Annotated in this window: 68 protein-coding genes (2 of these 68 running past the window's edge); 10 read left to right on the top strand and 58 right to left on the bottom strand. The window is 71.0% G+C overall.

The genetic code is table 11. The features are described 5' to 3' along the window. The 3 genes from guaB to ACFXDE_RS20460 all read right to left on the bottom strand — a co-directional run. Positions 1-149: the beginning of an IMP dehydrogenase gene (gene guaB, locus ACFXDE_RS20470; RefSeq protein ID WP_380496083.1), read on the bottom strand. The gene continues 1,354 nt to the left of window position 1, outside the view; the window shows 149 of its 1,503 coding nt (coding positions 1-149); it begins with the start codon at positions 147-149; its stop codon lies off the left edge, out of view. A gap of 263 nt (positions 150-412) precedes the next feature. Next, on the bottom strand, positions 413-1,141 hold the full coding sequence (shbA, locus tag ACFXDE_RS20465; RefSeq protein ID WP_380496081.1) for an RNA polymerase sigma factor ShbA: 729 nt from the start codon (positions 1,139-1,141) through the stop codon (positions 413-415). 338 nt (positions 1,142-1,479) lie between these two features. Continuing rightward, the gene (locus tag ACFXDE_RS20460; RefSeq protein ID WP_014136228.1) at positions 1,480-2,091 is read right to left on the bottom strand and encodes a response regulator transcription factor; all 612 of its coding nucleotides are present in this window, start codon (positions 2,089-2,091) and stop codon (positions 1,480-1,482) included. 559 nt (positions 2,092-2,650) lie between these two features. On the opposite strand from ACFXDE_RS20460, the gene ACFXDE_RS20455 reads away from it, so the two are divergent. After that, positions 2,651-2,977 (top strand): WhiB family transcriptional regulator, encoded by a 327-nt coding sequence (locus ACFXDE_RS20455; RefSeq protein WP_380435961.1) that lies wholly within the window; start codon positions 2,651-2,653, stop codon positions 2,975-2,977. 73 nt (positions 2,978-3,050) lie between these two features. On the opposite strand, the gene ACFXDE_RS20450 is transcribed toward ACFXDE_RS20455, so the two are convergent. The 3 genes from ACFXDE_RS20450 to groES form a co-directional block, all read right to left on the bottom strand. Next, positions 3,051-4,049, bottom strand: a complete 999-nt coding sequence (locus ACFXDE_RS20450; protein WP_380496079.1) for a LysR family transcriptional regulator — start codon at positions 4,047-4,049, stop codon at positions 3,051-3,053. A 152-nt stretch (positions 4,050-4,201) separates the two neighbouring features. Next, positions 4,202-5,836, bottom strand: a complete 1,635-nt coding sequence (groL, locus tag ACFXDE_RS20445) for a chaperonin GroEL (protein ID WP_380435955.1) — start codon at positions 5,834-5,836, stop codon at positions 4,202-4,204. Between the two features lie 116 nt (positions 5,837-5,952). Continuing rightward, positions 5,953-6,258: a co-chaperone GroES gene (groES, locus tag ACFXDE_RS20440; protein WP_014136232.1), complete on the bottom strand. Its 306-nt coding sequence runs from the start codon at positions 6,256-6,258 to the stop codon at positions 5,953-5,955. Positions 6,259-6,536: 278 nt separating this feature from the next. Here groES and ACFXDE_RS20435 point away from each other — a divergent pair, with 278 nt between their 5' ends. Continuing rightward, the gene (locus ACFXDE_RS20435; RefSeq protein WP_380496076.1) at positions 6,537-7,703 is read left to right on the top strand and encodes a methyltransferase domain-containing protein; all 1,167 of its coding nucleotides are present in this window, start codon (positions 6,537-6,539) and stop codon (positions 7,701-7,703) included. 64 nt (positions 7,704-7,767) lie between these two features. Here the strand turns inward: ACFXDE_RS20435 and ACFXDE_RS20430 are convergent, their stop codons facing one another. The 5 genes from ACFXDE_RS20430 to tsaB form a co-directional block, all read right to left on the bottom strand. Then, positions 7,768-8,670 (bottom strand): polysaccharide deacetylase family protein, encoded by a 903-nt coding sequence (locus tag ACFXDE_RS20430; protein ID WP_380435952.1) that lies wholly within the window; start codon positions 8,668-8,670, stop codon positions 7,768-7,770. Between the two features lie 74 nt (positions 8,671-8,744). Beyond that, positions 8,745-9,005, bottom strand: coding sequence for a hypothetical protein (locus ACFXDE_RS20425; protein WP_380496074.1), 261 nt, complete (start codon positions 9,003-9,005; stop codon positions 8,745-8,747). Beyond that, positions 9,002-10,108, bottom strand: coding sequence for a tRNA (adenosine(37)-N6)-threonylcarbamoyltransferase complex transferase subunit TsaD (gene tsaD, locus ACFXDE_RS20420; protein WP_380496072.1), 1,107 nt, complete (start codon positions 10,106-10,108; stop codon positions 9,002-9,004). The genes ACFXDE_RS20425 and tsaD overlap by 4 nt, the downstream gene beginning before the upstream one ends. Next, positions 10,101-10,598: a ribosomal protein S18-alanine N-acetyltransferase gene (gene rimI, locus ACFXDE_RS20415; protein WP_380496092.1), complete on the bottom strand. Its 498-nt coding sequence runs from the start codon at positions 10,596-10,598 to the stop codon at positions 10,101-10,103. The genes tsaD and rimI overlap by 8 nt, the downstream gene beginning before the upstream one ends. 23 nt (positions 10,599-10,621) lie before the next feature. Then, positions 10,622-11,278: a tRNA (adenosine(37)-N6)-threonylcarbamoyltransferase complex dimerization subunit type 1 TsaB gene (tsaB, locus tag ACFXDE_RS20410; RefSeq protein ID WP_380435948.1), complete on the bottom strand. Its 657-nt coding sequence runs from the start codon at positions 11,276-11,278 to the stop codon at positions 10,622-10,624. A 154-nt stretch (positions 11,279-11,432) separates the two neighbouring features. Here tsaB and ACFXDE_RS20405 point away from each other — a divergent pair, with 154 nt between their 5' ends. Next, entirely contained in the window at positions 11,433-11,999 is a 567-nt protein-coding gene (locus ACFXDE_RS20405; RefSeq protein ID WP_380435986.1) for a hypothetical protein, read from the top strand. A gap of 54 nt (positions 12,000-12,053) precedes the next feature. Here ACFXDE_RS20405 and ACFXDE_RS20400 read toward each other — a convergent pair whose 3' ends face one another. The 5 genes from ACFXDE_RS20400 to ACFXDE_RS20380 form a co-directional block, all read right to left on the bottom strand. Continuing rightward, positions 12,054-12,248, bottom strand: a complete 195-nt coding sequence (locus tag ACFXDE_RS20400; RefSeq protein WP_380435946.1) for a hypothetical protein — start codon at positions 12,246-12,248, stop codon at positions 12,054-12,056. 129 nt (positions 12,249-12,377) lie between these two features. Further along, on the bottom strand, positions 12,378-12,872 hold the full coding sequence (tsaE, locus tag ACFXDE_RS20395) for a tRNA (adenosine(37)-N6)-threonylcarbamoyltransferase complex ATPase subunit type 1 TsaE (RefSeq protein ID WP_359962313.1): 495 nt from the start codon (positions 12,870-12,872) through the stop codon (positions 12,378-12,380). Positions 12,873-12,978: 106 nt separating this feature from the next. Beyond that, positions 12,979-14,151, bottom strand: coding sequence for an alpha/beta fold hydrolase (locus ACFXDE_RS20390; RefSeq protein ID WP_380496068.1), 1,173 nt, complete (start codon positions 14,149-14,151; stop codon positions 12,979-12,981). Then, positions 14,148-15,335: an alanine racemase gene (gene alr, locus ACFXDE_RS20385; RefSeq protein ID WP_380496066.1), complete on the bottom strand. Its 1,188-nt coding sequence runs from the start codon at positions 15,333-15,335 to the stop codon at positions 14,148-14,150. Before alr ends, ACFXDE_RS20390 begins: the two co-directional genes overlap by 4 nt. Positions 15,336-15,989: 654 nt before the next feature. Beyond that, complete coding sequence (locus ACFXDE_RS20380) at positions 15,990-17,465, bottom strand: NAD(P)H-hydrate dehydratase (RefSeq protein WP_380496064.1); 1,476 nt, start codon at positions 17,463-17,465, stop codon at positions 15,990-15,992. Between the two features lie 105 nt (positions 17,466-17,570). On the opposite strand from ACFXDE_RS20380, the gene ACFXDE_RS20375 reads away from it, so the two are divergent. Then, positions 17,571-18,095, top strand: a complete 525-nt coding sequence (locus ACFXDE_RS20375; RefSeq protein ID WP_380496062.1) for a Uma2 family endonuclease — start codon at positions 17,571-17,573, stop codon at positions 18,093-18,095. Positions 18,096-18,125: 30 nt separating this feature from the next. On the opposite strand, the gene glmS is transcribed toward ACFXDE_RS20375, so the two are convergent. Next, positions 18,126-19,982, bottom strand: a complete 1,857-nt coding sequence (gene glmS, locus ACFXDE_RS20370) for a glutamine--fructose-6-phosphate transaminase (isomerizing) (protein WP_380496060.1) — start codon at positions 19,980-19,982, stop codon at positions 18,126-18,128. A 99-nt stretch (positions 19,983-20,081) separates the two neighbouring features. Between glmS and coaA the strand changes: the two genes are divergently transcribed. Then, positions 20,082-21,077: a type I pantothenate kinase gene (gene coaA / locus ACFXDE_RS20365; RefSeq protein ID WP_380435934.1), complete on the top strand. Its 996-nt coding sequence runs from the start codon at positions 20,082-20,084 to the stop codon at positions 21,075-21,077. Positions 21,078-21,162: 85 nt separating this feature from the next. Here coaA and glmM read toward each other — a convergent pair whose 3' ends face one another. The 41 genes from glmM to rfbB all read right to left on the bottom strand — a co-directional run bounded on the left by glmM (position 21,163) and on the right by rfbB (position 49,573). Further along, a complete protein-coding gene (gene glmM / locus ACFXDE_RS20360; RefSeq protein WP_380435932.1) occupies positions 21,163-22,527 on the bottom strand; it encodes a phosphoglucosamine mutase in 1,365 nt (454 codons plus the stop codon). Positions 22,528-22,691: 164 nt separating this feature from the next. Further along, the gene (gene rpsI / locus ACFXDE_RS20355) at positions 22,692-23,201 is read right to left on the bottom strand and encodes a 30S ribosomal protein S9 (RefSeq protein WP_049649053.1); all 510 of its coding nucleotides are present in this window, start codon (positions 23,199-23,201) and stop codon (positions 22,692-22,694) included. Positions 23,202-23,246: 45 nt separating this feature from the next. Beyond that, positions 23,247-23,690, bottom strand: a complete 444-nt coding sequence (gene rplM, locus ACFXDE_RS20350) for a 50S ribosomal protein L13 (RefSeq protein WP_030055846.1) — start codon at positions 23,688-23,690, stop codon at positions 23,247-23,249. Between the two features lie 243 nt (positions 23,691-23,933). Beyond that, positions 23,934-25,592 (bottom strand): ABC-F family ATP-binding cassette domain-containing protein, encoded by a 1,659-nt coding sequence (locus tag ACFXDE_RS20345; protein ID WP_380496056.1) that lies wholly within the window; start codon positions 25,590-25,592, stop codon positions 23,934-23,936. Positions 25,593-25,660: 68 nt separating this feature from the next. Next, positions 25,661-26,572, bottom strand: coding sequence for a tRNA pseudouridine(38-40) synthase TruA (gene truA, locus ACFXDE_RS20340; protein ID WP_380435927.1), 912 nt, complete (start codon positions 26,570-26,572; stop codon positions 25,661-25,663). Positions 26,573-26,661: 89 nt separating this feature from the next. Beyond that, positions 26,662-27,141 carry a 50S ribosomal protein L17 gene (gene rplQ / locus ACFXDE_RS20335; protein ID WP_359962289.1) on the bottom strand — a complete coding sequence of 160 codons (480 nt, stop codon included), beginning with the start codon at positions 27,139-27,141 and terminating at the stop codon, positions 26,662-26,664. Positions 27,142-27,270: 129 nt separating this feature from the next. Continuing rightward, positions 27,271-28,293, bottom strand: a complete 1,023-nt coding sequence (locus ACFXDE_RS20330; protein WP_030055844.1) for a DNA-directed RNA polymerase subunit alpha — start codon at positions 28,291-28,293, stop codon at positions 27,271-27,273. A gap of 130 nt (positions 28,294-28,423) precedes the next feature. After that, entirely contained in the window at positions 28,424-28,831 is a 408-nt protein-coding gene (rpsK, locus tag ACFXDE_RS20325; protein WP_030232513.1) for a 30S ribosomal protein S11, read from the bottom strand. A 72-nt stretch (positions 28,832-28,903) separates the two neighbouring features. Beyond that, a complete protein-coding gene (gene rpsM, locus ACFXDE_RS20320; RefSeq protein ID WP_097237495.1) occupies positions 28,904-29,284 on the bottom strand; it encodes a 30S ribosomal protein S13 in 381 nt (126 codons plus the stop codon). A 181-nt stretch (positions 29,285-29,465) separates the two neighbouring features. Continuing rightward, a complete protein-coding gene (gene rpmJ / locus ACFXDE_RS20315; protein WP_003956441.1) occupies positions 29,466-29,579 on the bottom strand; it encodes a 50S ribosomal protein L36 in 114 nt (37 codons plus the stop codon). 32 nt (positions 29,580-29,611) lie between these two features. After that, positions 29,612-29,833, bottom strand: coding sequence for a translation initiation factor IF-1 (infA, locus tag ACFXDE_RS20310; RefSeq protein ID WP_003956442.1), 222 nt, complete (start codon positions 29,831-29,833; stop codon positions 29,612-29,614). 179 nt (positions 29,834-30,012) lie between these two features. After that, entirely contained in the window at positions 30,013-30,438 is a 426-nt protein-coding gene (mscL, locus tag ACFXDE_RS20305; RefSeq protein WP_380496052.1) for a large conductance mechanosensitive channel protein MscL, read from the bottom strand. Positions 30,439-30,566: 128 nt separating this feature from the next. After that, on the bottom strand, positions 30,567-31,406 hold the full coding sequence (map, locus tag ACFXDE_RS20300; protein WP_380496090.1) for a type I methionyl aminopeptidase: 840 nt from the start codon (positions 31,404-31,406) through the stop codon (positions 30,567-30,569). 109 nt (positions 31,407-31,515) lie between these two features. Continuing rightward, complete coding sequence (locus ACFXDE_RS20295; RefSeq protein ID WP_380435923.1) at positions 31,516-32,169, bottom strand: adenylate kinase; 654 nt, start codon at positions 32,167-32,169, stop codon at positions 31,516-31,518. After that, complete coding sequence (secY, locus tag ACFXDE_RS20290; RefSeq protein ID WP_380435921.1) at positions 32,169-33,479, bottom strand: preprotein translocase subunit SecY; 1,311 nt, start codon at positions 33,477-33,479, stop codon at positions 32,169-32,171. The genes ACFXDE_RS20295 and secY overlap by 1 nt, the downstream gene beginning before the upstream one ends. A gap of 321 nt (positions 33,480-33,800) precedes the next feature. Then, positions 33,801-34,253 carry a 50S ribosomal protein L15 gene (gene rplO / locus ACFXDE_RS20285; protein WP_380435919.1) on the bottom strand — a complete coding sequence of 151 codons (453 nt, stop codon included), beginning with the start codon at positions 34,251-34,253 and terminating at the stop codon, positions 33,801-33,803. Between the two features lie 2 nt (positions 34,254-34,255). Continuing rightward, positions 34,256-34,438 (bottom strand): 50S ribosomal protein L30, encoded by a 183-nt coding sequence (gene rpmD, locus ACFXDE_RS20280; RefSeq protein ID WP_030055835.1) that lies wholly within the window; start codon positions 34,436-34,438, stop codon positions 34,256-34,258. Beyond that, the gene (gene rpsE / locus ACFXDE_RS20275; RefSeq protein WP_030055834.1) at positions 34,438-35,061 is read right to left on the bottom strand and encodes a 30S ribosomal protein S5; all 624 of its coding nucleotides are present in this window, start codon (positions 35,059-35,061) and stop codon (positions 34,438-34,440) included. Before rpsE ends, rpmD begins: the two co-directional genes overlap by 1 nt. 48 nt (positions 35,062-35,109) lie before the next feature. Then, complete coding sequence (gene rplR / locus ACFXDE_RS20270; RefSeq protein ID WP_030280785.1) at positions 35,110-35,493, bottom strand: 50S ribosomal protein L18; 384 nt, start codon at positions 35,491-35,493, stop codon at positions 35,110-35,112. A gap of 3 nt (positions 35,494-35,496) precedes the next feature. Continuing rightward, the gene (gene rplF / locus ACFXDE_RS20265; RefSeq protein ID WP_380435917.1) at positions 35,497-36,036 is read right to left on the bottom strand and encodes a 50S ribosomal protein L6; all 540 of its coding nucleotides are present in this window, start codon (positions 36,034-36,036) and stop codon (positions 35,497-35,499) included. 22 nt (positions 36,037-36,058) lie between these two features. Continuing rightward, on the bottom strand, positions 36,059-36,466 hold the full coding sequence (rpsH, locus tag ACFXDE_RS20260) for a 30S ribosomal protein S8 (RefSeq protein WP_030280781.1): 408 nt from the start codon (positions 36,464-36,466) through the stop codon (positions 36,059-36,061). A 268-nt stretch (positions 36,467-36,734) separates the two neighbouring features. Then, a complete protein-coding gene (locus tag ACFXDE_RS20255) occupies positions 36,735-36,920 on the bottom strand; it encodes a type Z 30S ribosomal protein S14 (RefSeq protein WP_030055830.1) in 186 nt (61 codons plus the stop codon). A gap of 4 nt (positions 36,921-36,924) precedes the next feature. Continuing rightward, entirely contained in the window at positions 36,925-37,494 is a 570-nt protein-coding gene (gene rplE / locus ACFXDE_RS20250) for a 50S ribosomal protein L5 (RefSeq protein WP_030393302.1), read from the bottom strand. Continuing rightward, on the bottom strand, positions 37,494-37,805 hold the full coding sequence (gene rplX / locus ACFXDE_RS20245) for a 50S ribosomal protein L24 (RefSeq protein ID WP_030055828.1): 312 nt from the start codon (positions 37,803-37,805) through the stop codon (positions 37,494-37,496). The genes rplE and rplX overlap by 1 nt, the downstream gene beginning before the upstream one ends. Before the next feature lie 15 nt (positions 37,806-37,820). Beyond that, complete coding sequence (gene rplN / locus ACFXDE_RS20240) at positions 37,821-38,192, bottom strand: 50S ribosomal protein L14 (protein ID WP_030055827.1); 372 nt, start codon at positions 38,190-38,192, stop codon at positions 37,821-37,823. Between the two features lie 102 nt (positions 38,193-38,294). Then, complete coding sequence (gene rpsQ / locus ACFXDE_RS20235; RefSeq protein WP_030055826.1) at positions 38,295-38,567, bottom strand: 30S ribosomal protein S17; 273 nt, start codon at positions 38,565-38,567, stop codon at positions 38,295-38,297. Further along, positions 38,567-38,791: a 50S ribosomal protein L29 gene (gene rpmC / locus ACFXDE_RS20230; RefSeq protein WP_063348970.1), complete on the bottom strand. Its 225-nt coding sequence runs from the start codon at positions 38,789-38,791 to the stop codon at positions 38,567-38,569. The genes rpsQ and rpmC overlap by 1 nt, the downstream gene beginning before the upstream one ends. Continuing rightward, positions 38,791-39,210, bottom strand: a complete 420-nt coding sequence (gene rplP, locus ACFXDE_RS20225; RefSeq protein ID WP_030055824.1) for a 50S ribosomal protein L16 — start codon at positions 39,208-39,210, stop codon at positions 38,791-38,793. Before rplP ends, rpmC begins: the two co-directional genes overlap by 1 nt. A gap of 5 nt (positions 39,211-39,215) precedes the next feature. Next, entirely contained in the window at positions 39,216-40,040 is an 825-nt protein-coding gene (rpsC, locus tag ACFXDE_RS20220) for a 30S ribosomal protein S3 (RefSeq protein ID WP_188301636.1), read from the bottom strand. After that, on the bottom strand, positions 40,040-40,387 hold the full coding sequence (gene rplV / locus ACFXDE_RS20215) for a 50S ribosomal protein L22 (protein WP_030055822.1): 348 nt from the start codon (positions 40,385-40,387) through the stop codon (positions 40,040-40,042). Before rplV ends, rpsC begins: the two co-directional genes overlap by 1 nt. Before the next feature lie 50 nt (positions 40,388-40,437). After that, complete coding sequence (gene rpsS, locus ACFXDE_RS20210) at positions 40,438-40,719, bottom strand: 30S ribosomal protein S19 (RefSeq protein WP_030055821.1); 282 nt, start codon at positions 40,717-40,719, stop codon at positions 40,438-40,440. Positions 40,720-40,730: 11 nt separating this feature from the next. Further along, entirely contained in the window at positions 40,731-41,567 is an 837-nt protein-coding gene (gene rplB / locus ACFXDE_RS20205) for a 50S ribosomal protein L2 (protein WP_063348968.1), read from the bottom strand. Between the two features lie 43 nt (positions 41,568-41,610). After that, positions 41,611-41,931 carry a 50S ribosomal protein L23 gene (gene rplW / locus ACFXDE_RS20200; protein WP_063348967.1) on the bottom strand — a complete coding sequence of 107 codons (321 nt, stop codon included), beginning with the start codon at positions 41,929-41,931 and terminating at the stop codon, positions 41,611-41,613. Further along, positions 41,931-42,608, bottom strand: a complete 678-nt coding sequence (rplD, locus tag ACFXDE_RS20195; RefSeq protein ID WP_380435914.1) for a 50S ribosomal protein L4 — start codon at positions 42,606-42,608, stop codon at positions 41,931-41,933. Before rplD ends, rplW begins: the two co-directional genes overlap by 1 nt. Positions 42,609-42,612: 4 nt before the next feature. Continuing rightward, positions 42,613-43,260 carry a 50S ribosomal protein L3 gene (rplC, locus tag ACFXDE_RS20190; protein WP_380435912.1) on the bottom strand — a complete coding sequence of 216 codons (648 nt, stop codon included), beginning with the start codon at positions 43,258-43,260 and terminating at the stop codon, positions 42,613-42,615. 14 nt (positions 43,261-43,274) lie between these two features. Next, the gene (gene rpsJ / locus ACFXDE_RS20185; RefSeq protein ID WP_012785157.1) at positions 43,275-43,583 is read right to left on the bottom strand and encodes a 30S ribosomal protein S10; all 309 of its coding nucleotides are present in this window, start codon (positions 43,581-43,583) and stop codon (positions 43,275-43,277) included. A 391-nt stretch (positions 43,584-43,974) separates the two neighbouring features. Beyond that, positions 43,975-45,786 (bottom strand): hypothetical protein, encoded by a 1,812-nt coding sequence (locus ACFXDE_RS20180; protein ID WP_380496048.1) that lies wholly within the window; start codon positions 45,784-45,786, stop codon positions 43,975-43,977. 210 nt (positions 45,787-45,996) lie between these two features. Continuing rightward, a complete protein-coding gene (locus tag ACFXDE_RS20175) occupies positions 45,997-46,776 on the bottom strand; it encodes a glycosyltransferase family 2 protein (protein WP_329927667.1) in 780 nt (259 codons plus the stop codon). Continuing rightward, complete coding sequence (locus ACFXDE_RS20170) at positions 46,773-47,174, bottom strand: DUF2304 domain-containing protein (protein ID WP_359962256.1); 402 nt, start codon at positions 47,172-47,174, stop codon at positions 46,773-46,775. The genes ACFXDE_RS20175 and ACFXDE_RS20170 overlap by 4 nt, the downstream gene beginning before the upstream one ends. Before the next feature lie 111 nt (positions 47,175-47,285). Then, entirely contained in the window at positions 47,286-48,602 is a 1,317-nt protein-coding gene (locus tag ACFXDE_RS20165) for a hypothetical protein (protein WP_380435907.1), read from the bottom strand. After that, positions 48,599-49,573, bottom strand: coding sequence for a dTDP-glucose 4,6-dehydratase (gene rfbB / locus ACFXDE_RS20160; RefSeq protein WP_380435905.1), 975 nt, complete (start codon positions 49,571-49,573; stop codon positions 48,599-48,601). Before rfbB ends, ACFXDE_RS20165 begins: the two co-directional genes overlap by 4 nt. A gap of 93 nt (positions 49,574-49,666) precedes the next feature. Here rfbB and rfbA point away from each other — a divergent pair, with 93 nt between their 5' ends. The 5 genes from rfbA to ACFXDE_RS20135 all read left to right on the top strand — a co-directional run. After that, positions 49,667-50,542, top strand: coding sequence for a glucose-1-phosphate thymidylyltransferase RfbA (gene rfbA / locus ACFXDE_RS20155; RefSeq protein ID WP_359962247.1), 876 nt, complete (start codon positions 49,667-49,669; stop codon positions 50,540-50,542). Next, positions 50,539-51,138, top strand: coding sequence for a dTDP-4-dehydrorhamnose 3,5-epimerase (gene rfbC, locus ACFXDE_RS20150; protein ID WP_380496044.1), 600 nt, complete (start codon positions 50,539-50,541; stop codon positions 51,136-51,138). The genes rfbA and rfbC overlap by 4 nt, the downstream gene beginning before the upstream one ends. A 152-nt stretch (positions 51,139-51,290) precedes the next feature. Continuing rightward, the gene (locus ACFXDE_RS20145; RefSeq protein ID WP_380496042.1) at positions 51,291-52,193 is read left to right on the top strand and encodes a glycosyltransferase family 2 protein; all 903 of its coding nucleotides are present in this window, start codon (positions 51,291-51,293) and stop codon (positions 52,191-52,193) included. A 26-nt stretch (positions 52,194-52,219) separates the two neighbouring features. After that, entirely contained in the window at positions 52,220-53,176 is a 957-nt protein-coding gene (locus ACFXDE_RS20140; protein WP_380435899.1) for an NAD-dependent epimerase/dehydratase family protein, read from the top strand. Beyond that, positions 53,059-53,258, top strand: the beginning of a protein-coding gene (locus ACFXDE_RS20135) for an acyltransferase family protein (protein ID WP_380496040.1). The gene runs 1,306 nt beyond the window's last position; only the first 200 of its 1,506 coding nucleotides appear in the window; it begins with the start codon at positions 53,059-53,061; the stop codon falls past the right edge of the window. Before ACFXDE_RS20140 ends, ACFXDE_RS20135 begins: the two co-directional genes overlap by 118 nt.

Genomic DNA, 53,258 nt, shown 5'->3' with positions numbered 1-53,258 from the left:
AGGTTCACGCGCACGTTCCGGGAGACCCGCGAGGAGGTGTCGACCTGGTTCGGCAGCACCTCGGAGGCCCCGGGCAGCAGCAGGACGTCATCGAACGTGAGCCCGAGCATGGCGAACTTCTCGGGTACGCCTGCGGCGTTGTAAGACATTTCGGGGGTACCTTCCGTGGCCGGCCGTTTGATCCGCACACGCCCTGAGGGTGGGGACGCGTTCATCGCTCACTCGCGCAGACCGCCGAAAGCCGGGTGGGCTTTGGAGGATCCTCCAGGGGAACCCCGTTCGCACCCGTGAAACTTTGGCAACCTGCCCAGGCGCCGATACCCCATGGTACTGGCACCGGGATTGTGGTCCTCGTGTGCCCTTGACAACACCCTCCGCCCATGAGCCATTCCGGCCGCTCCCGGCGGCAGCGTCAGGAGGACTCCTCCGCGAGCGCCCGCAGCCGGCTCAGGGCACGGTGCTGCGCCACCCGGACGGCCCCCGCCGACATCCCCAGCACCTCGCCGGTCTCCTCCGCGGACAGCCCGGCGGCCACCCGCAGCAACACCAGCTCGCGCTGACGGGCCGGCAGGTTGGAGAGCAGCTCCTTCGCCCAGGCCGCATCACTGCTCAGCAGCGCCTGCTCCTCCGGACCGAGCGCCTCGTCCGGCACCTCCGGAAGGTCGTCCTGCGGCACCACGGTCGAGGCGGGCCCGCGCATCGCGGCCCGCTGCAGATCGGCGATCTTGTGCGCGGCGATGCCGTAGACGAAGGCCTCGAACGGCCGCCCCTGGTCCTTGTACCGGGGCAGGGCGCACAGCACGGCGACGCACACCTCCTGCGCGATGTCGTCCACGTGGTGCCTGGCCCCGCCGGGCAGCCGGACCAGCCGGCCGCGGCAGTACCGCAGCGCCAGCGGGTGGACGTACGCGAGCAGCGCGTCGATGGCCGGGCCCTCGCCGCGGACGGCGGCCGCGACCAGCTCGCCCACCAGCGGCGACCCGCCGCCGCCGAGCACGGGCGGACGACCGGGGCCGGCGCCACCGCCGGACACCCCACCCGGCGGGCCGGAATCGGCGTACGACGGATCGCCACCCGGGCCGGAGGGCTCGGCCTCCACCGGGTCCGCCTGGCCGGCCGCACCGGCGACGTCGTCACGCATCGGTCCATGGTGCCTGGTCGAACGGGAAAACGCGGCACCGCGTCCGGAGTTGTGCACCGGAACGTTATGCGGTGCGGCACCGCGCGGCGTGCCGCCGGGCACCACCGGCCCCTCCTGCACCGTGCCGCCTCCCGCCCCGCCGCCGTCGGTGGTCCCGTCCGCCGCGCCGTCCGCCGAGTGTCCTGCGGCTGCGTGGTTCGCCGCAGTGCCTGTCCGCTGGTCCCCGAGGTGCTCCACCACTCCATGGTGCAACCTCGGGACCGTAACGTCACACGTCCGTGCGGCACCCGTCCCCGGAAACACCGGCGGCGCGCCGCAGCCGGCGGCGCCGCCTGTGGTCAGCGGACCAGGCCCCAGCGGAAACCCAGCGCCACCGCGTGGGCCCGGTCCGAGGCCCCGAGCTTCTTGAACAGGCGCCGGGCGTGGGTCTTGACGGTGTCCTCGGAGAGGAACAGCTCGCGGCCGATCTCGGCGTTGCTGCGGCCGTGGCTCATGCCCTCCAGCACCTGGATCTCACGCGCCGTCAGCGTCGGCGCCGCGCCCATGTCGGGGCTGCGCAGCCGGCGCGGGGCGAGCCGCCAGGTCGGGTCGGCGAGGGCCTGGGTGACGGTGGCCCGCAGCTCGGCACGCGAGGCGTCCTTGTGCAGGTACCCGCGGGCGCCGGCGGCGACCGCGAGGGCGACGCCGTCGAGGTCCTCGGCGACGGTGAGCATGATGATGCGCGCGCCCGGGTCGGCGGACAGCAGCCGCCGGACCGTCTCGACCCCGCCGAGGCCGGGCATCCGGACGTCCATCAGCACGAGATCGGAGCGGTCGGCCACCCAGCGGCGGAGGACCTCCTCCCCGTTCGTCGCGGTGGTGACCCGGTCCACACCGGGTACGGTCGCGACGGCGCGGCGAAGCGCCTCGCGGGCGAGCGGGGAATCGTCGCAAACGAGAACGGAAGTCATGACCGTCGTCCTCCGCAGCTGATCCGCGTCACGTTGAGCCTCCTGGCTGGTACGAACCTCTCCGACACGGCCGATCGGCGACAGAGTCCGTGCTGATCGCCTCAACTTCCCCGCGATCGTTCCCGACGTCCGGCGCCCGCTAACCGCCTCCGCACTTCCAACGACCGTCACTCGAATGAGTTACGGCCTTCGGGGCCATCTCCACCACTGTACGTGGCCAACCCATTACCGATCAGCCGCATCGCGGTGCACACGCCGCACTTTTGTGCAGCTCGCGCGCGGTCGGCGTGCGACCCGCACACCGGTGCGGGGCTCCGTGCGCCCCTCGGACCACCCGATTGCCACGTCCGCGCCTGCGGAAGTCCATGCCCACTTCGCCCGTTTTTATAGCTTTCGTATGGTCATTGACTGTTGTGCCACTCTGTGGGTGACTTGTCCATGGAGTTGCCTTAAGTCATATTTCCAGGTGTCCACACCAGTGCATCGACGCCCCGCCACGCCCGCAGCGAGCTCCGCTGGGGCCGGCCCGCGGCCGACGAGCCTCTGAAGGGAATGAGCCATGGCAGATTTCTCCCGCCTCCCCGGTCCCAACGCGGACCTCTGGGACTGGCAGCTCTCCGCAGCCTGCCGTGGCGTGGACAGCTCGCTCTTCTTCCACCCCGAAGGCGAACGCGGGGCCGCGCGGAGCTCGCGCGAGGCCAGCGCCAAGGAGGTCTGCACGCGCTGCCCCGTGATCGCCGAGTGCGCGGCGCACGCGCTGGCGGTCCGCGAGCCGTACGGCGTCTGGGGCGGGATGACCGAGGACGAGCGCGAGGAACTGCTCGGGCGCTCGCGGCATCGGCTGGTGGAGGTCCCACTGGTCGCGCCGACGGTCGCCCAGCGCTAGCGCCACGCCGAGGCCGCGCCGTGAAGAAACGTTTCTTCGCGGCGCTCCAAGCCCCCCGGCCGGTGACCCTGCGTCAGCGGGCCCCGGCGGCCCCCGCGAGCCGCTCCAGCATCAGCGCCACGGCCGGCACCTCGGCCAGGTCCGGCAGGGTCAGCGCGACCACCTGCCGCACCGCCGGCGCCCCCGAGGCGGTCCGCACCGGCGCCGTCGACACCCCGTCAGGCCGCACCGACTCCAGCGCCAGCCGCGGCAGCACCGCCACCCCAAGCCCGGCCGCCACCAGGCCGACCACCGCCGGGTAGTCGTCCGTCGCGAAGTCGATCCGGGGCTCGAACCCCGCACCGGCGCACAGCTCCACCAGGTGCCCGCGGCACTGCGGGCAGCCGGCGATCCACTGCTCCCCCGCCAGCTCGGCCAGCTCCACCGCGCCGCCGCGCCCCGCCAGCGGGTGCGCGGCCGGCAGCAGGCCCACCAGCGGGTCGTCCAGCAGCGGCGTGACCACCAGGTCGGACCAGTCGGTGCCGGCGCTCAGCTGCTGCGCCTCCAGGTTCGCCTCGGCCCGCGCCTCGCGCGGCGTGCCGTGCGCGGGCACCGCGAGGGCGGTGGCGCCCTCGGACTGCGGGTAGCGGAAGGCCAGCGCGATCTCGCACTCGCCGCCGCGCAGCATCGCCAGCGACTCCGGCGGCTCCGCCTCGACCAGCGACACGCGCACCCCCGGATGGCTGTCCCGCAGGCGGGCGACGGCGGGCGGCACCAGGGTGGAACTCGCGGTCGGGAAGGACACCAGCCGCACCCGCCCGGCGCGCAGCCCGGCGATGGCCGCGACCTCCTCCTCGGCCGCCGACAGCCCGGCCAGGATCCCGGTGGCGTGCTTGAGGAGCACCCGTCCGGCCTCGCTCAGCTGCATGCCCCGGCCCGAACGGACCACCAGCGGGGTGTCCACGGACTTCTCCAGGGCCTTCATCTGCTGGCTGATGGCGGGCTGGGTACAGCCCAGCTCGCGCGCGGCGGCGGAGAAGGAGCCGGTGCGGGCGACGGCACGCAGGACGCGCAGGTGGCGGGCCTCGATCATGCCTCAGTTATAAGGCAATCTTTGCCGAACGCAAAATTTCACTGATAGTTGAGTCTTCAAGCGGACTCGCGGACCCCCGGGCCCGAACGCCGGAGGCCCGGCCCGCCTCCCAGGATGGGGGCGGACCGGGCCTCCGGTCCACTTCAGGAGCGTCAGTGCGAGTGGCCGTGACCGCCGTGCGAGTGGCCGTGACCGGCGTCGGCGGCCTCCTCCTTCTTCTCCACCACGAGGGTCTCGGTGGTGAGCAGCAGGGAGGCGATCGAGGCGGCGTTCTCCAGGGCGGAGCGGGTGACCTTGACCGGGTCGATGACGCCGGCCTTCACCAGGTCGCCGTACTCGCCGGTGGCGGCGTTGTAGCCCTGGCCGGCCTCCAGCTCGGCGACCTTGGAGGTGATGACGTAGCCCTCCAGGCCGGCGTTCTGGGCGATCCAGCGCAGCGGCTCGTGCAGCGCCTTGCGGACCACGGCGACACCGGTGGCCTCGTCACCCGACAGGCCCAGGCCGCCGTCCAGCACCTTGGCGGCGTGGACCAGGGAGGCGCCACCGCCGGCGACGATGCCCTCCTCGACCGCGGCGCGGGTCGCCGAGATGGCGTCCTCCAGGCGGTGCTTGCGCTCCTTCAGCTCCACCTCGGTGGCGGCGCCGACCTTGATGACACAGACGCCGCCGGCCAGCTTGGCCAGGCGCTCCTGCAGCTTCTCGCGGTCCCAGTCGGAGTCGGTGCCGGCGATCTCGCCCTTGATCTGGGCGACGCGGCCGGCCACGGCCTCGGCGTCGCCGGCGCCCTCGACGATGGTGGTCTCGTCCTTGGTGATGGTCACGCGGCGGGCGCTGCCCAGCACGTCCAGACCGGCCTGGTCGAGCTTGAGGCCGACCTCCTCGGAGATCACGGTGCCGCCGGTCAGGGTGGCCAGGTCGCCGAGGATCGCCTTGCGGCGGTCGCCGAAGCCCGGGGCCTTGACGGCGACGGCGTTGAAGATGCCGCGGATCTTGTTCAGCACCAGGGTCGACAGCGCCTCGCCGTCGACGTCCTCGGCGATGATCAGCAGCGGCTTCGAGGCACCGCCCTGCAGGATCTTCTCCAGCAGCGGCAGGAGCTCCTGGATCGAGGAGATCTTGCCCTGGTGGATCAGGATGTACGGGTCCTCCAGGACCGCCTCCTGCCGCTCCGCGTCGGTGACGAAGTACGGCGACAGGTAGCCCTTGTCGAACTGCATGCCCTCGGTGAACTCGAGCTCGACGCCGAAGGTGTTCGACTCCTCGACGGTGATGACACCGTCCTTGCCGACCTTGTCGATCGCCTCGGCGATCAGCTCGCCGACCTGGGTGTCCTGGGCGGAGAGGGACGCGACGGCGGCGACGTCGTCCTTGCCCTCGATCTCGCGGGCCACCGAGAGCAGGTGCTCGGAGACGGCGGCGACGGCCTTGTCGATGCCCTTCTTCAGGGCGGCCGGGCCGGCACCGGCGGCGACGTTGCGCAGACCCTCGTTGACCAGGGCCTGGGCCAGCACGGTGGCGGTGGTGGTGCCGTCGCCCGCGACGTCGTTGGTCTTGGTGGCGACCTCCTTGACGAGCTGAGCGCCAAGGTTCTCGTACGGGTCGTCCAGCTCGACCTCACGGGCGATGGTGACACCGTCGTTGGTGATGGTCGGGGCGCCGAACTTCTTGTCGATGACGACGTTGCGGCCCTTGGGGCCGATGGTCACCTTGACGGTGTCGGCCAGCTTGTTGACACCGCGCTCCAGCGAGCGGCGGGCGTCCTCGTCGAACTGCAGGATCTTCGCCATGTTCCCTATTCCCTCGGGGCTGCGGCCGGCCCACCGGCCGCCGAACTACGTGAACCAACAACCACGCCCCGGGCCCCTGTCACTTGGGACACGGATCCGGGGCGGGTCGGAACGACTTACTTCTCGATGATGGCGAGAACGTCGCGGGCGGAGAGGACGAGGTACTCCTCGCCCTGGTACTTCACCTCGGTGCCGCCGTACTTCGAGTACAGGACGATGTCACCGACGGCGACGTCGAGCGGCAGACGCTGGCCGTCCTCGAAGCGGCCCGGGCCGACGGCCAGGACGACACCCTCCTGGGGCTTCTCCTTGGCGGTGTCCGGGATAACCAGGCCGGAGGCCGTGGTGGTCTCGGCGTCGAGCGGCTGGACCACGATGCGGTCCTCGAGCGGCTTGATGGCAACCTTGCTGCTGGTGGTCACGTCCGAGCTCCCCTTCGGAGATTACGGGGTTTTCTAACGGGTAAGGGGCGAACCTGCGCACCTGCCGTCGCGGGGGTCAGGCACGCGTCTTCGCGTTAGCACTCCCCAGGTGGAGAGTGCCAAGGACGACCATAGGCCCGTGTTAGCACTCAGTCAACCAGAGTGCCAACGACGCGCCCCGCCGTCCCGGCCCGCGGACGCGCGGCCGCCGTCCCGCGCGGCCCTGCACGACCGCCCGGGACCGGCCACCACACCGCCCGACCGGCGAGAATGGCCCCGTGGACACCGAGAACCTCCAGCCGCTGCTGACCCCCGAGGGACAGGACCTGCTCGCCGCGCTGCGCGAGTTCACGCCCGAGGAGGAGCTCGCGCTGGCCACCCGGCTGCGGCGCGAGCACCCGGCCGACCTGGTGTCGGCGGCGTTCGGGCAGGCGCGGCTGCGCCAGCGCGCCCGCGCGAAGTTCGGGGCGGACGCCGACCTGATGTACTTCACGCCCAACGGCGTCGAGCAGTCCACCCGGCGCAGCGTCGCCGAGTGGCGCGCGCAGCGCTTCGCCGGGCTCGGGGTGCGGCGGCTGGCCGACCTGTGCTGCGGGATCGGCGGGGACGTCCTGGCGCTGGCCCGGGCCGGGATCGAGGTGCTGGCCGTCGACCGGGACCCGGCCGCCTGCGCGGCCACCGCCGCCAACGCCGCCGCGCTGGGCCTCGCCGACCTGGTCGAGGTGCGCTGCGCGGACGTCGCCGACGTGGACGTCACCGGCTACGACGCGGTGTTCACCGACCCGGCGCGACGGACGGCGCGCGGCCGGGTGTTCGACCCGGAGGCGTACGCCCCGCCGCTCTCGTGGGCCGTCGAGGCCGGCCGCCGGACCCCGATCGGCGCGCTGAAGGTCGCGCCGGGCATCCCGCACGAGGCCGTCCCCGAGGACGCCGAGGCCGAGTGGGTCTCCGACCACGGGGACGTGAAGGAGGCGGTGCTCTGGTTCGGCACGAAGGCCGCCCACCCGCACCGCGCGACGCTCCTGCCGCACGCCGCGAGCCTCACCGGCGGCGATCTGCCCGACCCGGCGGCCGGGCCGGTCGGCCGGTACCTGTACGAGCCGGACGGCGCCGTGATCCGCGCCCACCTGGTGGCCGAGGTGGCCGAGCAGGTGGGCGGACGGCTGATCGACCCGAAGATCGCCTACCTGACCTCGGACGAGCTGGTCCCGACGCCGTACGCGCACGCCTTCGAGCTGACCGACGTGCTGCCCTTCCACATCAAGAAGCTGAAGGCCCTGCTGCGCGAGCGCGGGGTCGGCACGGTGGTGATCAAGAAGCGCGGGATGGCGATCACCCCGGAGGAGCTGCGCCGCCAGCTCAAGCCCTCCGGGCCGAACTCCGTCACGGTGATCCTCAGCCGCACCGACAACGGCCCGCTGATGATGCTCGGTCAGCCGGTCTGATCGGCCGCGCCGGACGGACCGGCCGGACGGACCGGCTGACCGGACGGACCGGCTGACCGGACGGCTACGCCGGCGGCTGGATGTAGTCGTCCAGCCGGGCCACCGAGAAGCCCTGCTCCTGGATCCGGGCCAGCAGCTCGCCGAACATCTGGGTCATCGTGGCGCCCTTGAGCTCCTTCGGCCCGCGGAAGTGGGCCAGGATGATGTCGCCGGGCTTCAGCTTCTTGTCCGCCGCCTGGTACTGCATGTCGTGGATCTGCATCGACTCGCGCCACAGCACGACCGCCCGCGGACCGCACTCCTGCACCGACGTGTTGAGCGTCGGCGTGTTGGCGCCGTCCCCGAACGGCGGGCGGAACAGCAGCGGCGCGGTGCCGTACTGCTGGGTGAGCGCGCTCTGGTCGTCGCAGATCTCGGACTTCTGCTTGTCCGGCGTGAGCTTGCTCATCACCGGGTGGGTGACGGTGTGGTTCTGGATGTGGTTGCCGAGCGCCTGGAGTGGCTTGAAGTAGCCGTAGTCGTTCTTGACGATGTCCTTGGTCAGGAACATCGTGATCGGCACCTTGAGGTCGGTCAGCATCTCGACGAACTTCGGGTCCTTCTCGGCACCGTCGTCGATGGTGATGAAGACGACCTTGTCGCTCGTCTTCACGTCGCTGAACACCGGTACGGTGCCGGTCCGTTCGAGCTTGACGGGCTTGTCGGCGGGCGGCGCGGGGGCCGGGGCCAGCGGCTTGAGGTTCCACTTCGCCCACGCGGCGTCGCCCGCGGCCTGCGCCGCCGCGGGCGTGGTCGCCGCGGCGGTCGGCGCGGCGCCGCCGGCGGGCTGGCCCCCGGCCGGGGCCGCGCTCGTCGGCGCCGGGGCGGCGGCGCCGTCCCCGTTGCCGCCGCACCCGGTGGCGAGGGCCAGCAGGGCCAGCGCCCCCGCCGCGTACGCCTTGGTCCTGTTCCGGCCGTCCTGCTTCACCGCACGCGCTCCTGGTCCGTCCGCCGTTTCTCAGCTAGCACGGTAGTGGCCCGGCGCGCGGTTCCCGTACCGGCCTACTCGACGTGCTCGCTGGTGAAGGACCAGCGGTGCACCGGACGGCCGAGCAGCTCGGCCGGCGGCTCGGCGACGGGCACCGGCTCGCCGCTCCACCAGGCGATCAGCAGCACCCGCTCACCGGGGGCGCCGAACAGTTCGAGGCGCTCCAGGCCCGCCGAGCCGCGCAGCGCCGGGATCGCCGTCTCCCGTGCCCAGGAGGCGAGTTCGGCCCCGCGGCCGTCGGCGGCGCGGGCCTCCCACATCATGGCGACGGTCACCCGGCACCGCCGCCGAGGGCGTCGTACGCCTGGCCGTGGACGTCACCGTGGTGCAGGTCCACGCCCGGGACGTGGACGTCGGTGACGGGCAGCGAGGAATCCGCCGACAGGTCGAAGGCGGACGGCGCGCGGTCGCGCCACACCATCTCGGAGCCCAGCGCGGCCACCATCGCGCCGTTGTCGGTGCACAGGCCGGGGCGCGGCACCCGCAGCTTGATCCCGGCCCGGTCACAGCGCTGCTGGGCCATCTCGCGCAGCCGCGAGTTGGCCGCGACCCCGCCGCCGATCATCAGGTGGTCGACGCCGTTGTCCTTGCACGCCCTGACGGCCTTGCGGGTCAGCACGTCGGTGACCGCCTCCTGGAAGGACGCCGCCACGTCGGCGATCGGCACCTCCTCGCCGGCCCGGCGCTTGGCCTCCACCCAGCGGGCGACGGCGGTCTTCAGACCGGAGAAGGAGAAGTCGTACGCGGGGTCGTTCCGGCCGCTCAGGCCGCGCGGGAAGGCGATCGCCTTGGGGTCGCCCTCGCGGGCCGTGCGGTCCACGATCGGACCGCCGGGGAAGCCCAGGCCGAGCACCCTGGCCACCTTGTCGAAGGCCTCGCCGGCCGCGTCGTCGATGGTCGCGCCGAGCGGGCGGACGTCGGTCGTGATGTCCTCGCTGAGCAGCAGCGAGGAGTGCCCGCCGGAGACCAGCAGCGCCATGGTCGGCGAGGGCAGCCGGCCGTGCTCCAGCTGGTCGACGCAGATGTGCGAGGCGAGGTGGTTGACCCCGTACAGCGGCTTGTCCAGCGCCCAGGCGTACGCCTTCGCGGCGCTGACGCCGACCAGCAGCGCGCCGGCCAGGCCGGGGCCCGCCGTCACGGCGATGCCGTCCAGGTCGCTCGCCTTGACCCCGGCGGTGTCCAGGGCGCGCTGGATGGTCGGGACCATCGCCTCCAGGTGGGCCCGGCTGGCGATCTCCGGGACGACGCCGCCGAAGCGGGCGTGGTCGTTGACGCTGGAGGCGACCGCGTCGGCCAGCAGCGTGGTGCCGCGCACGATGCCGACGCCGGTCTCGTCGCAGGAGGTCTCGATGCCGAGGACGAGCGGTTCGTCAGCCATGGCGGGTGTCCTCAATGTCCTTCGGGTCGGTGCTGTCGGTGCTGTCGGTGCTGGGGTGGTCGAGGCGCATCACCAGCGCGTCGACGTTGGCGGGCTGGTAGTAGCCGCGCCGGATGCCCACCGGCTGGAAGCCGTGGCGCTCGTACAGCCGCTGGGCGCGCGGGTTGTCCACCCGCACCTCCAGCAGCAGTTCGGCGCAGCCCCGCCGGGCGGACTCCCGGATCAGGTCGGTGAGCAGCGCCGCGCCGAGGCCGACGCCCTGGTGGCGTTCGTCGACGGCGATGGTCTGGACGTCGCCCTCGCCGGCGATCGCCATCAGTCCGGCGTAGCCGACGATCGTGCCGTCCGCGGCGGTGGCGACGGTGTAGTGGCGGGTGCCGCCGGGGTGGGTCTCGGCCAGCTCGGACCAGTACATCCCGTGGGACCAGGCGTCCTCGGGGAAGAGCCGCAGCTCCAGTTCCATCACCGGCTCGATGTCCCACCAGCGCATCGGGCGCAGGGTGGTGCCGTGGTTCACGCCGGGAGCACCGCCTTGTAGCCGGCCGGCACCTGGGCGTCCGGGCGGCGCAGGTACAGCGGCACGTTCGGCAGCAGCTCGCGCCCGGCGGCCAGCTCGGCGGCGGCGAAGCCGGCCAGGGCGCCGGCCGAGACGTGCTCGGGGCCGTGCGCGCCCGGGAAGGCGTCGGGGTAGAGCAGCGCGCCGGCGCCGACCGATCGCGGCCGCGGCGACAGCTCGGCCGGGCGGTCCACGCCGGGGCCCTCGGTGCGGCGGCCGTCGGCGTCGTAGGAGGCCCAGTAGACCTCCTTGCGGCGCGCGTCGGTGGCCACCGTGAACGGCTGCCCGGCCAGGCCCTCGGCGCGCGCCTGGAACGCGATCGCGTCCAGGGTGCAGACGCCGTGCACCGGCAGGCCCAGCGCGTGGCCGAGCGCGGCGGCGGTCACGAGGCCGACCCGCAGGCCGGTGTACGGGCCGGGGCCGACGCCGACGGCGATGCCGGTGAGCTGCTGCTTGTCGACGCCGGCCGTCCGCAGCACCCGGTCGATGGCGGGCAGGAGCAGTTCGCCGTGGCGCCGGGCGTCGACCTGGTCGGTCTCGGCGAGGACGGCCGTGCCGTCGTGGACGGCGGCGGTGACGGCGGGGGTAGCGGTGTCGAACGCGAGCAGCAGCACGGGTCAAGGTTAGACCGACGTTGGGCCGACCGGCCGATCGATCCGGCGTACCACTGCGGAACACACGTCCGAGCCGCTGCGGAGCGGCCCGCGGGACCTGGCACGATTAGGGCGGTACGTACAGCGGACGGCGGCGGGAGCGGCAGTGGCGAAGATGGGTCCTGGAGTGGTGGTCACGGGGCTGACCCTGGGAGCCCTGGCGGTCGTGAGCCTGCTGGCCTTCCAGGCGAACGGCGCCCAGGACCGCGCGGGCGCCGCCCGGCCGACCGCCACCGCGACGGCCGGCGGCCCGGCCACCTCGGCGGCGCCGAGCACGACCCCGACCCCGACGGCACCGACGCTGCCGGCCTCCTCGGGCACCGGCACGCGGGTCGTCTACTCGGTCTCCGGCCACTACGTGTGGCTGATCGAGCCGAAGAAGAACCCGCAGGTGGTCGCGGCGTTCCCGGTCACCCCGGGCACGGTCGAGCCGACCCCCGGCGCGTACCCGGTGTACAGCCGCACGGCCACCACCACCGGGACGGACGGCAAGCAGATCGAGCACGTGGTGCGCTTCGCGCAGCAGAACGGCGTGGTCTTCGGCTTCAGCGCGGCCGTGGACGGCGCGACGCCGACCGCCGACCCCAAGACCAAGACCGGCGGCATCCGCAGCTCCCGCCAGGACGGTCAGCTGCTGTGGGACTTCGCCCCGAAGGACACCAAGGTGGTCGTGGTCGCCTGAGGCGCGCCCGTCCGACTCGTGGTCACCTGAGGCGCGCGCGTCCGGCCTGGGCCGTCAGGCCGCGCGGGGCGTGTCCGTCCCGGCGTCGTCGGCCCGGCGCGGCGCCGGTTCGGGCGGGGTGGACACCGCCTCGGCCGCGGCGCACGCGGCCAGCAGCGCCCGCATCGGCTCCCCCGGAGCGCGACGGGCGGACTCTCCGGCCCCGGTGGTGCGCACGGCGCGCTCCGGGGCGGGGGTGGTGCTCGACATGGCGCCTCCCTAGTTAGGCAGACCTAACCGCAGCACCCATCCCATCACGCCCGGCGCCCCCCTCGCAACACTTTCCCGACAGCCTGTCGGCAAACGGACGGCGAAGCCTCCACGCGGTCCGACGGGCCGTCACGCCAGCTTCGCCAGCTCGACGTCCTCCCAGCGCGCCCCGATGCCGGTCAGCAGCACACGGCGCGGGTCGTGGTCCTCGCCCGCGGTGTCGCCGATCGCCCGCTCGATCCGCACCTCCAGACGGTCCTCGGACAGCCGCTCGACCTTGCCCTCGCCCCACTCGACCACCACCACCGACTCCGGCAGCGACACGTCGAGGTCGAGGTCCTCCATCTCGTCCAGGTCGCCGCCCAGCCGGTACGCGTCCACGTGCACCAGGGCCGGACCGCCCACGAGCGACGGGTGCACCCGGGCGATCACGAAGGTCGGCGAGGTCACCGCGCCGCGCACCTGCAGGCCCTCCCCCAGGCCCCTGGTCAGCGTGGTCTTCCCCGCGCCCAGCTCACCCGAAAGGAGCACCAGGTCCCCCGGCCTCAGCAGCGCGGCCAGCTCCCGGCCGAGCCGGCCCATCCGCTCCGGGGTGGGGACGGTGAGAGTGGCGTGCGAGCCCATGCGCGTGTCTTGCCCTTCGGTCCGTACCGGGCGCGCCGACCACCGGCCGCCCCCGCTACCGTGCCACATCCGCGGCCGGGCGCGCGCCGCGGTCCCCGGCCGTCCCTCAGACCGGATCGAGGACGGACGGCGGCGGCTCGGCGGCCCCGCCGAACGCCGCGGCCCGCCTGAGCAGCGCGGCCAGGTGGTGGTCCACCAGCTCCGGGCGCTCCAGCATCACCAGGTGGCCGGCGCCCTCGACGATCACCAGCTCGGCGCCGGGCAGTTGCTCGGCCATCGCCTCGCTGTGCGCGGGCGGCGTCAGGAGGTCCTTGGTGCCGGCCAGCACCAGCGCCGGCAGGCCGCGCAGGGCCGCCAGCGCGGCGGTCTTCTCGTGCGCGCCGAACACCGGGTAGAACTCGGCGACGACGTCGATCGGCGTGGCGTCCAGCAGCTGCTCGGCGAAGCGCACCACGCCCGGGTCGACGTCCTTCGAACCGAACGAGAACTTCCGGTAGAACACGGCCGCGACGTCCGAGCCGAACCGGCGGGTCGCCTCCACCAGCTCCACCTGACGGCCCAGCAGCTTGACCACCCCGGGCGCGACCCGCTTGAACAGCTTCGCGCCCGCCGACGGCAGGCCCAGGCTGACCTGGTCCCAGTTCCCCGCCAGCGTGCCCACCAGCGCCACGCCGGCCACGCGCTCGCGGAACAGCTCCGGGTGCTGGTCGGCCAGCGCCATCACCGTCATGCCGCCCATCGAGTGGCCGACCAGCACCAGCGGCCCGGTCGGCGCGACGGCGTCGATCACCGCCTTGAGGTCCCCGCCCAGCTGGTCGATGCTCGCGGGCTCCCCGGCCAGGTAGGAGCGGGAGCGCTCCGAACGGCCGTGGCTGCGCTGGTCCCAGAAGACCAGCCGCAGGCCGTCGCGCAGCGCGGCCCGCTGGAAGTGCCAGCTGTCCTGGTTCAGGCAGTAGCCGTGGCTGAAGACCACGGTCAGCGGCTCGGCGGCACCGCCCGCGTCGTCCCAGCCGGTGCCGTCCAGCTCGACGTACAGCTCGGTGCCGTCCGGTGCGGCCACCGTCCGCGGGCGCCCGCGCAGCGAACCGTACGGCGCACCGGCGTCCAGCTCGGCCCGGGCCCGGCGGCGGGTCGCCCGGCCGACCGTCAGCCGTTCGATCGCCACGCCGGCCGCGGCCCCCGCCGCCAGCACGCCGACCGAGATCCCGATCACGCCCGCCCGGCTCACCCCGGACGCCGCCTTCGCGACCGCCCCGGCCGGGCCGTCGGACTCCGTCATGCGCGGACCGTGCCGTCCAGGTGGCGCCGCGGCACCCGGGCGCCGATCCGGGTCACGATCTCGTACGCGATGGTGCCGCAGGCCCGGGCCCAGTCCTCCGCGGTCGGCTCGCCGCGCTCACCGCTGCCGAACAGCAGCACCTCGTCGCCGACCTGCGGGGTGTCCCCGCCGAGGTCCACGACGAACTGGTCCATCGCCACCCGGCCCGCCACCGTGCGCCACTTGCCGCCGATCTGCACCGGCCCGGTGCCGCTCGCGTGCCGCGGGACGCCGTCGCCGTAGCCCACCGGGACGAGCCCCAGCGTGGTCGGCCCCGGGGTGGTGTAGTGGTGGCCGTAACTGACCCCGTGCCCGCCGGGCACGTGCTTCACCAGCGCCAGCCGCGCCGTCAGCGACATCACCGGGCGCAGCCCGAAGTCGGCCGGCGAACCCACCTCGGGCACCGGCGACAGCCCGTACGCGGCCAGGCCCGTACGGACCAGGTCGAAGTGCGACTCCGGCAGCAGCAGCGCGGCCGGCGAGTTCGCCAGGTGCCGCACCTCGGGGCGCAGCCCGGCGGCCTCCGCGTACGCCAGCGCGGTGTGGAAGGCGTCCAGCTGGGCCTGGATCGACGGGTGCCCGGGCTCGTCCGCGGCGGCGAAGTGCGACCAGACGCCGACGACCGTGAGCAGCCCCTCGGCCTCGGCGCGGCGGGCGGCGTCGACCAGGGCCGGCCAGTCGTGCGGCTGGCAGCCGTTGCGGCCGAGGCCGGTGTCCGCCTTCAGGTGCACGCGGGCCGGGATGCCGGTCTCGCGGACCGCGGGGAGCAGCTCGTCGAGCGCCCACTGCCCGCTGACCGAGATGTCCAGGTCGGACAGGAGCGCCTGCCGCCACGGGCCGCCCGGCGTCCACAGCCAGCACAGGACGCGGGCCTGCTCCGGGCCGATGCCCGCGGCCCGCAGCGCCAGCGCCTCCTCGGGCGTCGCGCAGCCCAGCCACCCGACCCCGTTCGCGACCGCCTCGCGGGCACACGCGACCGCGCCGTGGCCGTAGGCGTCCGCCTTGACCGCGAGCATCACCGCCGCGCTCGCGACGCGTTCGCGCAGCGCGGCGAGGTTGCCGCGCAGGGCGCCCAGATCGATGGTCGCCTCGGCCCGTACGCCGTCGGTGAGGGTGGCCGAGCCGGCCGTCTTCGCAGTTGTCATCAGGGTCAGTCTCCCAGACGTCCCGGAGTCCTCGCCGAACGCCCCGTCGGCGCGGCGCCCCACGGCCGCCGTCCACCCGCTGCTCCGACCTGCACCGGACCGGCTCTCCGCTACCACGGACGCCCCGGCCCCACCCCCGGTTCCGCTCCCCTCCACACACGAGACGTCGGCCGAACCGACTTCCCACCGGAGCGAACGGTCCAACCCCGACACGAGAGCAGCACACCGAAAGTCGGCCCACCCGACTTCCCGCGCCTCATCCTCAGCCCCGCCTACCCGCCCGCACATCTCGCCGCACCCAGGACGTCGCCGCCCACGGAGGGCACCGCTCGCCACCCCACCCGGGCGTCCCTCCACGCCATCCAGGGCGCCGACTGCGCCGCTTCATGGTGGCCGCCCCGACCTGAGAGCATGCGCGCGCCACCTCACCTGCACGCCCTGCCTCGCCACCGTCGGCGCCGCGTGTGCCGCCCCGGAGGCAGGCCGCGCCACACCACCACCAGCGCACCCACCACCCAGCAGCCGGCCAGGCCAGGCCAGGCCAAGCGAGCAAGCCACCGGTCCGGAGGCAGGCCGCGCCACACCACCACCAGCGCACCCACCACCCGGCAGCCGGCCAGGCCAAGCGAGCAAGCCGCCGCCCCCCGCCGCGCCCTACCCCGCCCGCACGGCCCGCCACACCACCGGCAACGCCTCGGCCACCGCCATGGCCGTCGCCGGGGCGCCCGGTGTGCCCGCTGCCCGGCGGCCGGCCAGGCCGTGGAGGTAGGCGGCGACCGAGGCGGCGTCCAGTGGGGTCAGACCGGCGGCGAGGAGGGAGCCGGCCAGGCCTGCCAGGACGTCGCCGCTGCCGGCGGTCGCCAGCCAGGAGGTGCCGGTCGGGTTGACGCGGACCGCGCCGCCGGGGTCGGCGATCACCGTCGTGGAGCCCTTGAGCAGGACGGTCGCCCGGTAGGCGGCGGCGAGGCGGCGGGCGGTGGTCAGCCGGGTGGCGGCCAGGTCGTCGGCGGCCGGGGGTGGTGTGCCGTCGGCGCCGGCGAGCAGCCGGGCGGCCTCGCCGGTGTGCGGGGTGAGCAGTGTGGGCGCGGTGCGGCCGGCCAGGGCGGCCGGGCCGAGGCGGCCGAGTTCGGTCAGCCCGTCCGCGTCGACCAGCACCGGGACGTCGCTCGCGAGCGCCTCGGCGAGGGTCTGCCGGGCGGTCTCGCCGCCGCCCGGGCCGACCACCCACGCCTGCACCCGTCCGGCGCCGTGCGGCCCGCCCTCGGTGACGAGCGTCTCGGGGAAGCGCCGCACGACCTCCTCGGCCGCCGCGCCGACGTACCGGACCGCGCCGGCGCCGCCGCGCAGCGCCGCGGCGACGGCCAGCACCGCCGCGCCGGGGTACGTCGCCGACCCGGCCGCCACGCCGACGACGCCGCGCCGGTACTTGTCGCTCTCGACGCCCGGCTCGGGCAGCAGCGCCGCCACGTCCGCGTGCTGGAGGGCGGTCACGTCCGCCTCCGGCAGTTCCAGCCCGATCCCGACGAGTTGGAGCGTCCCCGCGTACGAGGCGCCCGGGTCGACGAGCAGGCCGGGCTTGTACGTGCCGAAGCACACGGTGACGTCGGCGCGCAGCGCTTCGCCCGGCACCTCGCCGGTGTCGGCGTCGACCCCGCTCGGCAGGTCCACGGCCACCACCAGGCCGCGCCGGGCGGCCTGCGCGTACGGCAGCGCCCCGGACCGCAGCCCGCCGCGGCCGCCGATGCCGACGATCCCGTCCAACACCAGGTCCGCGCGAGAGAAGTCGGCCAGGCCGACTTCCTGCTCCACGACCACCCGTCCGCCCGCCGCCCGCACCGCGCCGAGCCCGCCCGCGTGCGCTCGCTCGGGCGCGAGCAGCACCGCCGTCGCCCGCGCACCGCGCCGGGCCAGCGCGGCGGCGGCGTACAGGGCGTCACCCCCGTTGTCCCCGCTGCCCGCGAGCACCACCACCCGACTGCCGTACACCCGGCCCCGGCGGCCCGTCAGCAGCCGCGCGCACGTCGCCGCGAGCCCCGCGGCCGCCCGCTGCATCAGAGTTCCGTCGGGCAGCCGGGCCATCAGCTCCCCCTCGGCGGCCCGGACTACTTCCACACGGTGTGCATGACGCATTCGGAAGCTCCTTCAGCAGACGCCGACGCCGGCCCGCGGCACACTTTCGAGTGACCCTACTTCGATCCCCCGCCGGCACCGGTCCGTACGCCTACGGTGTCGCACGTGGACCTGCTCCAGACGTTCCTGAGGCTGCATGTGCCTCAGTTCTTCAAATCCGAGCTCTTCCAGCCCGAAGAGGAGATCGTCATCGCGCCGTCAGCGGGCGGCACTCACGAGCACGCGGTCGCGTGGTTCGCCCGGACCGTGGCCCGGGAAGCGGTCGAGGAGCTGTACGTCAGCACGGCCAGGGGGCTGATCACCCCGGCGGGCCGGTTCGTCCCGGCCGCCACCGTGGCCCCGGTGGGCCACTTCCGGGATCAGGCTCCGTGGGCACCATCCGCCGGCGTCGCGCTCGTCCTCGAACTCCCGTCGACCTGTCCGCACAGGGCGCGCGAGCCGAAGCGCCTCGGCTACGCAGCCGCCGACATCCCCTACTACCTGCTGGTCGACCGCACTGCGGGCAGGGTCACGCTGTTCACGGCCCCGGAGAACGGCGACTACACAGCGCACACCCAGACCGACTTCGGCAAGCCGGTCGACCTGCCCGCCCCGTTCTCCTTCACGCTCGACACGGCGCCCCTGCGGTAGCCGCAGGGGCGCCGTGGAGAGGGGCCGGGACTACTCGACCGTGACGGACTTCGCCAGGTTCCGCGGCTGGTCGACCTCGTGGCCCTTGGCCGTGGCCAGCTCGCAGGCGAAGACCTGCAGCGGGACGGTGGACACCAGCGGCTGGAGCAGCGTCGGGGTCGCCGGGATGCGGATCAGGTGGTCGGCGTACGGCACGACCGCCTCGTCGCCCTCCTCGGCGATCACGATCGTCCGGGCGCCACGGGCGCGGATCTCCTGGATGTTGGAGACGATCTTGTCGTGCAGGATCGAGCGCCCGCGCGGCGAGGGCACGACCACGACGACCGGCAGCCCCTCCTCGATGAGCGCGATCGGGCCGTGCTTCAGCTCGCCGGCCGCGAAGCCCTCGGCATGCATGTAGGCGAGCTCCTTGAGCTTGAGCGCGCCCTCCAGGGCCACCGGGAAGCCGACGTGGCGGCCGAGGAACAGCACCGAGCGGGCGTCGGCCAGCGAGCGGGCCAGCTCGCGCACCGGCTCCATCGTCTCCAGCACCTGCTCGACCTGCTTCGGCGCGTCGCCGAGCTCGCGGATGATCGTGAAGATCTCGTCGCCCCACTTGGTGCCGCGGACCTGGCCCAGGTACAGGGCGACCAGGTAGCAGGCGACCAGCTGGGTGAGGAACGCCTTGGTCGACGCGACGGCGACCTCGGGACCGGCGTGCGTGTACAGCACCGCGTCCGACTCGCGCGGGATCGTCGAGCCGTTGGTGTTGCAGATCGCCAGCACCTTGGCGCCCTGCTCGCGGGCGTGCCGCAGGGCCATCAGGGTGTCCATGGTCTCGCCGGACTGCGAGATCGCGATGACCAGCGTGCCCGGGCCCATGATCGGGTCGCGGTAGCGGAACTCCGAGGCGACCTCGACCTCGCAGGGGATGCGGGTCCAGTGCTCGATCGCGTACTTGGCGATCATGCCGGCGTGGAACGCGGTGCCGCAGGCGACGATGACGACCTTGTCGACGGAGCGCAGGTCGGCGTCGGAGATCCGCAGCTCGTCGAGGGTCAGGCGGCCGTCGGTGCCGATCCGGCCGAGGAGGGTGTCGGCGACGGCCTTCGGCTGCTCGGCGATCTCCTTGAGCATGAAGTAGTCGTAGCCGCCCTTCTCGGCGGCGGAGGCGTCCCAGTCGACGTGGTACTCGCGCACGTCGGCCGGCGTGCCGTCGAAGTTGGTGACGGTCACGCCGTCGTGGCGCAGCTCGACGACCTGGTCCTGGCCCAGCTCGATCGCCTCGCGGGTGTGCGCGATGAACGCGGCGACGTCCGAGGCGAGGAAGTTCTCGCCCTCGCCGCGCCCGACGACCAGCGGCGAGTTGCGGCGGGCGCCGACGACGACGTCCGGCATGTCGGCGTGCACGGCGACGAGGGTGAAGGCGCCGTCCAGCCGGCGGCAGACCACCCGCATGGCCTCCGCGAGGTCGCCCTGGTAGGCCTCGCCGAGCAGGTGCGCCACGACCTCGGTGTCGGTCTCGGAGCGCAGGGTGTGGCCGCGCTCGGCGATCTCGGCGCGCAGCTGGGCGAAGTTCTCGATGATGCCGTTGTGCACGACGGCCACGCGGCGGTCGTCGTCCAGGTGGGGGTGGGCGTTGGCGTCCGTCGGGCCGCCGTGGGTGGCCCAGCGGGTGTGGCCGATGCCGGTGGTGCCGCCGGGCAGAGGGGACTCGGCGAGCGACTTCTCCAGGTTGGCGAGCTTGCCGGCCCGCTTGTCGGTGGCGAGGCTCCACTGCCCGTCGGAGCCCTGGACCTGCACGGCGACACCGGCCGAGTCGTAGCCCCGGTACTCCAGTCGCTGCAGGCCTGCGATTACTACGTCGAGGGCGGACTGCGCGCCCACGTATCCAACAATTCCGCACATGCGTGCCAGCATAAGGGCGGGTCTGGGCCCGTTTTCCCACCTTTCGCGAACAGTGCGTGACCGACACCACAACCACCGTGAACGCCGCCACCGCTCACAATGGAGGACGTGCTGACCGAACTCTGTACCCGGGGCGCGACCGCCCCCGGCCCCTCGCCGTCCCCCTACGTGGACCTCAGCCGGGCCGAGTGGAGCGCCCTTCGCGAGCGTACGCCGCTGCCACTGACCGCCGAGGAGGTCGAGCGGCTGCGCGGTCTCGGCACGGCACTCGACCTGGACGAGGTCCGGGACGTCTACCTGCCGCTGTCCCGGCTGCTGAACCTGTACATCCACGCCACGCACGACCTGCGGGGGGCGCTGGGCACGTTCCTGGACACCCCGGACACCGAGCGCACCCGCACGCCGTTCATCATCGGCGTGGCCGGCTCCGTCGCGGTCGGCAAGTCGACCACCGCCCGGCTGCTGCAGGCCCTGCTGGCCCGCTGGCCCGAGCACCCGCGGGTCGAACTGGTCACCACCGACGGCTTCCTGCTGCCCAACGCCGAGCTGCGCCGCCGGGGCCTGATGGCCCGCAAGGGCTTCCCCGAGTCCTACGACCGCCGCGCGCTGATGCGCTTCGTCGCGGACGTGAAGGCGGGCAAGGACCGCGTCAGCGCCCCGGTCTACTCGCACCTGGTGTACGACATCGTGCCGGACGAGCGGCTCACCGTGGAGCGCCCGGACATCCTGATCGTCGAGGGCCTGAACGTCCTCCAGCCCGCCCTGCCCGGCACCGACGGCCGGACCCGCCTGGCGGTGGCCGACTACTTCGACTTCTCGATCTACGTCGACGCCCGCACCGACGACATCGAGCACTGGTACCTGGACCGCTTCCGCAAGCTGCGCGAGACCGCCTTCCAGGACCCGAACTCCTACTTCCGCCGCTTCACCGAGGTGCCGGAGGAGGAGGCGATGGACTACGGCCGCCAGGTCTGGCGCACCATCAACAAGCCCAACCTGCTGGAGAACGTGCTGCCGACCCGGGGCCGGGCCACCCTGGTCCTGCAGAAGGGCCCGGACCACAAGGTCCGCCGGGCCCTGCTGCGCAAGCTCTGACGCCCCCTCGGAGCAGACCGCGAAGGCCCCCGCCGCGCCCCCTGATGTCCAGGGGCCGCGGCGGGGGCCTTCGTCACGTCCGGGCTCAGCCCAGGTGCGTCCGCACGGCCTCGGCCAGCTTGGCGGCGACGCCCTCGGCCTGGACGGCGTCCGCGGCCTCGACCATGACGCGCACCAGCGGCTCGGTGCCCGACGGGCGCAGCAGCACCCGGCCGGTGGAGCCCAGCTCGGCCTCGGCCTCGGCGACCGCGGCGGCCAGCTCGGTGCTGGTCTTCACCCGGCCCTTGTCGACGCCCTTGACGTTGATCAGGACCTGCGGCAGCCGGGTCATCACGGCGGCCAGGTCGGCGAGCGGCTGCTTGGTGGCGGCCAGGCGGGCGCCCAGCATCAGGCCGGTCAGGGTGCCGTCGCCGGTGGTGGCGTGGTCCAGCAGGATGACGTGGCCGGACTGCTCGCCGCCGAGCGCGAAGCCGTGCTCCTTCATCGCCTCCAGCACGTAGCGGTCGCCGACGGCGGTCTCCACCAGGTCGACGCCCTCGCGCTCCATCGCCAGCTTGAAGCCGAGGTTGGACATCACGGTGGCGACCGCGGTGTTGCGGCGCAGGGTGCCGGCCTCCTTCATGGCGACGGCGAGGATGGCGATGATCTGGTCGCCGTCCACCTCGTTGCCGTCGGCGTCGGCGGCCAGGCAGCGGTCGGCGTCGCCGTCGAGGGCGATGCCGAGGTCGGCCTGGTACTCCTTCATCGCCGTGCGCAGCCGGTCCAGGTGGGTGGAGCCGACGCCGTCGTTGATGTTGAGGCCGGTGGGCTCCGCCCCCAGGGTGTGGACGACCTCGGCGCCGGCCCGGGCGAAGGCCTCGGGGGCGACGTAGGCGGCGGCGCCGTGGGCACCGTCGATGACGACCTTGATGCCGTCCAGGCGGTTGGGCAGGACGCCGATCAGGTGGGCGACGTACTTGTCGAAGCCCTCGGTGTACTCGCGCACCCGGCCGACGGCCGCGCCGGTCGGACGGTTCCACTCCTCGCCGCCGAGGGCGTGGGCGCGGTAGTGGGCCTCGATCGCGTCCTCGATCGTGTCGTCCAGCTTGTGGCCGCCGCGGGCGAGGAACTTGATGCCGTTGTCCGGCATCGCGTTGTGGCTGGCGGAGAGCATCACGCCGAAGTCGGCGCCGAGCGCGCCGGTGAGGTACGCCACGGCCGGGGTGGGCAGCACGCCGACGCGCAGCACGTCGACGCCGGAACTGGCCAGGCCCGCGATGACCGCGGCCTCCAGGAACTCGCCCGACGCCCGCGGATCGCGGCCGACCACCGCGACCGGCCGGTGGCCGTCGAAGGCGCCGGCCTCGCCGAGCACGTGGGCCGCCGCGACCGACAGGCCGAGCGCGAGCTCCGCCGTCAGGCCCACGTTGGCCACTCCGCGCACGCCGTCCGTACCGAAGAGTCGTCCCACTGTCCCGTCCTCCATCAACCAGTCCCGGAAGTCCACTCGGTCCCCGGCCGCCGCACAGTAGCCGGGGAACGCGTCGCCCCGGAGTACACGTGGTACTCCGGGGCAACGGTTGCGCAAACCAGGGGGCGGCGCCGCCAGGGCGGTACGCACCCCCTGGGACGCGATTAGCGCTTGCTGTACTGCGGCGCCTTGCGGGCCTTCTTCAGACCGGCCTTCTTGCGCTCGACGGCGCGGGCGTCACGGGTCAGGAAGCCGGCCTTCTTCAGCGCGCCGCGGTTGTTGTCCACGTCGGCCTCGTTCAGGGCACGGGCCACGCCGAGGCGCAGCGCGTAGGCCTGGCCGGAGACGCCGCCACCGCTGATGCGGGCGACGACGTCGTAACGGCCGTCCAGCTCGAGGAGCTTGAAGGGCTCGTTCACGGTCTGCTGGTGCACCTTGTTGGGGAAGTAACCCTCGAGGGTGCGACCGTTGATCTTCCACTGGCCGGTGCCGGGGACGATGCGCACGCGGGCGATCGCCTCCTTGCGACGGCCCAGGCCGGCGCCGGGGACGGCCTCGCCGAAGCGGCCGGCCAGCGACTCGGAGGTGTAGCTCTCCTCGGAGGTGTACTCGCCCTCGACGGCCTCAACGGCCTCGTCGAAGTCGACCTCAAGGGTTTCAGTGGTCTCGGCCACGGTGTTCCTCAGCTCTTTTCAGTGTTGGGGGGCTTGGTGGCCGAATTACTGCGCGACCTGGGTGATCTCGAACGGCACCGGCTGCTGGGCAGCGTGGGGGTGCTGGTCGCCCGAGTAGACCTTCAGCTTCGAGAGCATCTGACGGCCCAGGCTGTTCTTGGGGATCATGCCCTTGATGGCCTTCTCGACGGCCTTCTCCGGGTTGTTCGCCAGCAGGTCGTCGTAGCGCACCGAGCGCAGACCGCCCGGGAAGCCCGAGTGGCGGTAGGCCAGCTTCTGGGTCTTCTTGTTACCGGACAGGTGCACCTTGTCGGCGTTGATGATGATGACGAAGTCACCAGTGTCAACGTGCGGCGCGTAGATCGCCTTGTGCTTGCCCCGGAGGAGGTTGGCGGCCTGGGAAGCCAGGCGGCCGAGCACGACGTCGGTCGCGTCGATGACGTGCCACTGACGCTGGACGTCGCCGGGCTTGGGGCTGTACGTACGCACGGTCGTAGCCTTCGCTTTTCAGTGAGTGAGTCCTGACAGGAGCACCCGGACGGAAGAGCAGCCTGATCACCCTTGGACGCAATTCAAGGGTGACCGCTGGTCGTCGACCTGATGTCTCCGGCGTACCGACCTCTCACGTGAGATAGAGCGAGCCAATACGCACATCAAGCGTCCAGGTTACCGGGCGGGCGGGGAGGGGTCAAAATCCCGCTCCCACCGGCCGCGGGACCGGCCGCCCGTCACTCAGCGTTCGCGCTCGACCCGGGTGACGTCCCAGACCGGCTCGGACGACTCGAACACCCGGCCGTCGGCCCCGAACACCAGGTAGCGGTCGAAGGTCCGGGCGAACCACCGGTCGTGGGTGACGCACAGCACCGTGCCCTCGAAGGCCTCCAGCCCGGCCTGCAGCGCCTCGGCGCTCTCCAGGTCCAGGTTGTCGGTCGGCTCGTCGAGCAACAGGGCCGTCACGCCGGAGAGTTCGAGCTTGAGGATCATCAGCCGGGCCTGCTGGCCGCCGGACAGCGACTCGAACTTCTGCTCCTCCTGCCGGTCCAGCTCGTAGCGGCGCAGCGCGCCCATCGCGGCGCCGCGGCTGAGCGCGTGCTCCTCCTCCACGATCGAGCGGACGGTGCGCCCGAACAGCTCCGGGTGGGCGTGCGTCTGCCGGAAGTGGCCCGGGACGACCCGGGCGCCGAGCTTCCACGCCCCCGTGTGCGCGACCGTCTCGTCGCCGGCCAGCAGCCGCAGGAGGTGCGACTTGCCGGCGCCGTTGGCGCCGAGCACCCCGACCCGCTCGCCGTAGAAGACCTCCAGGTCGAAGGGCTGCATCAGGCCGGTGAGCTCCAACTGCTCCATGGTGAAGGCCCGGACGCCGGTGCGCCCGCCCTTGAGCCGCATGGTGATGCTCTGCTCGCGCGGCGGCTCCTCCGGGCGGCCGGCCTCCTCGAACTTCTTCAGCCGGGTCTGGGCGGCGGCGTAGCGGGTGGCGAGCGCGTGGCTGACGGAGGCGGCCTGGCGCAGGGTGACGACCAGCTTCTTGAGCTTGGCGTGCTCCTCGTCCCAGCGCCGGCCGAGCTCCTCGAAGCGCGCGAAGCGGTCCTTGCGGGCCTCGTGGAAGCTGTCGAAGCCGCCGCCGTGCACCCAGACGCTGCTGCCGGCCGCGCCGGACTCGACCGCGATGATCTTGTCCGCGGTCTTCGAGAGCAGCTCGCGGTCGTGTGAGATGTACAGCACGGTCTTCGAGGTGGCCTTGATGGCCTCCTCCAGCCAGCGCTTGCCCGGGACGTCTAGGTAGTTGTCCGGCTCGTCGAGGAGGAGCACCTCCTCCGGGCCGCGCAGCAGCGTCTCCAGGACGAGCCGCTTCTGCTCGCCGCCGGAGAGGGTGTTCAGGCCGCGCCACTGGGCCTTGTCGAAGGGCACGCCGAGGGCCGCCATGGTGCAGACGTCCCAGTCGGTCTCGTAGTCGTAGCCGCCGACGTCGGCCCAGTCGGAGAGCGCCTGGGCGTAGGCCATCTGGGTCTTCTCGTCGTCCTGCGCGATCATCGCGAGCTCGGCGGCGTCCACCGCGCGGGCGGCGGTGGCGATCCGCTCGGGGGCGACGGAGACCAGCAGGTCGCGCACGGAGGCGTCGGCCGGCAGCGCGCCGGGGGTGGCCGACCGGTCCTCGCGGCCGGTGGTGCCGACGAACTGGCGCATCACGCCGAGCCCGCCGCTGATCGTCACCGAGCCGCCGTGCGGCTGGATGTCGCCCGCGATCATGCGCAGCAGCGTCGTCTTGCCGGCGCCGTTGGCCCCGACCAGGGCGACCGCGGCGCCCTCGCCGACCCGGAAGGACGCGTCGTCGAACAGCACCCGTCCGTCCGGCAGGTAGTACTCAAGGTGCGAAATCTCGACGTGTCCCATGGGAGCGATTGTCCCAAGCCGACGCCTCCGGCCAAAACGGATTAGGGGCCGGCCTCCGGAGACGGGCCCTAACCGGCGGCCGGCTGCCCGGGCAGGGTCCGCATGCGCCGGGCCTGGCGGTTGCGCTCGGCCAGCTGGTCGTCGGCCGGGTAACCGACCTCCTCCAGCGTGAGCCCGTACGGCCGGATCACGTTGACGGCCGAGTTGCGGACGCCGCCGGCCAGCACCTCGCCGGGGAACTCCACCGGCCGGTGCCCGTCGCCGACCAGCAGCATCGCGCCGACCAGCGCCCGGACCATGTTGTGGCAGAACGCGTCGGCGCGGACGGTGGCGACCGCGAGCGAGCCCTCCTGGGCGGCGTAGGGGTCCACCGGGACGCGGTCCCAGTGGAGCTCCAGCAGGGTGCGGATGGTCGTCGCGCCCTCGCGCTTCTTGCAGTACGCGGCGAAGTCGTGCTCGCCGAGCAGCAGCTTGGCGGCCTCGTTCATCCGGTCGAGGTCGAGCGGCCGGTCGTGCCAGAGCACGTGCCCGCGCAGCAGCGGGTCCACCCCGCCCTGGTGGTCGGCCACGCGGTACGCGTAGCGCCGCCAGATCGCCGAGAAGCGCGCGTCGAACCCGGGCGGCGCCTCGCCGACCCGGTAGATCCGGACGTCCCCGGGCAGCCGCCCGGCCAGCCGGCGCAGCAGCTTCTCGCGGTGCGCCTCCCACAGCTCGGCCGGCAGGTCGACGTGCGCGACCTGGCCGCGCGCGTGGACGCCGGCGTCGGTGCGGCCGGCCACGGTCAGCGGGAACAGCTCGCCGCTGCGGGTGACGACCTGCAGCGCGCTCTCGATCTCCTCCTGGACCGTCCGGCGGCCGCCCTTCTGGCGGGCCCAGCCGGAGAACTCGGCGCCGTGGTAGGCGAGGTCGAGCCGGACCCGGACGTAGCCGTCGGCCGGGCCGTCCTTCACCGGCGGCTGCTCGGCGCAATCGTTGACCACTGCTTCTCTTCTCCCGGGGACCTCGAAGACAAGGAACGGGCCCGCTCCCCCATCGCTGGGAGAACGGGCCCGCGGTACACCTAGAGGTGTCAGGCCTGCTCGGCGGCCTCGGCCTCGTCGGCCTTGGTCTCGACGGCGGCGGCCTCGTCGGCCTCCTTGACGGCGCGCTTGGTGGCGGCCTCGGCCTCGCCGACGGCGGTCTGCGCGACGGTCAGCGCCTCGACCAGCTCGATCACGGCCATCGGGGCGTTGTCGCCACGACGGGGACCGACCTTGGTGATGCGGGTGTAGCCACCCGGGCGGTTCTCGTAGCGCGGCGCGATCTCGGTGAAGAGGGTGTGCAGCACGGCGATGTCGGTGATCGTCTTGCGCACCAGGCGACGGTTGTGGATGTCGCCCTTCTTCGCCTTGGTGATCAGCTTCTCCGCCAGCGGGCGCAGGCGGCGGGCCTTGGCCTCGGTGGTGGTGATGCGGCCGTACTGGAACAGCTCACGGGCCAGACCGGCGAGCAGCAGCGGCTCGTGGTGCGGGCCACCGCCGAGGCGGGCACCCTTGGTGGGACGCGGCATGGAATTACTCCTTGGATCTCCGACTGCGGCCGTACCAGGTACCGCAGCGGGCGTACGGGCACTGTGCCCGCACGACTTTCACGACGACGGGGACGGTCCTCGCGAGAACCGCCCCCGCGGCCAAATCTCTTAGTACTGCTCGGTCTCGGCGTAACCCGCGTCGTCCAGGTCGTCGGCGCCGAAGGCGTCGGCGGCCGCGGTCGGGTCGAACCCGGGCGGGCTGTCCTTGAGGGCCAGGCCCATGCCGGCCAGCTTCGCCTTGACCTCGTCGATCGACTTCGCACCGAAGTTGCGGATGTCGAGCAGGTCGGCCTCGGAGCGGGCCACGAGCTCACCCACGGTGTGGATGCCCTCGCGCTTGAGGCAGTTGTAGGAGCGGACCGTGAGCTCCAGCTCCTCGATCGGCAGCGCCAGGTCGGCGGCCAGGGCGGCGTCCGTCGGGGACGGGCCCATGTCGATGCCCTCGGCGTCGATGTTCAGCTCGCGGGCGAGGCCGAACAGCTCCACCAGGGTCTTGCCGGCCGAGGCCATGGCGTCGCGCGGACGCATGGCGGGCTTGGTCTCGACGTCGACGATCAGCTTGTCGAAGTCGGTCCGCTGCTCGACACGGGTCGCCTCGACCTTGTAGGTGACCTTCAGCACGGGGCTGTAGATCGAGTCGACCGGGATGCGGCCGATCTCCTGGCCGGAGGCCTTGTTCTGGACGGCGGAGACGTAGCCGCGACCGCGCTCGACGGTCAGCTCCATCTCCAGCTTGCCCTTGCCGTTCAGCGTGGCGAGGACCAGCTCCGGGTTGTGCACCTCGACACCGGCCGGCGGCGCGATGTCGGCGGCGGTGACGACACCCGGGCCCTGCTTGCGCAGGTACATCACGACCGGCTCGTCGTGCTCCGAGGAGACGACCAGCTGCTTGATGTTGAGGATGAGGTCGGTCACGTCCTCCTTGACCCCCGGCACGGTGGTGAACTCGTGCAGGACGCCGTCGATGCGGATGCTGGTGACAGCGGCACCCGGGATCGACGACAGGAGCGTGCGGCGCAGGGAGTTGCCGAGGGTGTAGCCGAAGCCCGGCTCCAGCGGCTCGATCACGAACCGCGAGCGGAACTCGTCGACGACCTCTTCGGTCAGCGAGGGGCGCTGAGCGATAAGCATGGGGGGTAATCCTCCGGTTGTCTTCGGCACCCACTATTTGATGCCGACAGGACCAAGCGTACGGGGTCTCGCACAAAACGAGACCCCGTACGTGGTTTAAAGCAGGACCGGCGTGCCCGAAGGCGCTGCGTCAGACGCGGCGGCGCTTCGGCGGACGGCAGCCGTTGTGCGGGGTGGGGGTGACGTCCTGGATCGAGCCGACCTCCAGGCCGGTGGCCTGGAGCGAACGGATCGCGGTCTCGCGGCCGGAGCCCGGACCCTTCACGAAGACGTCAACCTTGCGCATGCCGTGCTCCTGCGCGCGACGGGCAGCGGCCTCGGCGGCCATCTGCGCGGCGAACGGGGTGGACTTGCGCGAGCCCTTGAAGCCGACGTGGCCGGCGGAGGCCCAGGAGATCACGTTGCCCGCGGGGTCGGTGATCGAAACGATGGTGTTGTTGAACGTGCTCTTGATGTGCGCGTGGCCGTGAGCGACGTTCTTCTTTTCCTTGCGGCGGATCTTCTTCGCGCCGGCAGCCTGACGACCCTTGGGGGGCATAAGTCTGTTCTCCTACTGAGGTGGTCGGTCCGCTGACCCGCGGGCCGGAGGGATGTCCGGTTACGGGACGGACTACTTCTTGCCCGGCTTCTTCTTGCCGGCGATCGCGCGACGCGGGCCCTTGCGGGTACGCGCGTTGGTGTGGGTGCGCTGGCCGCGGACCGGCAGGCCACGGCGGTGACGCAGACCCTCGTAGCAGCCGATCTCGACCTTGCGGCGGATGTCGGCGGCCACCTCACGGCGGAGGTCACCCTCGACCGTGTAGTTGGCGTCGATGTACTGGCTCAGCTTGACGAGGTCTTCCTCGGAGATGTCGCGAACGCGGACATCCGGGTTGACACCGGTCTCGGCCAGGGTCTGCTGGGCGCGGGTACGGCCGATGCCGTACACGTAGGTAAGGGCGATCTCGATCCGCTTCTCACGGGGGAGATCAACGCCGGCGAGGCGTGCCATTCAAGGCTCCTGTGTTTCTTCAGAGGTCTTGCGTGCTACCTACTCCGACATCTCACGATGAGGGAGCCCCGGCCTCTGACCGGGGGCGGCAGTCCGTCCGGTGTCCCGTAGACGGATCGGGTAGCCCGCTTATGACGTTTTTCGCGTCGCGCGAAGTACTACGAGAAATGCTGGGGAGAGATCAGCCCTGGCGCTGCTTGTGGCGCAGGTTGTCGCAGATCACCATGACCCGGCCGTGGCGGCGGATCACCTTGCACTTGTCGCAGATCTTCTTGACGCTCGGCTTGACCTTCATGTTCAGGTTCTCCGGGTCTAGATCTGACGTTCTTACTTGTAGCGGTAGACGATCCGGCCGCGCGTGAGGTCGTAGGGGCTGAGCTCCACGACGACCCGGTCGTCCGGCAGGATGCGGATGTAGTGCATGCGCATCTTGCCACTGATGTGCGCGAGGACCTTGTGACCGTTCTGCAGCTCGACCTTGAACATCGCGTTCGGCAGAGACTCGATCACGGTGCCCTCGATCTCAATGGCGCCTTGCTTCTTAGCCATGAACTGCGAGATCCACCTTCCGGGACCGGCTACCGTATGCGGAACGCTCGTGCGAACCTGGGTTCACCCCGTCCCCGAGGGGAAGAGGGCGCGCTGAAGCACGCTACGAGTGAGCCGACGGTCCATCCTACGCCAGCGCGTCCGATGGGCCAAAACGAGGCTCCCGCGGGACGGCCGCGTCACACCCCGGCGGACACCGCCAGCGGCTCGACGTGCGCGGTGCACGCCGAGCAGCGGCGGGCCGCCTCGGGTATGTCGGTCAGGCACTCGGGGCACGGACGCTTCGGGGTGGCCGGCTTCTTCGGCAGGTACCGGGCGGTGGCCTTGCCCACCGGCAGGACGACGCAGAAGTAGAGCACCGCGGCGGTCATCACGAACGCGATCACCACGTTGAGGAACTGCCCGTACGGGAAGGTCACGTTGGCGACCGTCGCCTTGTACGAGCCGAAGTCGCCGGCCGCGCCGACGACCACGCCGACCAGCGGGGTGAGGAACGCGGACACGAAGCCGGTCACCACCCCGGTGAACGCGGCGCCGATGACGACACCGACCGCCATGTCGACGACGTTGCCGCGCATCATGAAGTCGCGGAATCCCTTGAGCACGTGCTCTCTCCTCGCTCTGAGCCCACAAGTAGCCACTGCCAGCCGATAAAAATAGGACAAAAGCCCTGGAGGTCCAAACCTCCAGGGCTCCGGTGCCTTGTCGGCGGCGGCAGTCGGCCGCCGGGCGACTACGCGAGCGGGTCCGGCGCGGCCGTGACGCCGAGCTTCGCGAGCTCCGCCTTGCCGCCGTCGAAGGCGGTCAGGACCAGCGGGCCCTGCTCGGTGACGGCGACGGAGTGCTCCCAGTGCGAGGCCCAGGTGCCGTCGTTGGTGACGACCGTCCAGTCGTCCTCCAGCACGGTGGTGTGCGGGGTGCCCAGCGAGACCATCGGCTCGATCGCCAGCACGGTGCCGGGGATCAGCTTCGGGCCCTTGCCGCGGCCGCGCTCGACGTAGTTCAGGACGTGCGGCTCCATGTGCATCGCGGTGCCGATGCCGTGACCGCCGTAGCCCTCGGTGATGCCCCACTTGCCCTTCGGCGGCAGCGGCTGGCGGCGGATGAAGCCCTCGATCGCCTTGGAGACGTCGACCAGGCGGTTACTCTTCTTCATCTGGGCGATGCCGGCCCACATCGAGCCCTCGGTCACCCGGCTCAGCATCTCGACCTCGGGGCGGACCTCGCCGACGGCGACGGTGATCGCCGCGTCGCCGTGCCAGCCGTCCAGGATGGCGCCGCAGTCGATCGAGATGATGTCGCCCTCCTGCAGCACCCGGTCGCCGGGGATGCCGTGCACGACCTCGTTGTTCACCGAGGCGCAGATCACGCCCGGGAACCACAGGCCGCCGTGGTGCGCGCGGAAGTTGGAGGTGGCGCCGTGGTCGGTGATCACCTTGTCCGCGACGTCGTTCAGCTCCTGGGTCGTCACCCCCGGGGCGACCGCCTCACGGCAGGCCTTCAGCGCTTCGGCGACGACCAGCCCGGCCGCTCGCATCTTCGCGATCTGCTCGGGGGTCTTGATCTCCACCATCAGGGTCACGCCTTCCACGTTCCGTTTGCCACTGCGTACCACCGTACGACGCCGTACGGCCGCGCTGCCCGGGATAGGGAGCGCGGCCGTACGTACGTCGCTAAAAAACTCAGCTGTCCTGCTTCAGCGCCTCGATCGCGCGCTGCGTCACCTCGTCCACCTTGCCGAGCGCCGAGATCGTCGCCACCAGGCCCTGCTGGACGTAGTAGTCGATGATCGGCTCGGTCTCCGTGTGGTAGACCTCCAGGCGCGTGCGCACCTTCTCCTCGGTGTCGTCCGAGCGCTGGTACAGCTCGCCGCCGCACTCGTCGCAGACGCCCGCGACCTTCGGCGGGTTGTAGTCCACGTGGAACACGTGGCCGCCGTCGTTGCGGCACAGGCGCCGGCCGGCGATCCGGCGGACGACCTCGTCCTCGGGGACCTCCAGGTCCAGCACGCCGTCGAGCGTGATGCCCTGCTCGACGAGGAACTCGTCCAGCGCCTTCGCCTGGCCCAGGTTGCGGGGGAAGCCGTCGAGCAGGAAGCCGTTCGCGGCGTCCGCCTGCAGCATCCGGTCCTTGGCCATCCCGATGGTCACCTCGTCCGGCACCAGGCGACCCGCGTCCATGTAGCTCTTGGCCTCGAGCCCCAGCGGGGTGCCCTGGCCGATGTTGGCGCGGAACAGGTCTCCGGTGGAGATGTGGGGGATGGACAGGGTCTTGGCGAGCAGGTGCGCCTGAGTACCCTTCCCGGCCCCGGGAGGACCAACGAGGACGATACGCATCAGCGGAGGAACCCTTCGTAATTGCGCTGCTGGAGCTGGCTCTCGATCTGCTTCACAGTTTCGAGTCCGACGCCGACGACGATGAGAACGCTGGTGCCGCCGAACGGGAAGTTGGTCTGCTGTCCGAAGGCGACCAGGGCGATCATCGGGATCAACGCGATCAGGCCCAGGTAGAGCGAACCCGGCCACGTGATCCGGGTCAGCACGTAGTTCAGGTACTCGGCCGTCGGCCGGCCGGCCCGGATGCCCGGGATGAAGCCACCATACTTCTTCATATTGTCGGCAACTTCTTCGGGGTTGAAGGAGATCGCGACGTAGAAGAAGGCGAAGAAGACGATCAGCAGGAAGTAGGTGGCCATGTAGATCGGGTGGTCACCCTTGACGAAGTTCGTCCGGATCCAGGTCGCCCAGCCGGCCTGGCTGTTGGTCAGCTGGACCACCAGGGCGGGGATGTACAGCAGCGACGAGGCGAAGATGACCGGGATGACACCGGCCTGGTTCACCTTGAGCGGGATGTAGGTCGAGGTGCCGCCGAACGCGCGGCGGCCGATCATGCGCTTCGCGTACTGCACCGGGATCCGGCGCTGGGCCTGCTCGACGAAGATGACCAGCATCACAACGATGACGCCGACGGCCACCACGGAGAGGAACTCGACCCAGCCGCCACCGATGGTGCCGGACTGCTTGATCGCCCACATGTTGGAGGGGAACTGCGCCGCGATCGAGGTGAAGATCAGCAGCGACATGCCGTTGCCGATGCCGCGGTCGGTGATCAGCTCGCCCAGCCACATGATGACGGTGGTGCCGGCGGTCATGGTGAGCACCATGACGGCGACCCGGAACACACCGGTGTCCGGCACGATCTGGTTCGCCAGCGGGCAGCCGGAGAACAGCGCACCGCTGGAGGCCGTCGCGACGATGCCGGTGCCCTGGAGCACGGCGAGCGCGATGGTCAGGTAGCGGGTGTACTGGGTGATCTTCGCCGTACCGGCCTGGCCCTCCTTCTTCAGCGCCTCGAGTCGCGGGATCACGACGGTGAGGAGCTGGAGGATGATGCTGGCCGTGATGTACGGCATGATGCCGAGCGCGAAGATCGTGAGCTGAAGAAGCGCGCCACCACTGAACAGGTTGACGAGCCCGAAGAGGCCGCTGTTCTTGGTCTCCTTCACGCACTCGTTCACGGCCGTGAAACTCACGCCGGGAATCGGGATGTGCGAGCCCAGCCGGAACAGCACCATGATGCCCAGCGTGAACAGCAGCTTCTTGCGCAGGTCGGGCGTCTGGAACGCCCGCGCGAACGCACTGAGCACGGTGCCTCCTGCGCCTCCCGCACGTCGTCGGCGGGAGGGTCGGTCCTGAATGGGGAGTTTGCGGTTCGGGCCCCCGTACAGACGGCACAGGCGAGCCTACGCGCAGCCTACAAGGGAACTCCACGGACTCTAACAGTGCGCAGCCACTCGGAAGAAGCGCGTACGGCCCCTCCCCCACTCACGGGGTACGGGATGCCCGGATTTGCCACACAAAAGAACGAGGACCACTCCGGCCGGTTTTCGGTCCGTGGCCGAACCGGAAAAGCGCGAACCCCGCACTTCCCGGAGGAAGTGCGGGGTTCGGAGCTGTGATCAGCGGGCTCAGACGAGCTCGGTGACCGTACCGCCGGCGGCGGTGATCTTCGCGGCGGCGGAGCCGGAGACGGCGTCGACCGTCACCTGCAGCGCGACCGAGATCTCGCCGGTGCCGAGCACCTTGACGAGGGAGTTCTTGCGAACCGCGCCCTTGGCGACCAGGTCCTCGACCGTGACCTCTCCACCCTGCGGGTAGAGCTCGGCCAGCTTGTCGAGGTTGACGACCTGGAAGGTGATCTTGAACGGGTTCTTGAAGCCCTTCAGCTTCGGCAGGCGCATGTGGAGCGGCATCTGGCCACCCTCGAAGCGCTGCGGAACCTGGTAGCGGGCCTTGGTGCCCTTGGTGCCACGACCAGCGGTCTTACCCTTGGAGCCCTCACCACGACCCACGCGGATCTTGTCGGTCTTGGCACCCGGGGCGGGACGCAGGTTGTGGATCTTGATCGGGTTGTCGCCCATGATCAGTCCACCTCCTCAACCGTCACCAGGTGACGGACCGTGTGGGCCATCCCGCGGATCTCGGGACGGTCCTCCTTCACCACGACGTCGTGCATGCGCTTGAGACCAAGCGAACGCAGGGTGTCACGGTGATTCTGCTTGCTGCCGATGTACGACTTGGTCTGCGTGATCTTCAGGCGAGCCATCAGGCGCTCACCCCAGCAGCACGCGCCCGCAGCAGAGCGGCGGGGGCCACGTCCTCCAGCGGCAGGCCACGACGGGCGGCGATCTCCTCGGGGCGCACGAGGCCCTTCAGAGCAGCCACGGTGGCGTGCACGATGTTGATCGCGTTGTCCGAGCCGAGCGACTTCGACAGGATGTCGTGGATGCCGGCGCACTCCAGGACGGCGCGCACCGGACCACCGGCGATAACACCGGTACCGGGGGCGGCGGGCTTCAGGAGCACGACGCCGGCGGCCTTCTCACCCTGGATGGGGTGCGGGATGGTGCCCTGGATACGGGGGACCTTGAAGAAGTTCTTCTTGGCCTCCTCAACACCCTTGGCGATGGCGGCCGGAACCTCCTTCGCCTTCCCGTAACCAACACCCACGGTGCCGTCACCATCGCCCACCACGACCAGCGCGGTGAAGGAGAAGCGACGACCACCCTTGACAACCTTGGCGACACGGTTGATCGCGACAACGCGCTCGACGTAAGCGGTCTTCTCGACGGCGGGGGCGTTGCCCCGGTCGTCACGCTTACGGTCGCGCCGCTCGCCACCGCCGGTGCCACCGCCGGCGCCGCTACCGCGGCGCTGGGGTCCAGCCATTGGAATTACCTCTCTCGATTACGTCCGTCGACTGAGTCGACGAGCGGCTTAGAAGTCGAGCCCGGCCTCGCGGGCCGCGTCCGCCAGGGCGGCGATGCGGCCGGCGTACCGGTTGCCCGCGCGGTCGAAGACGACCGACTCGATGCCGGCGGCCTTGGCGCGCTCGGCGACCAGGCTCCCGACCTTCTTGGCCAGCTCGGTCTTGTCGCCCTCGGCGCCCTTGATGGACACGTCGAGGGTGGACGCCGACGCCAGGGTGTGACCCTTGGCGTCGTCGATGACCTGGGCGACCATGTGACGGTTCGAACGCGTCACGACGAGGCGCGGACGCACCTCGGTGCCGACGACGCGCTTGCGAACGCGGATCGCGCGGCGCTTGCGAGCGGCGCTCTTGTAGGCGTTGCCCTTGCCGATCTTGACAGAGACACTCATCGCTTACTTACCACTCTTTCCGACCTTGCGGCGGATGACCTCGCCCGCGTACTTGACACCCTTGGCCTTGTACGGGTCCGGCTTGCGCAGCTTGCGGATCTTCGCGGCGACCTCGCCGACCTTCTGCTTGTCGATGCCGTCCACGTGGAACTTGGTGGCCGACTCGACGACGAAGGAGATGCCCTCGGGGGCCTCGACCAGGATCGGGTGGCTGTAGCCCAGCTGGAACTCCATGTCGGAGCCCTTCGCCAGAACTCGGTAGCCGACACCGCTGATCTCCAGCGACTTGCGGTAGCCCGCGGTCACGCCGGTGATCATGTTCGCCACCAGCGTGCGGGAAAGACCGTGCAGGGCCTTCGACAGACGCTCGTCGTTGGGGCGGGTGACGAGCAGCGTGCCGTCCTCGCCCTTACCGATCTCGATCGGCGCGGCGACGACGTGAGTGAGGGAACCCTTGGGGCCCTTCACCGAGATCGCCTGGCCATCGATGGTGACGTCCACGCCAGCGGGGACCTGGATGGGCAGCCGTCCAATGCGCGACATTGCTGTACCTCCGTTTCCCGAATTACCAGACGTAGGCGAGAACTTCTCCGCCTACGCCCTTCTTGGCGGCCTGCTTGTCGGTGAGGAGACCCGAGGACGTGGAGATGATCGCCACGCCCAGGCCGCCGAGCACCTTCGGCAGGTTGGTGGACTTTGCGTAAACGCGCAGACCCGGCTTGCTGATGCGCTTGATGCCGGCAATGGAGCGCTCACGGTTGGGACCGAACTTGAGCTCGATGGTCAGCTTCTTGCCGACCTCGCCCTCGGCCGGCTCCTCAACCTTGTAGGAGGAGATGTACCCCTCCTGCTGCAGGATCTGGGCGACGTGCGCCTTGATCTTGCTCGCCGGCATCGCCACGGAGTCGTGGTACGCCGAGTTCGCGTTACGCAGACGAGTGAGCATGTCTGCGATGGGGTCGGTCATGGTCATGATGGCCTCAGGCCTCTCTCGCCGTGGTTTCTCCGCGCCAGGTCCCCCCGCCGCACTCCGAGGAGTGCGGCGGGGGCACAGACGCAGGGGACCTGCGGCGTCGTAAGACTGGGTGCGAGCCCTCCCAGAGAAGGGCCACGGGCATCCATGGGGAAGCCGTGGCAGGGGGCCCGACCCCACAACCTTACGGGAATCCGTACGGGAGCCCAAAACGGGCTGATGTGGGGCCGGGCACCTCTGCGTCGCTAGCGGTGCCTAAAGCTCTGGACTACCAGGAGCTCTTGGTCACGCCCGGCAGCTCGCCGCGGTGGGCCATCTCACGAAGGCACACACGGCAGAGGCCGAACTTGCGGTACACCGAGTGCGGACGGCCGCAGCGCTGGCACCGGGTGTAGGCCCGGACGCCGAACTTCGGCTTGCGCTCGGACTTCGCGATGAGGGACTTCTTCGCCATTGGCTCACGCCTCCTTGAACGGGAAGCCCAGAGCGCGCAGGAGCGCCCGGCCCTCGTCGTCGGTCTGAGCGGTGGTCACGACGGTGATGTCCATACCGCGCTGACGGTCGACCTTGTCCTGGTCGATCTCGTGGAACATGACCTGCTCGGTCAGACCGAACGTGTAGTTGCCACGGCCGTCGAACTGCTTCGGGGAGAGGCCACGGAAGTCACGGATACGCGGCAGGGCCAGCGACACCAGACGGTCCAGGAACTCCCACATGCGGTCACCGCGGAGGGTGACGTGGGTGCCGATCGGCTGGCCCTCGCGCAGCTTGAACTGCGCGATGGACTTACGGGCCTTGGTCACGGCCGGCTTCTGACCGGTGATCGCGGTCAGGTCGCGGATCGCGCCCTCGATCAGCTTGCTGTCACGGGCGGCCTCGCCGACACCCATGTTGACGACGACCTTGACCAGGCCGGGCGTCAGCATGACGTTCTCGTACGAGAACTGCTCCTGCAGCTGACCCTTGATCTCGGAGTTGTAACGCTCCTTGAGACGGGGGGTCACCTTCTCAACAGTCGTCTCAGACATCAGATGTCCTCACCGGTTCGCTTGGCAACGCGGATCTTGTTGCCCTCGTCATCGAAGCGGTAGCCAACGCGGGTGACGACCTTCTTGCCGTCCTTCTCCACGACCAGCTGGACGTTGGAGACGTGCACCGGGGCCTCGACGGTGACGATGCCACCCTGAGTGCCCGGGCCCGGCTTGGTGTGCTTCTTGACCCGGTTCACACCCTCGACCAGGACCTTGTTCTCGGCGGGCATGGCCTGGATGACCTTGCCCTGCTTGCCGCGGTCCTTGCCGGTGATGACCTGAACCAGGTCACCCTTCTTGATCTTCATGCTGTTCGCCATGGGTTAGAGCACCTCCGGCGCAAGCGAGATGATCTTCATGAACTTCTTGTCGCGCAGCTCGCGGCCCACCGGGCCGAAGATGCGGGTGCCACGGGGGTCACCCTCGGTGTTCTTGAGGACGACGGCGGCGTTCTCGTCGAACCGGATGTACGAACCGTCGGGACGACGGCGCGACTTCACGGTACGGACGACGACGCACTTGACGACGTCACCCTTCTTCACCGAACCGCCGGGGATCGCGTCCTTGACGGTCGCGACGATGACGTCCCCGATGCCGGCGTAGCGGCGACCGGAACCACCGAGAACGCGGATGCAAAGGATTTCCTTCGCGCCCGTGTTGTCGGCGACTCGCAGTCGCGACTCCTGCTGGATCACAGCTTTCTCCTGATCGTCAACGAGAGCTGACGGGCCGGCCGCTGCTCACACCAGCGCCCGCACGGGGCCTGGTGCACATACGGCCGTACCGCATCAACTTCGTTACTTGGCCTTCTCGAGGATCTCGACGACGCGCCAGCGCTTCGTCGCGGACAGCGGGCGGGTCTCCGCGAGGAGGACCCGGTCGCCGATGCCGCAGGCGTTCGCCTCGTCGTGCGCCTTCAGCTTGTTCGTACGGCGGATGACCTTGCCGTACAGAGCGTGCTTGACGCGGTCCTCGACGGCGACGACGACGGTCTTGTCCATCTTGTCGCTGACGACGAGACCCTCACGGGTCTTGCGGAAACCGCGCGTCTCGTTGGTGTTCTCAGTCATCAGGCGTTCTCCACCGTCTCGATGCCCAGCTCGCGCTCGCGCATCAGGGTGTAGATCCGCGCGATGTCCTTACGGACGAGCTTGAGCCGTCCGTGGTTGTCGAGCTGCCCGGTCGCCGCCTGGAAGCGGAGGTTGAACAGCTCCTCCTTGGCCTCACGGAGCTTGGCAACGAGACCCTCGTTGTCCAGCTCGCGGAGGTCAGCAGCCTTGGTGCCGGCCGACATCAGCTCTCACCTGCCTCGCGCCGGATGATCCGGCACTTCATCGGGAGCTTGTGAGCAGCGCGGGTCAGCGCCTCACGAGCCACCTTCTCGTTGGGGTACGACAGCTCGAACATGACCCGACCCGGGTGCACGTTCGCGATCCACCACTCGGGCGAACCCTTACCGGAACCCATGCGGGTCTCGGCCGGCTTCTTGGTGAGCGGACGGTCCGGGTAGATGTTGATCCAGACCTTGCCGCCACGCTTGATGTGACGGGTGACGGCGATACGAGCGGACTCGATCTGCCGGTTCGTCACGTAGGCCGGGGTGACGGCCTGGATGCCGTACTCGCCGAACGCGAGCTCGGTGCCACCCTTGGCAGCGCCGCGGCGCTTGGGGTGGTGCTGCTTGCGGTGCTTGACCCGACGGGGGATCAGCATGACGGTCAGGCCTCCGTTCCGGTGTTCTCGGCAGCCGGAGCCTCGGCGGCCGCGGCCGCGGGGGCCTCGGCAGCGGCGGGGCGACGGCCACGGCCACCGCGCTCGCCACCACGGCGCTCGCCACCGCGGGCGGGACGACCACCCTCGGGACGGGCCGGGCGGTTGCCCGAGCGGGCAGCGGCGTTCTCAGCGCGGACCTCGGCGATGTTCTTGACGTCGCCCTTGTAGATCCAGACCTTCACACCGATGCGGCCGAAGGTCGTCTTGGCCTCGAAGAAGCCGTAGTCGACGTTCGCGCGCAGGGTGTGCAGCGGCACACGGCCCTCGCGGTAGAACTCCGAACGGCTCATCTCGGCGCCGCCGAGACGACCGGAGCACTGGACCTTGATGCCCTTGGCGCCGGACTTCATGGTGCCCTGCATCGACTTGCGCATGGCACGGCGGAAGGAGACGCGGGAGGACAGCTGCTCCGCGACGCCCTGAGCCACGAGCTGGGCGTCCAGCTCGGGGTTCTTGACCTCAAGGATGTTCAGCTGGACCTGCTTGCCGGTCAGCTTCTCGAGGTCGCCGCGGATGCGGTCGGCCTCGGTGCCACGGCGGCCGATGACGATGCCGGGGCGAGCGGTGTGGATGTCAACGCGGACGCGGTCGCGGGTGCGCTCGATCTCGACCTTGGAGATGCCGGCGCGCTCCATGCCCTTCGTCATCATGCGACGAATGGCGACGTCTTCCTTGACGTAGTCCTTGTACAGCTTGTCGGCGTACCAGCGGGACTTGAAGTCCGTGCTGATGCCGAGGCGGAACCCGTGCGGGTTAACCTTCTGGCCCATTACCGGGTCCCTTCCTTGCTGCTGACGACCACGGTGATGTGGCTGGTCCGCTTGCGGATCCGGTAGGCACGACCCTGCGCACGCGGACGGAACCGCTTCAGGGTCGGGCCCTCGTCAACGTACGCCTCGCTGATGACGAGGTCGTCCACGTTGGAGTGGTTGTAGTTGTGCGCGGCGTTGGCAATGGCGCTGTCGAGCACCTTGCCGACGGGCACGGTGGCGGCCTGCGGAGCGAAACGCAGGACGGCCTGGGCCTCCGTGGCCGGCAGGCCACGGATGAGGTCCACCACGCGGCGGGCCTTCATGGGCGTGACGCGGATGTACCGCGCCTGGGCCCTGGCTTCCATGGTTGTCCCCTTGCTGGTGTAAGTCATTGAGTCGGTAATCTCGCTGGCGACTAGCGACGCTTCGACTTGCGGTCGTCCTTGACGTGACCGCGGAAGGTACGCGTCGGCGCGAACTCGCCGAGCTTGTGGCCGACCATCGACTCGGTGACGAACACCGGGACGTGCTTACGGCCATCGTGCACCGCGATCGTGTGGCCGAGCATGGCCGGGAAGATCACGGAGCGACGGGACCAGGTCTTGATGACGTTCTGGGTACCCGCCTCGTTCTGCGCGTCCACCTTCTTGAGAAGGTGGCCGTCGATGAAGGGGCCCTTCTTGAGACTGCGCGGCATCTGACCTGCTCCTAGCGCTTCTTGTTGGTCTTGCGGCGGCGCACGATGAGGGCGTTCGAAGCCTTCTTCGGGCTACGAGTGCGACCCTCCTTCTGGCCCCACGGCGAGACCGGGTGGCGGCCACCAGAGGTCTTACCCTCACCACCACCGTGCGGGTGGTCGATCGGGTTCATGGCGACACCACGCACGGTCGGGCGGACGCCCTTCCAGCGCATACGGCCGGCCTTGCCCCAGTTGATGTTCGACTGCTCGGCGTTGCCGACCTCGCCGACGGTGGCGCGGCAGCGCGCGTCGACCAGGCGGATCTCGCCGGAGGGCATGCGCAGGTGCGCCATCTTGCCCTCACGCGCGAGCAGCTGGATGCCGGCACCGGCGGAGCGGGCCATCTTGGCACCGCCACCGGGACGCAGCTCCACCGCGTGGATGGTGGTACCGACCGGGATGTTGCGAAGCGGCAGGTTGTTGCCCGGCTTGATGTCGGCGCCAGCGCCGTTCTCGATCCGGTCACCCTGCGCGATGCCGCGCGGCGCGATGATGTAGCGCTTCTCGCCGTCCGCGTAGTGCAGGAGCGCGATGCGCGCGGTGCGGTTCGGGTCGTACTCGATGTGCGCGACCTTGGCCGGCACGCCGTCCTTGTCGTGACGACGGAAGTCGATCACGCGGTAGGCGCGCTTGTGACCGCCACCCTGGTGGCGAACGGTGATCCGACCGGCGTTGTTACGGCCGCCCTTGCTGTGCAGGGGGCGAACCAGCGACTTCTCCGGCGTGGACCGCGTGATCTCTACGAAGTCGGCCACGCTGGAGCCACGACGGCCCGGCGTAGTCGGCTTGTACTTGCGGATGCCCATTTGGCTCTCTCGTCCTCGTCCTTATCGACGATCACGATCTCCGTTAGGAGACCGGACCACCGAAGATGTCGATGCGGTTGCCCTCAGCCAGCGTCACGATGGCGCGCTTGGTGTCCTTGCGCTTGCCAAAGCCCGTCTTGGAGCGCTTGCGCTTGCCCTGACGGTTGAGCGTGTTGACGGACTCGACCTTGACCGAGAAGACCGCCTCGACGGCCTGCTTGATCTGGGTCTTGTTGGCACCGGGCGACACGACGAACGTGTACTTGTTCTCGTCGAGGAGCGAGTAGCTCTTCTCCGAGATGACCGGCTTCACCAGGACGTCACGGGGGTCCGTGAACGTCTTGCTCGTGATCTCTGCAGCCATCAGGCGGCGCTCCCTTCGAGCTCGCCCTCAGCAGCCACGGCCTTGGCGGACGCGGCGGGACCCGCCACGAAACGCTCGAAGGCGGCCTGGGTGAAGACCACGTCGTCGGAGACGAGCACGTCGTAGGTGTTCAGCTGACCGGCGTCCAGGATGTGCACGTGCGGCAGGTTCCGGGCGCTCTTCAGACCCAGCTCGTCGGCACGCTCGACGACGAGGAGGATGTTCTTGCGCTCGGTGATCTTGCCGAACAGACCCTTGGCGGCCTTGGTCGACGGCGCCTCGGTCGCGACCACGTCGGTGACGACGTGGATGCGGTTGTGGCGGGCCCGGTCGGTGAGCGCACCGCGCAGGGCGGCGGCGATCATCTTCTTCGGGGTCCGCTGCGAGTAGTCGCGCGGCACGGGACCGTGCACGACGCCACCGCCGGCGAACTGCGGGGCGCGGGTCGAGCCCTGACGGGCGCGGCCGGTGCCCTTCTGGCGGTACGGCTTCTTGCCGCCACCGCGGACCTCGGCACGAGTCTTGGTCTTGTGGGTGCCCTGACGGGCCGCAGCGAGCTGCGCCACGACGACCTGGTGCATCAGCGGAACGCTGACCTTCGCGTCGAAGATCTCGGCCGGCAGCTCGAGGCTGCCGGTCTTGTCGCCCGAGGGCGACAGGATGTCAATGGTGCTCATATCCTCACAGCCCCTTCGCCGCGGTGCGGACGAGGACGAGGCCGCCGTTCGGGCCCGGGATTGCGCCCTTGATCAGGAGCAGCCCCTTCTCCGCGTCAACGGCATGGATGGTCAGGTTCTGGGTGGTCACACGCTCGTGGCCCATCCGGCCGGCCATCCTCACGCCCTTGAACACGCGACCCGGGGTGGCGCAGCCACCGATCGAGCCGGGCGAGCGGTGCTTGCGCTGCACACCGTGACCGGCGCCGAGGCCCCGGAAGTTGTGGCGCTTCATGACACCGGCGAAGCCCTTGCCCTTGGAGGTGCCGGTCACGTCGACCTTGACACCCGCCTCGAACAGCTCCGCGGTGATCTCCTGGCCGAGGGTGTACTCGGAGGCGTCCGCGGTACGGAGCTCGACCAGGTGGCGGCGGGGGGTGACACCGGCCTTGGCGAAGTGACCCGCGAGGGGCTTGTTCACCTTGCGCGGGTCGATCTCGCCGAAGCCGATCTGGACGGCGTCGTAGCCGGCCGGGCTGTCGGCGGTGTGGACCTGGGTCACGACATTGGGCCCAGCCTTGACGACGGTCACCGGAACGATCCGGTTGTTCTCGTCCCAGACCTGGGTCATGCCGAGCTTCTCGCCCAGGATGCCCTTAATCTGCTTAGCCATCTTCGGTGCGCCTCTCAGAGCTTGATCTCGATGTCGACGCCCGCCGGCAGGTCGAGACGCATGAGCGAGTCAACCGTCTTCGGCGTGGGGTCGAGGATGTCGATCAGACGCTTGTGAGTGCGCATCTCGAAGTGCTCGCGCGAGTCCTTGTACTTGTGCGGCGAGCGGATGACGCAGTACACGTTCTTCTCAGTGGGCAGCGGCACCGGGCCCGCGACCTGCGCACCAGTACGAATCACCGTCTCGACGATCTTCTTCGCCGAGGAGTCGATGACCTCGTGGTCGTAGGCCTTGAGCCGGATGCGGATCTTCTGTCCCGCCATGGCTACTCAGTAGTCCTTTGTCCTTAGTTGCCGCACGACTCCCTCTCCGACCCCCGCGCTCGGGCGTGTCGCACTCGCGCTTGCAAAAAACCGGCGAAGAACTCGTCGGTTTCAAGATTTCGGGGTGGGGGAGCCGGGCCGAGACCCCGCTCACGCTTCCCGGAAGATTCCCGTACTTTCGCCCCGCAGCTGCCGTGGCGTAGAACTCACGCTTGACGGCCATCACGGGAACGACGAGTACCTGGGACTCGCTTCCGGTCCTCCCGGCGGGAGGCGCGCAGCATCGGCACTCAACCGAGCAACTTGGACATACTGCCACATGGAGCAGCCCGGATGCCAATCGGGGCCGGTGAGGTGTACCTCACCGGCCCCGATCGTCACCCGTTGGGGGTCAGTCCTTCGGCGGGCGGCCGCACACGACGTCGTACTCCTTCGAGGTCGCGTTGGCGCAGTAGAGCTTCTTCTGATCCGGCCCGAAGGTGTACTCGGACAGGTTCATGTTGATCGGGTTGCAGGCCTGCTTCCCGTTGTACGGCGAGTACTTGGGGCACTTCCCGTTGTCCAGCTGCTGCAGGTGGGCACGCAGCGCGTCCAGGCCCATGTCCTCGACGCCCGGGTTGGTGGACGGCATGAAGCGGTTGGCCGACCACGAGCCGCCCATGGTGGCGAACAGGGCGATCGCGCAGATCAGGCCGGCGGCCAGCTGGGACAGCACGCGCGGCGAGATCCGGGCGGCCCGGGCCGGGGCGACCTCCTCCAGCGTGCCGCGGATCCAGCCGAAGACGCGCTCGTACGTGAGCATCACACCGAGGACGGCCAGGATGATCAGGCAGTAGAAGATGATCCAGGTGGTGCGCGGGTACAGCTGGACGGCCTGGGTGTGCTCCATGTGGGAGGCGAACCAGAAGCGCAGCAGCCAGGCGCCGGCGAGCACGAAGCCCGCGGTGCGGACCACGACGTTGCGCAGGCCGAGGCCCACGCCGATGCCCACGCCCAGGAGCAGCAGGACGCCGAAACCGGTCTGGCCGGCCAGCTCGCCCGATGCCGGGTAGTCGTGGTAGGTCAGGTCTCCGGCGCGGTCGGAGGCCCAGCCCATGACGTACGCCGGGTCGATGTAGGTGTTGATGTACGCGTAGCGGTCCATCGTCGTGGCGCCCAGGCGGACCAGCTGGTACAGCAGCGGCGCGCCGATCACGGCGGCGGTGACCAGCAGGGTGGCGAGGAACACGAGCGCGCGCTTGATCGCGACCCGGCCCCGCCGCCACGGGAACAGCATCAGGCCGAGGATGAACGAGCCGGGCGCGGCCCACAGGTACCAGCCCGAGTACCAGAGGAACATCACGCCGAACGCGGCGCCGAAGCCGAGGCCGCGCAGCACCGCGGAACGGACCGAGAGCTCGTCGGCGCGGCGGATCTCACGGAAGCAGGCCGCCAGCAGCGGCAGCAGCACCAGCATCGAGCCGTGGCTGTACGGGCGGATCGGGTCGAGGAAGACGATCGAGGTCGGCACGGCGACGGCCATCGCCCAGAACGGGCGCAGCAGCATCCGCCACGAGAGGTAGGCCATCGGCCCGACCAGCGCGCTGAGGATCAGCTGCAGGTCCTTGAGCGCGTGGCCCACGCCGGCGACGCCGTGGTGGAAGAGCTTGGCCCAGACCGCGAGCAAGGCGGGGAACAGCGGGGGGTAGACCCCCGGCAGGCCCTTGCCGCGCATCATGTCGTTGGCCATGCCCATGAGGTTGCCGGGGTCGCCCTCCTGGCCGCCCAGGCCCCACGGGGTGCCGTGCAGCGCGACCACGATGCCGCCGGCGACGACACCGGTGCCGAGGCCCGCGACGGCCGCGCACGCCAGGCGCTGCGCGACCTGGTAGTAGCGCAGCGTGCCGCGGTAGGCGAGGAACAGCAGCACCGCGAGGACGGGGATGCCGAGCAGCGCCGCGTACTGCTGGATCTTGGCGAGGCCGCTGACCTGGCCGATCCGGGTGACGGGATTGACGCTGATGTGCGTGCACAGCAGCATGAACCCGAGGGCGACGACGACGCTGACCACGCCCTCCCCCAGCGGGAGGAACCAGCGCTTCTCGGTCCAGCGCTCGAAGCGGCCGCCCGCCCGGGCCGTCGTCGTCTCTCCGGACGACGCGCCTCTGGCGCCGCCGGGCGTGCTGGAGGGGGCGCCGACGACGTCCGGTGCCAAATCCGTCATGTCAATTCGCTTCCGTGAAGCGGCACTCTGCCGCAGGTCGGGCCGGCTCGCCGGGCGAGCGGGGTCGGCGGGCGCCGGCCGGGGGCACCCGGTCGCCACGGAACGTCCCCGGAAAGCCGACGGGACGTCCACGCCCGACACGCTAGCAAGCCGATGCCGGGCCCCACCCGTTCGGTCACGGGGTACGGGCCCGGCGGTCACGCGCCGTGATCAGCTACGGCCGGCCAGTTCGCGGCGCGGTGCCGCGGCCTTCTTGGTGGCCGGCTGGATCAGCTTGAGGTGCTTGGGCATCCGGCGGATCATCGCCAGCAGCAGGACCAGGCCGGCCCGGGCGAGGTAGATCGTCGCCTTGATCGGGGAGGCGCTGGGCGTGCCGGTGGTCCGCTCGCGCATCGCGACCGGCACCTGCCGGATCACGAAGCCGCAGCGGGCGGCGCCGACCATGCTCTCGATCGTGTCGCCCAGGTACTCGACCGGGTACCACTGGGAGAAGAACTCGATCATCGGCTTGTTGCAGGCCTTGAAGCCCGAGGTGGTGTCGGTGAGCCGCGTGCGGGCGACCCGGGACAGCACCACGGAGAGCAGCTTCATCGCCCAGGAGCGCGGGCCGCGCACCTTGTACGAGCCCTCGCCGGCGAAGCGGGCCCCGATGACCAGGTCCGCCTCGTCCAGCTTGGCGATCAGCGTCGGCACGTACGACGGGTCGTGCTGGCCGTCGGCGTCGCACTGCAGCGCGATGTCGTAGTCGTGCAGGTGCGCGTAGCGGTAGCCGAAGCGCATCGCGCCGCCGACGCCCAGGTTGTAGGGCAGCTGGGCGACCTTGGAGCCGTGCGCGGCGGCGACGGCCGCGGTGTCGTCCACCGAGCCGTCGTCGACGACCAGGGTGTCGACGCCGGGCAGCTTCTGCTGGATCTCCCGCAGGATCTTGGGCAGCCCCTCGGCCTCGTTCCAGGCCGGGAGGATGATCAGTACCCGCTTGCCGTCGATCATGCCGTCACCCCGGGGTCGTTCGCCTTGGCGGCGTCGTTGTTGCTGCGCGCGATCGGGTAGTCGTGGTGCTCGGCCAGGTACGCGCGCATCATCGCGACGTCCTCGGCCAGCGTGCGGGTCTCGGCCTCCAGCCGGGAGGCCTCCCAGCTCAGGTGCAGCGAGACCATCAGCACCAGGATGAAGCCCGCGAACAGGACCAGGCTGACGCCGGAGGCGATGCCGAGCCGGCGGGCGGTGGAGTCCAGGATCGTCGGGAAGAACCCGAGCGGCGCGACGACGACGCCGATCGCGAGCCAGATCGCCGCGTACTTCTCCCGGAGCTGCTGTCGGCGCAGCAGCTCCAGGATGTAGACGAGCACCAGCACGCCGGTGATCGAAGTGATGACGGTGAGATGCACGACGGGGAGCGCCTTTCAGCGGCTGTGTGGCGTGGCCAGAGTAATGACAGTTTAAAAGGCGCGGCGGAACGGACTGCCGCCGCCGGTTGTACGGGGCCCGCGCAGATGGTGTCAGACTTCTGACGACTGACGCGCCGCCATGGTTGCACCCGGTTCCACGGCGGTCGCGGCCGGAGCCGTCAGGGACCGCGCGAGCGCCCACAGCATGGCAGCAGCGCTCACCGCGGCACCAGCCAGGTAGGCCAGTTCGACGCGGGTCGCGATCGCCCCCGGCACCGCGGTGACGGCGACGAGCACCACCGTGCCGGCCAGCCAGGACAGCAGCTGCCGCTGGTGGCGGCCGAGCGAGAGCAGCGCCTGGCCGAAGACGGTCGCGAGCATGTAGCAGAGCGTGCCGAGCGACAGCCACAGGAAGTCGGCCGAGCCGAGCACGTCCTGCGCCTTGAAGAACAGCCGGATCGCCCACGGGCCGAGGATCACCGTCGGCACGCCGGCCGCGGTGCACATCAGGGCGACGATGCCGCCGGTGCGCAGCAGGACCTTGCGGAACTCCCCGTGGTTGCCGGCCGCCGCGGCGCCGGACAGCGAGGAGACCAGCGAGGCCTGGATGGCCGCGTACGCGAAGAGCGGCACCCGGGCCAGCACCACCGCGTTGAGCAGCGCGGCGATCAGCGCCTTGGAGGAGGGCGAGAGCACGCCCACGCTCACCACCGCGGCGTTGACCATGAGCTGCGCGAGCAGCGTCGAGCCGGTCAGCAGGCCGAGCCCGGTGACGACGTCGCGCCAGGCCGGGGCCGGGCCGCCGCGCCGGTCGGCGAGCACCGAGCGCATCCCGATCACCGAGGCGGCGAGCGGGGCCACGACGAGGATCAGGCTGAACGCGAACGCCGAGTGCACGCCGAACAGCGGGATCAGCGCGGCCAGGCCGATCCGCAGACCGCCGTCGACGCCCAGCTGGAGGCCGTAGGAGCCGAACCGGCCGAGGCCGGCCAGCGCGCCGCGGGCCACCGAGCTGACGGCCAGGCCGACCAGGGCGCCGCCCATGCCGGCCACCAGGCCGATGTCGCCGGAGAAGAAGCGGTCCGCGATCGGGCGGGCCGCCACCGCGACGCCGGCCAGCACGACGGCCAGCACGGCGGCGGTGGCCAGCAGCACCCGGCGGATGGCCGGGCCGGGGCCGTGGCCGGCCACGTCGCGGGCGGCCACCAGCCGGTTCAGCTCCAGCTCGACCGGCGAGAACAGGCCGTACCCGACCGACATGACCAGCGTCCACAGCATGGAGACGCCGGCCACCTGCGTGGTGTCCAGGCCGTGCCCGGCGAGCGCCAGGAAGATGTACGAGGAGGCACCGAGCACGACGGTGCCCCCCGCGACGAGCCGCACGCCGGGGGGCAGCGCCCCCAGCAGCCTGGCCACCGGGTTCGTCATCGCAGCGCGGCCTTGGCCTTCAGCGGCTCCCACCAGGCGCGGTTCTCGCGGTACCAGGCGATGGTGGCCGCGAGGCCGTCCTCGAAGCGGACCTGCGGGGCGTAGCCGAGCTCCTCGCTGATCTTGGTGATGTCCAGCGAGTAGCGCAGGTCGTGGCCCTTGCGGTCGGCGACCGGCTCCACGGACGACCAGTCGGCGCCCGCGGCCTGGAGCAGCAGCTCGGTGAGCTCCTTGTTGGTCAGCTCGGTGCCGCCGCCGATGTTGTAGACCTCGCCGGCGCGGCCCTTGCGCATGGCGAGCTCGATGCCGCGGCAGTGGTCGGAGACGTGCAGCCAGTCGCGGATGTTGCCGCCGGTGCCGTACAGCGGCACCTTCTTGCCGTCCAGCAGGTTCGTGGTGAACAGCGGGATGACCTTCTCCGGGAACTGGTAGTGCCCGTAGTTGTTGGAGCAGCGGGTGACCACCACGTCCATGCCGTGGGTGCGGTGGTAGGCGAGCGCCAGCAGGTCGGAACCGGCCTTGGAGGCGGAGTACGGGGAGTTCGGGGCGAGCGGCCACTCCTCGGTCCACGAGCCCTCGGAGATCGAGCCGTACACCTCGTCGGTGGAGACGTGGACGAAGCGGGCGACGCCGTGCTTGCGGGCCGCGTCCAGCAGCACCTGGGTGCCGAGGACGTTGGTCACCACGAACGGGCCGGCGCCCTCGATCGAGCGGTCGACGTGCGACTCGGCCGCGAAGTGCACGACCACGTCGTGTCCGGGCATCACCTGGTCGACGGCGTCGGCGTCGCAGATGTCGCCGCGCACGAAGGCGTAGCCGCTGTGGTCGGCGACCGGGGCCAGGTTGGCCTCGACGCCCGAGTAGGTGAGCTTGTCGAAGACGGTGATCTGATCCGTTGCGTCGGCGCCGAGCAGCTGGCGGACGAACTCTGAACCGATGAAGCCGGCGCCGCCGGTGACGAGGATGCGCATAGTGCGGGCAGTCTACCGGGGTGAATCGAACCCCGGACCCCGGGCCGACGGGGGCTTCCGGAGCGCCCCCGGACCTCACATAAGCTGCTCGGCATGCGTGGAATCCTCTTGGCCGGCGGCACCGGCTCCCGACTCTGGCCGCTGACCCGGGCTGTCTCGAAGCAGCTCCTCCCGGTCTTCGACAAGCCGATGATCTACTACCCGCTGTCGACCCTGGTCATGGCGGGGATCAGCGAGATCCTGATCATTACCACCCCCCAGGACCAGGAGCAGTTCCAGCGCCTGCTCGGCGACGGCTCCCAGTTCGGCCTGAAGCTGGAGTACGCCGTCCAGGAGAAGCCCGAGGGCATCGCCCAGGCCTTCGTCCTCGGCGCCGACTTCATCGGCGACGAGCCGGTCGCGCTGATCCTGGGCGACAACATCTTCCACGGCAGCGGCCTCGGCACCCGGCTCGCCCAGCGCACCGACCCCAAGGGCGGCATGGTCTTCGCCTACCCGGTCGCCGACCCGACCGCCTACGGCGTCGTCGAGTTCGACGACAACGGCCAGGTCATCTCCATCGAGGAGAAGCCGGACGCCCCGAAGTCCCGCTACGCCGTGCCCGGCCTCTACTTCTACGACAACCGCGTCGTGGAGATCTCCCGCGGCCTGACCCCGAGCGCCCGCGGCGAGCTGGAGATCACCGCCGTCAACGAGGAGTACCTCAAGCTCGGCGAACTTCACGTCACCGTCCTCGACCGCGGCACCGCCTGGCTGGACACCGGCACGTTCGTCTCGATGGTCCAGGCCTCGGAGTTCGTCCGGGTCATCGAGGAGCGCCAGGGCTTCAAGATCGGCTGCATCGAGGAGGCCGCCTGGCGGGCCGGCCTGATCGACGCCGAGCAGCTGCGCGAGCTGGCCGAGCCGCTGCGCAAGAGCGGCTACGGCGACTACCTGGTCGCTCTGCTCGACGAGGAGGCGGCCAAGTGAAGTTCCGCGAACTGTCCATCCCCGGCGCCTTCGAGGTCACCCCGCAGCAGCACGGCGACCCGCGCGGCCTGTTCATGGAGTGGTACCGCTTCGACCGCCTGGAGGAGGTCGTCGGCCACCCGCTGCGGCTCGCCCAGGGCAACCTGTCGGTGTCGGCCAAGGACGTCGTGCGCGGCATCCACTTCGCCGACGTCCCGCCCGGCCAGGCCAAGTACGTCAGCTGCGTGCGCGGCGCCGTCCTGGACGTGGTCGTCGACCTGCGGGTGGGCTCCCCCGCCTTCGGGAAGTGGGAGTTCGTCCGCCTCGACGACACCGAGCGCAAGTCCGTCTACATCCCCGAGGGCGTCGGCCACGGCTTCTGCGCGCTGACCGACGACGCCACCCTGTCGTACGTCTGCTCCGAGACGTACAACCCGACCGGCGAGCACGCGGTGCACCCGCTCGACCCTGACCTCGGCATCGAGTGGCCCGCCGACGCCCCCCAGCTGTCGGCCCGCGACGCGGCCGCGCCCACGCTCGCCGAGGCGATCGCGAGCGGCCTGCTGCCGGACTACCGGCAGTGCCTGGCGTACACCGAGGGCCTGCGCACCAACTGAACCGACCGGTGCCCGGACCGGCCGCCCGCAGCGGCCCCGGTCCGGGCATCGCCGTCGGCGGGGGGCCGCGCGGGGCTCAGTATGATGGGCCCGCCGCGGGGTCGTGCTCCCGCCCGCAGGCCCCGAACCCGACCACCGGATGTGCCTCCACCATGACCACTCTGGAAATCCTGCTTCCGTACTACGGCGACGTCGCACTGATGCAGGAGGCGGTCCGCAGCGTCCTGGCCCAGACCGACCCGGACTGGCGGCTGACCGTCGTGGACGACGGCAAGGAGCCCGGGGTCCCGGAGTGGTTCGCGGAGCTCGGCGACCCGCGGGTGCGGTACTTCCGCAACGAGCAGAACCTCGGCGTCACCGGCAACTACCGCAAGTGCCTGGGCATGGCCGAGCACGAGCACATGATGTTCATGGGCACCGACGACGTGATGCTGCCCAACTACGTGGCCACGATCCGCTCGATCCTCGCCCAGCACCCCGGCGTCGCGATGATCCAGCCCGGCGTCCAGGTCATCGGCGGCGACGGCCGGCCGAGCACCTCGCTCGCCGACGAGTCCAAGCGCCGCATCTACGCGCCCAAGGCGCAGGGCCGCGTCCTGATGGACGGCGAGGAGCTCGCCGTCAGCCTGCTCAAGGGCAACTGGCTCTACTTCCCGTCCATCTGCTGGCGCACCGAGGCCGTGCGGACCACCGGCTTCCGCGACAACCTGGAGATCATCCAGGACCTCGCCCTGGTCATCGACCTCCTCCAGGCCGGCGAGCAGATGGTCATCGACGACGTCCGCGCCTTCCAGTACCGCCGGCACGCCGTCAGCATCTCCTCCTCGTCCGCGTTCAGCGGCACCCGCTTCACCGAGGCCCGGCGCTACTTCCTCGACGCCGCCGACCGCCTCGACGCGCAGGGCTGGCCGCGGGCGGCGCGCGCCGCCCGGATCCACCTGTCCGCCCGCATCCACGCCCTCACCCTGGTCCCGGGCGCGATGCGCGCCGGCCAGTGGGACGGTGCGAAGGCCCTGCTGCGCAACGCCACCAGCACGGCCCGCCGTCCCCGCTGACCCACGAACCCCCTGGAGTCCCCGCAATGACCGCTCCGCACACGGCACCGGCCCGGGTGGCCGTCCTCGGTGGCACCGGCTTCATCGGCCGGGTGCTCGGCGCCCGCCTCCTGGCGCAGGGCGCCGAGGTCCTCAGCCTCGCCCGCAAGGCCCCGGCCGAGCCGGCGCCCGGCCGGTTCGTCGCCTTCGACCTCTCCAACGGCGACCCCGCCGAGCTCACCGCACTGCTCGACCGCGAGCGGATCGACACCGTCGTCAACGCGGCCGGCGGCATGTGGGGCCTGAACGACGAGCAGATGTACCAGGCCAACGTCGTCCTCACCGAGCGGCTGATCGAGGCCGTCGCCGCCATGGCCTCCCCCGCCCGCCTGGTCCACCTCGGCACCGTCCACGAGTACGGCATGGCCCCGGTCGGCACCAGCCAGCGCGAGAGCGACCCGGCCGCCCCGGTCATGGAGTACGGCAAGCTCAAGCTCGCCGCCACCGAGGCCGTCGTGCGCGCCGTCGAGGCCGGCCGGATCTCCGGCGTCGTGCTGCGGCTCGGCAACGTCGTCGGCGCCGGCCAGCCCGGCCACAGCCTGCTCGGCGTCATGGCCGCCAAGCTCGACGCCGCCCGCGCGGCCGGCGAGACCGCGCAGCTCTCGCTGCAGCCGCTCACCGCCCTGCGCGACTTCGTCGACCTCACCGACACCCTCGACGCCGTCCTGCTGGCCGCCGCCGACCGCTCGGCCCCGCCGGTCGTCAACGTCGGCACCGGCTCCGCCTCCACCGCCCGCCACCTGGTCGAGCTCCTGATCGAGGAGAGCGGCGTGCCCACCGAGATCACCGAGGTCCCGGCCCCCGACGGCACCGGCCCGGAGACCGAGTGGCAGCAGCTCGACGTCACCGTCGCCCGCGACAGCCTCGGCTGGACCCCCCGCCGCACCCTGCGCGAGGCCGTCCGCGAGCTGTGGACCGCCCAGAGCACCGCGCCGGTCGCATAACGGCCGACCCGTCGTCCCGCGGCGCCCCGCGCACCGCGGCCGGCGCCCCCCCCCCCCCCCCCCCCCCCCCCCCCCCCCCCCC

It is taken from the genome of Kitasatospora sp. NPDC059408, from assembly GCF_042751525.1.
GTDB lineage: Bacteria > Actinomycetota > Actinomycetes > Streptomycetales > Streptomycetaceae > Kitasatospora.
The sequence above is the reverse complement of the archived record's forward strand: the minus strand, read 5'-3'. Positions and strand labels throughout refer to the sequence as shown.

Bases quoted from the DNA above. Each gene is read 5' to 3' on its own strand.
- ACFXDE_RS20140 (WP_380435899.1), top strand. From the start codon at position 52,220: ATGACCGCTCCGCACACGGCACCGGCCCGGGTGGCCGTCCTCGGTGGC.
- alr (WP_380496066.1), bottom strand. From the start codon at position 15,335: ATGACAACTGCGAAGACGGCCGGCTCGGCCACCCTCACCGACGGCGTA.
- ACFXDE_RS20450 (WP_380496079.1), bottom strand. From the start codon at position 4,049: ATGATCGAGGCCCGCCACCTGCGCGTCCTGCGTGCCGTCGCCCGCACC.
- rplQ (WP_359962289.1), bottom strand. From the start codon at position 27,141: ATGCCGCGTCCCACCAAGGGTGCCCGCCTCGGCGGTGGCCCGCACCAC.
- rpsC (WP_188301636.1), bottom strand. From the start codon at position 40,040: ATGGGCCAGAAGGTTAACCCGCACGGGTTCCGCCTCGGCATCAGCACG.
- ACFXDE_RS20460 (WP_014136228.1), bottom strand. From the start codon at position 2,091: ATGACTTCCGTTCTCGTTTGCGACGATTCCCCGCTCGCCCGCGAGGCG.
- ACFXDE_RS20455 (WP_380435961.1), top strand. From the start codon at position 2,651: ATGGCAGATTTCTCCCGCCTCCCCGGTCCCAACGCGGACCTCTGGGAC.
- rplF (WP_380435917.1), bottom strand. From the start codon at position 36,036: ATGTCGCGCATTGGACGGCTGCCCATCCAGGTCCCCGCTGGCGTGGAC.
- ACFXDE_RS20295 (WP_380435923.1), bottom strand. From the start codon at position 32,169: ATGCGTATCGTCCTCGTTGGTCCTCCCGGGGCCGGGAAGGGTACTCAG.
- ACFXDE_RS20330 (WP_030055844.1), bottom strand. From the start codon at position 28,293: ATGCTTATCGCTCAGCGCCCCTCGCTGACCGAAGAGGTCGTCGACGAG.
- rplE (WP_030393302.1), bottom strand. From the start codon at position 37,494: ATGTCTGAGACGACTGTTGAGAAGGTGACCCCCCGTCTCAAGGAGCGT.
- rplO (WP_380435919.1), bottom strand. From the start codon at position 34,253: ATGGGCGACAACCCGATCAAGATCCACAACCTGCGTCCCGCCCCGGGT.
- rpsH (WP_030280781.1), bottom strand. From the start codon at position 36,466: ATGACCATGACCGACCCCATCGCAGACATGCTCACTCGTCTGCGTAAC.
- rpmD (WP_030055835.1), bottom strand. From the start codon at position 34,438: ATGGCTCGCCTGAAGATCACGCAGACCAAGTCGTACATCGGCAGCAAG.
- ACFXDE_RS20255 (WP_030055830.1), bottom strand. From the start codon at position 36,920: ATGGCGAAGAAGTCCCTCATCGCGAAGTCCGAGCGCAAGCCGAAGTTC.
- rplD (WP_380435914.1), bottom strand. From the start codon at position 42,608: ATGAGCACCATTGACATCCTGTCGCCCTCGGGCGACAAGACCGGCAGC.
- rpsE (WP_030055834.1), bottom strand. From the start codon at position 35,061: ATGGCTGGACCCCAGCGCCGCGGTAGCGGCGCCGGCGGTGGCACCGGC.
- ACFXDE_RS20180 (WP_380496048.1), bottom strand. From the start codon at position 45,786: ATGACGGATTTGGCACCGGACGTCGTCGGCGCCCCCTCCAGCACGCCC.
- rplV (WP_030055822.1), bottom strand. From the start codon at position 40,387: ATGGAAGCCAGGGCCCAGGCGCGGTACATCCGCGTCACGCCCATGAAG.
- tsaE (WP_359962313.1), bottom strand. From the start codon at position 12,872: ATGGGCTCGCACGCCACTCTCACCGTCCCCACCCCGGAGCGGATGGGC.
- ACFXDE_RS20405 (WP_380435986.1), top strand. From the start codon at position 11,433: ATGGGTCCTGGAGTGGTGGTCACGGGGCTGACCCTGGGAGCCCTGGCG.
- rplR (WP_030280785.1), bottom strand. From the start codon at position 35,493: ATGAGTGTCTCTGTCAAGATCGGCAAGGGCAACGCCTACAAGAGCGCC.
- rpsS (WP_030055821.1), bottom strand. From the start codon at position 40,719: ATGCCGCGCAGTCTCAAGAAGGGCCCCTTCATCGACGGCCACCTTCTC.
- ACFXDE_RS20345 (WP_380496056.1), bottom strand. From the start codon at position 25,592: ATGGGACACGTCGAGATTTCGCACCTTGAGTACTACCTGCCGGACGGA.
- rfbB (WP_380435905.1), bottom strand. From the start codon at position 49,573: ATGCGCATCCTCGTCACCGGCGGCGCCGGCTTCATCGGTTCAGAGTTC.
- map (WP_380496090.1), bottom strand. From the start codon at position 31,406: ATGGTGGAGATCAAGACCCCCGAGCAGATCGCGAAGATGCGAGCGGCC.
- ACFXDE_RS20390 (WP_380496068.1), bottom strand. From the start codon at position 14,151: ATGACGGAGTCCGACGGCCCGGCCGGGGCGGTCGCGAAGGCGGCGTCC.
- infA (WP_003956442.1), bottom strand. From the start codon at position 29,833: ATGGCTAAGAAGCAAGGCGCCATTGAGATCGAGGGCACCGTGATCGAG.
- ACFXDE_RS20400 (WP_380435946.1), bottom strand. From the start codon at position 12,248: ATGTCGAGCACCACCCCCGCCCCGGAGCGCGCCGTGCGCACCACCGGG.
- ACFXDE_RS20145 (WP_380496042.1), top strand. From the start codon at position 51,291: ATGACCACTCTGGAAATCCTGCTTCCGTACTACGGCGACGTCGCACTG.
- rplB (WP_063348968.1), bottom strand. From the start codon at position 41,567: ATGGGCATCCGCAAGTACAAGCCGACTACGCCGGGCCGTCGTGGCTCC.
- rplC (WP_380435912.1), bottom strand. From the start codon at position 43,260: ATGGCTAAGCAGATTAAGGGCATCCTGGGCGAGAAGCTCGGCATGACC.
- ACFXDE_RS20175 (WP_329927667.1), bottom strand. From the start codon at position 46,776: ATGATCGACGGCAAGCGGGTACTGATCATCCTCCCGGCCTGGAACGAG.
- rfbA (WP_359962247.1), top strand. From the start codon at position 49,667: ATGCGTGGAATCCTCTTGGCCGGCGGCACCGGCTCCCGACTCTGGCCG.
- groL (WP_380435955.1), bottom strand. From the start codon at position 5,836: ATGGCGAAGATCCTGCAGTTCGACGAGGACGCCCGCCGCTCGCTGGAG.
- rpmJ (WP_003956441.1), bottom strand. From the start codon at position 29,579: ATGAAGGTCAAGCCGAGCGTCAAGAAGATCTGCGACAAGTGCAAGGTG.
- coaA (WP_380435934.1), top strand. From the start codon at position 20,082: ATGGAGGACGTGCTGACCGAACTCTGTACCCGGGGCGCGACCGCCCCC.
- rplW (WP_063348967.1), bottom strand. From the start codon at position 41,931: ATGGCTGCAGAGATCACGAGCAAGACGTTCACGGACCCCCGTGACGTC.
- glmS (WP_380496060.1), bottom strand. From the start codon at position 19,982: ATGTGCGGAATTGTTGGATACGTGGGCGCGCAGTCCGCCCTCGACGTA.
- rpsK (WP_030232513.1), bottom strand. From the start codon at position 28,831: ATGCCCCCCAAGGGTCGTCAGGCTGCCGGCGCGAAGAAGATCCGCCGC.
- rpsM (WP_097237495.1), bottom strand. From the start codon at position 29,284: ATGGCACGCCTCGCCGGCGTTGATCTCCCCCGTGAGAAGCGGATCGAG.
- shbA (WP_380496081.1), bottom strand. From the start codon at position 1,141: ATGCGTGACGACGTCGCCGGTGCGGCCGGCCAGGCGGACCCGGTGGAG.
- rimI (WP_380496092.1), bottom strand. From the start codon at position 10,598: ATGCGCTGGTGGGACATCGAGCCGGTGATGGAACTGGAGCTGCGGCTC.
- ACFXDE_RS20165 (WP_380435907.1), bottom strand. From the start codon at position 48,602: ATGACGAACCCGGTGGCCAGGCTGCTGGGGGCGCTGCCCCCCGGCGTG.
- tsaD (WP_380496072.1), bottom strand. From the start codon at position 10,108: ATGGCTGACGAACCGCTCGTCCTCGGCATCGAGACCTCCTGCGACGAG.
- rplP (WP_030055824.1), bottom strand. From the start codon at position 39,210: ATGCTGATCCCCCGTCGGGTCAAGCACCGCAAGCAGCACCACCCCAAG.
- rplX (WP_030055828.1), bottom strand. From the start codon at position 37,805: ATGAAGATCAAGAAGGGTGACCTGGTTCAGGTCATCACCGGCAAGGAC.
- rpmC (WP_063348970.1), bottom strand. From the start codon at position 38,791: ATGTCGGCCGGCACCAAGGCTGCTGACCTCCGCGAGCTGGACAACGAG.
- rpsQ (WP_030055826.1), bottom strand. From the start codon at position 38,567: ATGACTGAGAACACCAACGAGACGCGCGGTTTCCGCAAGACCCGTGAG.
- rpsJ (WP_012785157.1), bottom strand. From the start codon at position 43,583: ATGGCGGGACAGAAGATCCGCATCCGGCTCAAGGCCTACGACCACGAG.
- ACFXDE_RS20380 (WP_380496064.1), bottom strand. From the start codon at position 17,465: ATGCGTCATGCACACCGTGTGGAAGTAGTCCGGGCCGCCGAGGGGGAG.